This is a genomic window from Streptomyces sp. NPDC028722 (genome assembly GCF_040637655.1).
Lineage (GTDB): Bacteria > Actinomycetota > Actinomycetes > Streptomycetales > Streptomycetaceae > Streptomyces.
Map to the genome: position 1 here is coordinate 57672 of NZ_JBEZWU010000011.1, position 56263 is coordinate 113934.

Consider the following 56263-nt stretch of genomic DNA (forward strand, 5'->3'; position numbering starts at 1 on the left):
CCCGGCCGCCTGCCGGTCCCCGGTCTCCAGGGTCACGCGGTCACCGTCCACCGTCACCTGGACGGGCTCGTGGCCGGTCAGCAGCGCCCGCATCGCGTCCGCGAGGGGAAGAGGGACGACGACCTGTGTGCGGGGCCCGCACTGCCCCGTCGTACGGGCCCGCGCGACAGCCAGCCGGTACCGGTCGGTGGCCACGACCTGGAGTTCACCGCCCTCCACATCGAACAGGATCCCGCCGAGCATCGGCAGCTCGGCGTCGGTACCGGCCGCGAAACGGACCGCGTCCAGCGCGGCGGCCAGCTCCGGCGCGGGGACGGACAGCCGTACGGTGGTGGTGCGGGGCGAGGCCATGGGGTTCTCCCGGTGGTCGAGTAGGGCTCGGAGCGTGGAGAACTCGCCGCGGGCGTCGGTCAGTCCGCGTTCGAGACGGCGCAGGTGGGCTTCGAGGAGTCCCCGCACCAGGTCGGTGTCCGTGCCGGCCCAGCCCGCCAGGACGAGCCTGATGTCCGCAAGGGGCATGCCGGCCCGGCGCAGGCGGGCGAGCAGCCGGGCCTCCGCCAACTGCCCGGGCGCATACCAGCGGTAGCCGCTGACCGGGTCCACCCAGGCGGGGACCAGCACACCGGCACGGTCGTAGAACCGCAGCGCGCTCACGCTCAGTCCGCCGTCCCGGGCCATCTCCCCGATGCTGCGCATGTCGTTCTCCACACCCCGAACCCTGAGCCCTCGACAAGGTCGAGGGTCAACCTCCGCCACCGCCACCGTCCTTCGCGCAGGCCACAGGTCGGCCCACGTGATGGCCTAATATCCGGATCGGCGACAGAGCGTCCTGGCTCGTGCGCACATCCATGGGAAGGGAGAGGATCACTTGCCCCCCGAGGACCCGGCCCACGAGAGCGACGTCGTCGTCGGCGGACACACGCAGATCGAGCGTCTGTCCGCGGTCGTACAGGATCTGACCGGCGGCCGGGGAGCGGTCCTGGAGGTCACCGGTGAGCCGGGGATCGGCAAGACCACCCTGCTCGGCCTGCTCGCCGAGCGGGCGGCCGGAGCAGGGGCAGCGGTGGCGCGAGCCCACGCCGCGCACGGTACGACACAACCCGGCCAGGTCGTCCGAGAGGTGCTGGACGCCCTGGAGGCGCGGGACCCGCCGATCGCCAGGGAACTCGGCGCCGGGGCGGATGCCGAGGTGCGGAGCGTACTGGGGCGCTGGGCGGCGCGGCGCGGCGGCGTGCTCGTCCTCGACAACGTGCACCTGTGCGACGAGCGGTCCGCGGGACTGATCGCGCAGCTCGTGCGGACATCCCCGCCCGGCCCGTTCGTCCTGGCACTGGCGCACCGCCCGCGGCGGTCCAGCCCCGTACTGAGGGAAGCGCTCGAACGCGGAGTCGAGACCGGCTCGGTCATCCGCCTCGCCCCGTCCTCCCTGGACCTCCGGGCGACATCCGCCCTGCTCGGCCACGGGGGGTCTCACGCTGCCTCCACCTTCCCGCACGCCCGCTCCCACTCGGCGCGCGACCACGCGTACACCGAGTGGCGCGCTTCCCCGGCACCCGTGGTCGACGGCACCTACGCCGAGCAGTTGCACGCCGTTTCCGGCGGCAACCCGCGGGTGCTGCGGATCCTGGCCGCGGCGCGGTGGGACCCGGACGAGTGGCCGCTGAGTGCCGGTCCGGACCGGGACGGCATGCTCCGGGAGGCCGTCTCCGTCGTCACCGAGCTGGACTCCCTCTCCGCTGACGCCGCGCTCACGGTCCAGGTCGCCGCCGTTCTCGGCGATCCCCTCCTGCCGGACGACATCGCCGCGCTCTCCGGTCTCGGCCTGGAACGGACCCTCGCAGCGTTCACCGAACTCGTCGGAGCGGACTTGATACGGCCGCCGGCCCGGGGCGGCGGCTACGTCTTCCGGCACCCGGTGCTCGGCCACGTCGCCCTGGAACACGCCACGCCGTCCCTGCGCGTCACCGCCCACAGGCGGGCCCTGGATCTGCTCACCGCGCGAGGAGCGCCGGCGCTCCGACGTGCCCGGCAGGCGGAACACCTGGTGGGCGCGGGCGGTGCGGAGGCCCGGCAGGTCCTGGTCGAGGGCGCGGCGGAGGTGATGGCCGAGTCCCCGGCTGTCGCTGCCCGCTGGCTGCGCCTGGCGCTGGACCACCTGCCCGCCGGGGACAGGACCAGCGCCACCCGGGTCGTCCTGGTCCTCGACTGCTGCCGGGCCCTCAGTGCCGTGGGCCGCCTACAGGAAGCCCGTTCCCTGGTGCACGGTCTGCTCCGCCACCAGTCGGATCTCTCCGACGACCTGCGGCTGAGCGCCTACGCCGTGTGCGGGGAGCTGGAGCGGCTGCTGGGCCGGCACCAGGAGGCCGAGGCGGTGGTCCGGACGGCACTCGACCTCGTACCCCGCCCACTGCCGGTTCCGCTGCCGGCGCCGGCAGCGGAACTGATCACCACGTACGGGCGGGTGCAGTTGTTCCGGGGCGCCTACGGCGAGGCACGTGACACGGTCCGCGAGGCGGTGGAGGCTGCCGGAGCCGCCGGCCCGGCGGTGCCCTACCTGCGGGCCCTGGGCGCCCTCGGCGACACCCAGCTCGGGCTGCTGCACGAGGCCGTCGCCGAGGTCACCGAGTGCGCGCGGATCGTGGACGCCCTGCCGGACGCCGCTGCCGTCACCATGCCCGACGTCCTGGCGATGCTCGGCTGCGCGGAGTTGTTCCAGGAGCGGTTCCATGACGCCTACCGGCATCTGGAACGAGGACTACAGGCGACCACCGGTGCCACCCGGAGGTTCATCCGGATCAACCAGCTGGTGGCCCTGTGCCATCTCGACCAGCTGACGGGGCGGCTTGAGCCGCTCTGCCGCCGTGCCGGGGAGGCCGAACTGCTCGCCCGGACCAGCGGGGCCGACGAAGCCGCCGGGATCGCCATGATCCTGCGGGCGACGGGGCTGCTGTGGACCCGCCCGCGGCGGGACACCGACAGGCTGCTCGAACTCGCCGAGGAAGGATTCTCCCTCGCCCTGCGCAAGCAGGGCTGGCGGGCAGCTGTGGCGGCCGGCCTGCGCGCCCACACCCAGTTCCTCGGCGGGGACCCGGCAGGTTGTCTGCGCACCCTCGTCGAGGAGGGCGGCCCGCAGCTCCAGCGGCTGCTGCGGGCCTGGCAGCCCTCCCTCCTGGCCCTCGCCTCCCTGGCGGCACTGCGTTGCGGTGACATCGGCGCCGCCCGCGACTGGGCCAGGACGGGGGAGGCCGTGGCCGAGCGGCTGGGACTGCCGCTGCAACAGCAGCATGTGCGCAGAGCCCGGGCCGCGCTCCACGCCGCCGAGGGCGAACACCGCCTGGCGGCACAGATGTTCCACGAGGCCGCGGAGTCGTTCCGCCGCGCGGGCCTGCCGGTGGAACACGCCTGGACCCTGGTGACGGGGGCGCCTTCCGTCCACGCGGCCGAGGGCACCCAGCAGGCGCTGGAGTGGCTCGATACGGCGGGAAGGGCCGCTCGGGCCTGTGGCGCCCAGCGGATCCGCGAGGAGGCGGCCAGGGTCAGGACCCTGCTGCCGGCGTCCCGCGCCGCCACCGGTACGGCGGTCACGACGGCGCGGGACGCGAGCGCCCCGGGGACGGTGGCCCTGCTCACCGAGCGGGAACGGGAGATCGCTGAACTGGCGGCCGGGGGCAGACGGACCAAGGAGATCGCGGAGCAGCTCTTCGTCAGCACCAGGACGGTCGAAACCCACCTCGGCCGTATCTACCGCAAGCTCGACATCCCCTCCCGGGCGGCACTGCCGCGCGCCCTCGGCCGAGTGGCGCACGGACCGGCCGTCTGAGCGGCCGCTTCCCGGCCCCGGGAACCACAGAAGTTCGGCTGGAGCGTCACGCGGCGGACTCCTCGTGCAGGCCGTGGGCGACCACCAGGAACAGCTGGAGGTTCGTGATGTCCCTGGCCAGGTGGTTGGACCAGCGGACGGGGTTGCCCGACGAGTCGGTGGTCATGATGCCGACCAGGCCGCCCGCGGCACGGACCTCCCGGACCTTCGGCCAGGGCAGGCTGCCCTTCCCGGGAACGCACACGGCCGTGCGGGACAGCGAGAGCGTTCCGAACGGGACCGTGCCACCCTCGCGGAGCGTCTCCAGCACAGCCGCTCGCTGCGAGCGCTCCACCGCGTCCTGCATCCAGGGCCCCCAGACGTCGGGACCCTCGTAGAACTCCGTGATCCGCACCGACCCCTCGCCGGGGGCGCTCGCCGAGTAGACGTACTTGGTCGGCGCGGGGTGGCCGTTGATGACCAACTGGATGATGTCCTGCTGGAGGCGCAGGGAGTCCCAGCGCAGGGCGACCGGCTCACCGCCGGACGGCGGGTGCACGACCAGCCCCTCCTCGAACAGGTGCAGCCGCTGGGCGGCCCGCTTCCGGCTGAAGTCGGGGAAGCGGCGCATCCGGAACCAGTAGTACAGCAGCCCGGGGACCAGGAAGAACGGCAGGAGCATGAAGCAGTTGAAGACATGGGCGACGAACACCGTCCGACGCAGGCGCTTCGGCGCGAACACGCCCTGGAGCGCCCCCAGCCGATGGCGGGCGGCCAGGTCGGCGACCTCGGGTGACGCGGGGGTGAGTGGAGTCATGAGGACGAGCCTCCGAGCCGCGGCCACACGTGGCAACCGTGGATCTACGTAACTCGGTTACGTACCTTCCGCGCCGGTCGCCGGCCGCCGGCCGACCTGGTGGGCGTTGAGCGGGTGGTGTCGGTGGGGCCGGTTACCGTACCCGTCATGTCTGATGCTCTTCGGGATCGCGGCCCACGGGAACTGACCCCGGTGTGGGAAAGGCCGGCGGGCCGGGTACGGCCCTCGGCGACGCTGCGTGGGTTCCGCGACGGCCTGGGTGTGGCGGTCGGCGTGCCCGTCGGGGACGGCCGCGTCCTGCTGGCCGCGTCGGGCGGCGACGAGGAAGACGACGTCGTGCGGCTGTGGGACCCGGTCACCGGCGAGCAAGTGGGCGGCCCCCTGCGGGAGAACACGAAACAGGGTGGGCTTGTCCTGGCGATGGTGGCCCTGCCGTGCGCCGGCGGGCACACCCGGCTCGCCACGGCGCACTACGACGAGGAGGACGACGGTCATGCGGTGTACCTGTGGGACACGGTCACCGGCGAGCAGGTCGGTGGGCCGCTGCCAGGCCCGGAAATGGCGTCCGGCCTGGTCGCCGTACCCATGCCGGACGGCCGGAGCCTGCTGGCTGTCGCCCCCCACGGCGAGGAAGGGGTGTGGCTGTGGGACGCGGCCACAGCCGAGCGGACCGCCGGTCCGCTGAGCGCCCCGGCGGGTGCGGACGACCCGAGCGCGATGACGGCGGTGCCGCTCGCCGACGCCCGCACGCTGCTGGCCACCGCTCATGGTCACCAGGAACACGGTTACGGGGATCACGGCCACGGGGAACATGGCCACGAGGAGACCGCCGTGGTGTGCCTGTGGGACCCCGTGACGGGCGGGCTGGTGCGGACACTGCTGTGCCCGCACGAGGACGAGGGCCGGCCCAGCGCACTGGCGGCGGTGCCGCTGCCCGACGGAGACGTACTGCTGGCCCTGTCCCTCAGCTACGACGATCACGAGACGGTGCGTCTGTGGGACGTGGCGACCGGTGCTCCGGCCGGCGGGCCCGTCACCGGTCCCGGACTGTGTCCCGTCCCCATGGCCGACGGGACGACACTGCTGTCGATCGGGTCGGGACTGTGGGACCCGGCATCCGGGCGCCGGATCAGTGACCTCGGCACGAACCGCGTTCCCGGCGCGGCGGCGGCGGTTCCGTTGCCGGACGGCCCCACACTGCTCGTGGGAGAAGTGCCCAGTGGTGCGGTCTGGTTGTGGGATCCCGCCGCGGTGGAGCCGCCGGCCGAGCCGGAGGAAGCCGGGTGGGACGGCCTTGTGGCACCGGTGACGCTTCCCGGCGGGCGAACGCTGCTCGCCACCCGCGGCGGCACCACCGTCCGGCTGTGGGACCTGCGCACCGGTGAAGCCGCCGGGCAGCTGCACACCGGCGGGACGGATGTGCTCACGGCGATGGCGGCGGCTCCCCTGCCGGACGGGCGCACCGTTCTCGTCACCGGCCACCGGAGCGGCGCCCTCCGGTCATGGGATCTGGCGACGGGCGAACTGGCCGGTTCGGCGCCGCCCGGCCGCACCAGCGAGATCCTCACCATGGTGCCGGTCGCGTCGCCCGACGGGCGGATGCTCTTGGCCACCGGTAGTCGCTCGGGCGTCATCCGTCTCCGCGACCCCGGGACCTGCCAAACCGCGAGCGATATCTTCAACCGGCCCGACCGGCCACCGCTGGCACTGGCCTGTGTTCCGATGCCGGACGGACGCACCCTCCTGGCCAGCAGCGAAGCCGTCCCCGCCCGGGGCGGCGAGAAGGCGGTGCGGCTGTGGGACCCGGTCACGGGTCTACCGGTCGGCGCCCCCTTCGAGAACCACAGGCACGTCAAGGACTTCGCGGCACTGCCCCTGGCGGACGGCCGGACGCTCCTGGCGATCCGGGACTTCGCCGACTCGATCCGCGTCCGGGACGCCGACGGCCGTCACCTCGTGGGCGAACTCACCGGCGGGCCGATGGCCGCGGTCACCCCGTCCGACGGGCACCCCCTGCTGGCCGTCGCCAGGCGGGGTGGGATCGAGCTATGGGATCCGCTGACCTGCCGATGGGCGGGCTTCCGTCTCCTGGAACGGTCGATCAGGGCCCTGGCCGGTGTCGGGTCGCGTCTGGTCGTCGGCTGTACCGACGGCCTTGCCGTCCTCGACCTCCTCAGCTGACACACCGGCACGGGGGGCGCCAGTGGTGTCCCGGTACCACTGGCGCCCCGTGTTCCTCGTCCCCGGTACCAGCGCTTCCCGGTGCGGTCGGTGAGCCAGGGCGCCGTTGAGGACCGTCAGTTGGCGTTCGACGGGCCGAAGAACTCGATCTCGGCGATGGCCACCTGCTTGCTCGCGGAGGCTTGGCAGGCGGACTCGAGGGTGAACCGGACCGCGGTGACCTCGCCGGCCCGGAAGGTGCGGCGCTGGCCCCCCGTGCCCTGGTCGAGGGTGAGTTCGCGGGTCACCCTCTTGCCGTCGGCCAGGGTGACGCGGGCCTCGACCCGGTGCGGCAGGGCCGACTTGGACAGCTGGTCGGCGTGGGTCGGCATCCCGGGCGTGATGATGTCGATACCGGAACCGGCCAGCGCGCCACCACCGAGCAGGGTCTTGAGGACCTCGTCCACCTCGTGGATCACCGTCGTGCTCCCGCCCCGCCGTCCCCGGCCTCGCCCGTGCGCCTGCCGCCGTGACCGATCCTGCCCCCGGGGCACCCGCCTCCGCAGGCACGCCGGGGACGGCCGCGGGGCAGACCGGGCTGCCCAAGGGGGCGGTATCGGATGCCCGTTCGGTCAGATGTAGCCTTCCCGCAGGGCATACGCCACGGCGTGCGCCCGGTTGCGCAGGTGCAGGCGGGTGGTCAGCCCGTGCACGACGTTCTTGACGGTCCGTTCGGAGCAGGAAAGCTTGCTGGCGATCTCTCCGGTGTCGAACCCCTCGGCGATCAGCCGCAGTACATCCACCTCACGCGGTGTCAGTCCCGAGGCGAGGGTGCCGCCCGTTCGGGCCGCCGCGCTGCGGTGCAGCGTGCCCACCTGGTTGATGAGCCGGCCGAGCAGGTCGGCGGGCAGGTCGCCGTCGCCGCGGGCCGCCGCCAGGACGGCCTGCACCAGGCGGGTCGCGGTGGCCTCGTGGCGCCACACGATGGCGCCCACCCCGCACTCGATCACGTCGAGCAGTTCGGCCTCCCGCAGGGACCTCACGACGAGCACCGCCCGCGCTCCCTCGCTGCGCACCAGCCGGCGCAGCCGGGTCAGCGCGGACTCGTCGAGCAGGTCGTCGACGAGCAGCGCCACCGTGCCCGGGCCCGAGTCCTCCCTGACGTCGATCTCCGGATACCGGCGCAACTGGCCCAGCACCCCCTCGCGCAGGATCGGGTCCGGGGCGTGCACCGCCACCGGTATCCGCTCGGCGGAGCCGGCCGTACCGGGGTGTGTGGTCCGCGATGAGCTGAGCAAGCGTTTCCCCTATGTCCACGTGCGCGCCACCCGTACGGGATCGGTGGCAGGTGTGCGTTCCTCACACTCCAGCGGCGGGAGGGACCCGCGCAATCGTGGAGCACCACGAGGGACACCACGAGATCGGCCGTACGACATCCACGACGGTGACCCGTCCGACCAAGGAGGCAGGGATGTCCGGACCGCACGGTGACCGGCCGCGCGAACACCGCGCCGCCGCCGCGTCGCTGGCGGCCGCGGCCGCGCGGGCCCGGGCCGGCGCGGGCGGCCTGGTGCTGCTGCGCGGAGCCACCGGCACCGGCCGGACCACTGTCCTGGAGGCCGCCGCCGAGGACGCCGCCGACCACGGCATGCGGGTGCTGCGCGCCCGCTGCTCGCCCGGTGACACCACCGTCCCCTTCGCCGCCGTGCTCCAACTCCTCGGCCCGCTGGCGCAGTTCCCGCCGCCCGGGGAAGCCGGCGGCGAGCGGGAGCAGGCCGCCCTGCTGTGGGAAGTCCTGCGCACACACGCCGACGCGTCCCCGCTGCTGCTCGCCGTGGACGACGTCCACCTCGCCGACGCCCCCTCGTACCGCTGGCTGGTGGAGTCCGCCCGGCACGTGGACCGCTTACGGCTGCCGATCCTGCTGGCGGTCACCGAACGCAGCCAGTACGACGTGGACCCGCCCGCGCCGGGCTTCACCCACACCCTCTCGCCCGCCCTCGTCCGCACGCACACCCTCGCCCCGCTCACCCCGGACTCGGCGGCCGAACTGGTACGCACCCGGTTCCCGGCGGCCACCGAGGCATGGGCCGACGACTGTGTACGGGCCGGTGCCGGCAGCCCGATGCTGCTGACCGCCCTCCTCGACGACCTCGGCGACCCGGGCCGGCACCCGGCTGTGCCGGAGATGTCCGCCGCGCTGTACCCCGGCGCGTACCCGGCGGCCGTGTCCTGGTGGCTGGACAACGCGGGACCCGGTACGGCGGAGGTGGCACGGGCGCTCGCCGCCCTGCACGAGGGCTGGGACGGCCACAGGGGCGGCGGCCCCGGCTGTACCGCCGAGGGTCTGGGCCGGCTGCTCGCCGAACTGGCGGGCGCCGACCCGGCCCGGGTGACGGGCTGGCTCACCGCGATGACCGGCCTGGGCGTGCTCCGCTCGGGCCCGGACGGCCGCGCCCGGTACGCCCACCCCCTGCTGCGGGACGCGGTGCTCACCGGGGTGCCCGCGGCCCGGCGGCGCGCGGCGCACCGGCAGGCCGCCGAGGCGATGCTGCGCCACGGCGCCTCCACCGAGACGGTCGCCCGCCAACTGCTGCTGTCCGGCCCGGTGGGCGAGCCCTGGGCGTCGGGCGTGCTCCAGGACGCGGCCTCCCTCACCCTGCGCGACGGCCGGGCCGACGACGCCGTCGCCTTCCTGCGCCGGGCCCTCGACGAGCCGCTGCCCGACGAACGCCGGCAGCGGCTGCTGACCGAGCTGGGCTCCCTGGAGTGCGCCGGCCCGGGCACCGCGTCCGGGATCTCCCGGCTCACCGAGGCCCTGCGGCTGTCCGGCGCCCCGCAGGACCGGGTCCGCGCCGCCGTCGCCCTCGGCACCGCGCTGGCCGGACGCGGCGAGGCCCGTGCCGCCGTGGAGGTGCTGCGCACGGTGGACGGCCAGCTCACCGACCGCCCCGATCTGGCCGGGCTCCTGCACAGCGCCTCCGCCCTGCTCTCCGACCACGACCAGACCGTCCGCCGCGATGTGTACCGCCGGCTGTGGGACACCGTCGGACGCTCGCCCGAGCTGGTCGGACCGGCCACCCGGGCCCTGCTGGTACGGCACGCGGCCACCGCCGGGCTCACCTCGGCGCACGACGCGATGAAGCAGGTCCGCGCCCTGCTCGCCGAGCCCGCCGACCCGCTGACCGAGCCCTTCCTGCTGGGCACGGCCGCCGCGGTCGCCCAGTGGGCCGACGAACTCGACGAGGCGGACCGGCTCGTGGACCGCGGTCTGGCCGGCCAGCGCCCCGACCTGCTGCACCCGATGCACGAGGCGCTGCTCAACGTACGGGCCGACACCGCGGCGGCACGCGGCGCGTACGGGCGCCTGCCCGCCGAGCCGCCCCTGACCGCCGGCGCCGGACCCGCCAACGCGCACGCCCACACCTTGATCGCGCTCGTGGACCTGGGCCGTACGGAGGAGGCGCGGCGGCTCGCCGACGGCTTCGACCTGCACGCGGCGCCCGACTCCTGGGAGCTGAACCGGTTCCTCTACGCGCGGGGCGTGCAGCGGGCCGCCGCGGGCGACGCGGCGGGGGCTCTGCACGACTTCCTGGAGTGCGGCCGCCGCCAGTCGGCCCGCGAGGTGGTCAGCCCGGTCGTCACCCCGTGGCGCTCGTCCGCCGCCGAGTGCCGGCTCGTCCTCGGCAGCCCCCGGGAGGCACTCGCGCTCGCCGAGGAGGAGCTGCGGCTGGCCCGGGTGTGGGACACACCCCGCACGGTGGGCCGCGCCGTGCGGGTGCTCGGCACGGTCACGGGGGGCCGGCGCGGCCTGGAGCTGGCCGAGGAGGCCGTACGACTGCTGCGGGACGCCGGTACCGGCACGGAGCGGGAACTGATCGCCGCGCTCGTCGCGCAGGGCCGGCAGCTGACCGCTGCCGGGGACCGCGCCCGGGCGCGGGAAGGCCTGCGGGAGGCGGTCGAACGCGCCGAACACCTCGGCGCACCGCGGCTGCGGACACTCGCCGAGGACGCGCTGCGCGAGGGTGGCGCCCGCCGAGCGAGCGCCACCCGCACCGGCTCCGCCGCCCTCACCGACAGCGAACGCCGCATCGCCCGACTGGCCGCCGACGGCCGCACCAACACGGAGATCGCCGCCCTGCTGCACCTCGCCCGGCGCACCGTGGAGACCCATCTCACCAACGTCTACAAGAAGCTGGGCATACGCCGCCGCGGCGAACTGAGCGAGGCGCTGAGCGGGGACCAGGGCATCGGGCATCGCGTTCGGACCAGGCCGGGACGCTAGCTCGCGGGCCTGGGCGGTGCGGCCGCCCTGGTGAGGCCCAGCCGGTCGTCGGGGTCCTGGAGGCCGGCGCCCTGAGTCGTCAGCATGCGGCGGACCACCGGTTCCGGCATGCGGATCACCACCGGTGCGGGAAGGGTGATCTCCCGGACGGCGGTCGACGTGCGGCCGGACCGTACCCGGTTGGTCACCTCGGCCACCACCCTGACATCCAGCGTGAACTGCACCAGAACGGACACCAGTCTGGGCTTGTGCAGCGGCATCGAGCCGGCGGAGTTCACCGCCGCGTCGGCCGTGCCGCCCGCGCCGCCGGAGTTGCCCCGGCGGCGGTCAGCAACGGCAGCGCCGCGATCAGCCACTCGGTGGAGACCGCCTCGTGCAGGGCGTACGCGGCGGCCTGCCCCTTGTCCCGGAACCGGTCACCGCCGCCCGCCGCCCGGACCGCCGACGCCACCAGCTCCCGGACCCGGGGCGCGCCCTGGAAGCCGTTGACCTGGGCCTCCATCGGCAGCCGCACACCGGCGGCGCGCCACATGCCCGAGTCGGCCGGGGTACCGCCCCGCGGCCCCCGGGTGATGTCCGGTGCGTCCTGCCGGGGCGCGACCACCCGGCCGAGCGCCTCCAGATCCTTCTCCAGGACCCGGTGGGTCAGTGCCAGACCGCCCAGCCGGGCCACCTCCACACGGGTGCTGCCCCGGTGAAGTTCGAGGCTCGCACGGATCGGCACCTTCATCCTGGGGGCCGGAGGCGCGAGGTGCCAGGGGCGCCCGCCGGGACCTCTCCGCCCGGCCGTCCCCTGACTGCTGCTGTGTCCGCACGGCCCAAAAGTAGCCACCGACGGGACCGCGAGCGGGCGGTCGAGCGACACCGGACCCGTTCGCCGCTCCCGCCACACCCGTACGTCGGCTCCGGTTCACCCCCCGGTCCCGAGTGACCCCGGACGCACGGCTCCGGCCTGCACGTCACCGTCGGCGCCCGGCTGCGATCCGTCGCCTTCACGCTGCGTGTTAGCCTGCCCGCGGTCACGATCGACGGCGTACGGGGGAGGCACGGTGGGCTCGGACGGCTACCAGGTCAAAGCAGGTATGACCGGCCAGGCCCAGCAACTCGACGACGCCGGCACGGAGATGGACGGCGTCAGTTCGGCCGTCAGGCCCCGCACGAGTTACTCGTACGGCGATGCCGGCGGCGAAGACGCCGCGTCGGCGCTGAACGCGTTCGTCAACGCCTGGGAGGCGGAGGCCAGGACACTGGCGTCGGCGCTGCACGAGCTGGGCGGCAAGGTGCAGTTGGCCAAGAAGACCTACCACGGCACCGACGGCCTGGTGAAGAAGCACGTGGACAGCGTCCCCGCCGGCGGTACGAGCGGCCTCACCGGCACATCGGCGCAGGGCGGGCGCGTCTCGGCCCTGTCGGGCTACTGAGGAACGGGCCGGTGTCCTTCTCCTCTCCGCTCGACTCCCCTTCCTTCCGCCTCGCGTGGCTCGCCGGGCTGTCCGAGAAGATGCTCGGTGCCGGAAGCAAGAACGACCTCCTCGACCTGATCGACAACGCCCTCTCGGTGCCCGAACCGGGCGGCGACCAAGGCGTGCTGGAGGGCCTGGCGAGGCTCTACCGCGGCCAGGTCGACCAGGTCGGCAGCGTCTTCGACCAGGTCGACCGGGTGGGCCGCAAGGGTCTTCCGGAGGTGTGGGTCGGCGACACGAGCGTCCTCGCCTCCGACGTGGTGAACGCCGCCGGGCGGTCCGTGACCCGGATGAGCGAGGCGTTCCAGGGATGCGCGACGGTGCTGCTGACGCTGGCCGACGCGGTCGGAGCCGCGCAGCGCAAGGACGAGCAGGGCCGTGGACAACTGCTGGAACAGAAGAAGGCGCTCGGCGGCAGGGACGGCTTCTTCGACGACCTGCACGAGAACGACGAGGAGGAGTGGGACCGCAAGAACGCCGCCCACTTCGGCTCCTACGCGGTCGGCCTGATGCACGCCGCCGTCTCCGACGCCCAGGAGGCCACCCGGGTCGCGGCCCGGGACCTGAACAAGTGGGCCGCCGAGGCACGGGCCGGGAAGATGGAGACCAGTGAACTCACCGCCGTCGACAAGCTGATGCTCGCCGACACCGGCGTCGCGGGCGCCGACCCCGAGCTGAACGAGATCCTCACGGCCGGCGACCTGGCGCGCGCGTCGACACGCATGGACCTGCTGAGCCTCGACGACGAGACGGCCATGGAGCGGATGCTGGCGGCGTCGGACACCCCGCAGGAGCGGGCCTACCTGATGAAGGCCCTGGCCGCCGGCCACAGCGTCGCCGAGATCGGGACCTTCCAGAACAAGATCCACGGCAAGGACCCCGCCTGGCTGCGCCGGCACCTCACTCCGGTGGTCACCGGCGCGGACAGCATGAACGACGAGGGCCTGGCGCCGAACGGCTCGAACATCAACACGGACTACGTGACGTTCGACGGCCAGCGGTGGATCCAGGGCGGTGACGGCCACGAGGGCACCTGCGTGGCCTCGTCCACCGTCACCTCCCGCGCCATGGTCGACCCCCTCTACGCGCTCGGCCTCACCGGCGGCCCCGACGGGCAGCAGGACGACCCGGACGCCTTCGAGCAGCGCCTGGTGGCCGAACAGCACCGGCTGCACACCGAAGGCGACGGCGGCGAGAAGTGGGGTGGCATGGGACCCGAGGGGCAGGAACGGATCATCGACACCACCGTGGGCAGCGCCACCGGCAGTGACTACCAGCGCCAGGACCTCGACAGCGCCGCCGACCGCAGGGCCGTCCTCACCGAGGTCGAGAAGTCGGTGGCGCAGGGGCGGCCGGTGCCGGTCGACGTCTCGGGCAAGGAGGGCGCCCACGCGATGACCATCATCGCCCAGGAGGGTGACAAGCTTCAGGTGTACAACCCCTGGGGCTCGACCACCTGGGTCAGCGAGGACGACTTCATCAACGGCCACATGGGCAAGGCTTCCACCAGTGATCTCCCCAACGCGTACAGCGTCTATCTTCCGCGGTAGCAGGGGCGGTGCCGCGATCGCGGCGACCGCGCTCCTCGCTCTCGCCACGGGCTGCGGCTCGGGCACCGACGAACCCGCCGGCGGCTCCGACAGCACCGCGAGCCGCCCGACGAGCCACCCGGTGAAGGACACCGGCATCACCGCCGAGCCGGGCGAACGCTTCACGCTCACCGTCGACCAGAACGCCTCCACCCGCGAGTACTGGTACCTGGTCGGCCCCGAGCCCGACAGTTCCGTGCTGGTCAGCCGCGGCCGGCACTACGCGTCGGGCTCCGGCGACAAGCCGGTGGACGGTGCCGGCGGCCGGCTCACCTTCACCTTCGAAGCCAAGGGCAAGGGAACCACCCGGTTCACGCTGCTGCACTGCACGTTCACCACCTGCCAGGGCAACACCTCCACCCGGCCCCCCGAGACGACCGGCCCCTCCGCCACCCCGGCCACGGGATCGGCCACCCCCTCCCGGGCCCCCGAGCGCATCACCTACACCGTCACCGTCGGCTGAGCCGCGGCGGACCAGCCAGATGAGACGAGACACCCGAGGCCCCGCCATGGACGACGACACCCCGTACCCGCCGGACCGCACGGACGACGAGCTGGCCCGGCTCGACATCACCGTCCTGCTGCGGTACGGCCTCACCGCCGAGCCCGGCGCCCGGCGCACCGCCCTGTTCGGTGACGGCGCCGCGGCCGCGGCCGTCATCCTCGACCGCCTCGGCACCGAGCCCCGCTCGGTCGCCTTCCTCGCCGACACCGTGCGCGCCGGCGGACTGGCCCGCGCCGCGGAGCTGCCCGAGCCCCTGCCCCGCCGGGAGGCGGCCGCCCTCGTACGGGAGTGGCTGCGGACCGGCACCGGACTCGCGGGCGGGGTCACCGCCGACGACACCGCGGCCACCTGGCTGCGCGCCGTCGCGACCATCATCGAACTCAAGCAGCTGACCCGGGCGCGGGGCGGGAGCACCTGACCCGAGGCCGACCGGAGAACCGCCGGCTGTGAGTGACCGGCGAGGCCCTGGCCGGCCGGCCCCCGGTCGGCGGACTGCCGGCCGGGCCCACCCGTCCCTACTTCGACCCGCCCAAGATCACTCCCCGGGGTGGCAACAGCTGCTCGATCGCCAACCGCACCACCGGCCCGGTCCTCGACGGCGGCGGCAACGTCGCCTCCGGCGCGGAGCCGCCCACCGGTCCGCCTTCAACCGCGCGCCTGAGGACAGTGGCAGGTCATCTCCTCCTGACAGAGGGACACAAGGAGTGCCCCGGCAGCCGGCTCGACGGGTATCAGCTGGGTGCACCCAGCACGATCTTCCACACTCGGGTCGCCACCTGGAGGTTGAGCCGGTCCTCGACGTTCGCGAGGTCGTTGCCGCTGATGTCGCGGATGCGCTTGAGCCGATAGCGCAGCGTGCTGCGGTGGATCGCGAGGGATTCGGCGGTCTCGTCGTAGTTGCCGCCGCAGTCGAAGTACCGGGACAGGGTCTCGACCATCGTCGCGTGGTGCCGGGAGTCGTAGTCGATGAGCTGCCCGAGCCACTCGTTGACGAACGTCTCCAGTTCCCGGTAATCATTGCCAGGTCCCAGGATGCGGTACAGGCCGAGCTCGTCGAAGAACGTCGTGCCGTAGCGCTCGCGGGAGTGGCGGCGCACGTCCAGGGCGCGCTGCGCCTCCTGGTAGCGGTGGGGGATGTCGCCCAGGGAGTCGGTAGGGGCGCTCACCCCGATCGTCCCGGACCGTGTCCCGGTCTCCCGGGCCAGCGCCTCGTACAGCGCGCGGCCGTGCGGCTTGTCGTCGGCGACCAGGACCACGTGGTCGGAACGTCGGGTCAGCAGCGAGCGCATGCCCACGGAAGAGGCCGCCCGGCCCACGGTCTGCGCGAAGGAATCGTCCGCGGTCCGGTTCGACCACTGCACCACGACGACGTAGTGACTGCGGTGCAGGTCGTGTCCGACCGCCTCGGACCGGGCGTAGGCGCTCGCCTCGTCCGTCCCCACCAGGAGGTCGTCGACCAGCCCGCGGTGCAGCCTCAGTTCCACTTCTGCCAGATTGCGCAGGTGCGCCAGCTCCAGGGCGAGCGACGTGGCGGCGTACTCCAGCGCGAGCACGGTGTGCTCGTCGGCCTCGTCCCGGGCATCGACCAGGGCCAGCACACCCAGGATCTCGCCGTGCAGGCGGGCCAGGGTGATCAGCCGGTCCCTTATCCGCACCGGCCCGACCTCGCGGGCGACGGCGTGCAGCATCTCGTCCTGGCGCACGGGGTCCGGTTCCGGATAGGGGTCGGGGCGGCTGGGGCCGGTCCAGGACCTCAGCCGGCCGAAGCGGTCCTCGACCAGCGCGGGGAGTCCGGTGAGCCAGTGCAGTGCGCGGGTGACGGCTTCCTCGCCGCCCCCCGAGGCAGCGACGTCGGCCATGAGCGCGTGCACGGCCCGCTGGTACCCCAGCTCACCCACGACCGAGACCAGCTGCCGCTGGAGGGCTGAGCGTTCCCCCCGCAGCCGGTGCAGCGCCAGCACGTCCTCGCGTCTGCGGCGGTGTGCGAAGGCGACGGACAGCGCGGCAGCGGTGTGCCGGACGAGCGTGGCGAGCAGGGACCACTCGGCCTCGGTGGGCCGGGAGCGGGACGTCACCACGAGGTAGCCGTGGAGTCCCTCGAGCCCGCGCAGTCCCAGGGCCCGGCCCCAGGGTCTGCCGGGTACGGTCACAGAGCCGTCCTGCCCGGCCAGCTCCCGCACCCTCCGGTCCACGGCCGGGGCATGGATCCGCCCGCCCGGGCTGGGGACCAGGTCGCCGTCCACCTCGAGGTATCCGGCCTCGGCGCTGTACGGCCCTGCGGCGGCTATGTGGTCCATGGCCAGGCGCAGGATCTCGCCTTCCTCCAGGGTGTCGAACAGGGCGCGGGAGAGCGCCGTCAGTTCGTGGAGGGCATGGTCGGCCGGGGGCGGAGCGGGTGGGCGGGGATCTTTCCGCGCGGCCGTGGGGTGCCGCCCTCCGCTGCCCTGCGGAAGGCTGCCCTCCCGGTCGGAGCAGCGGTGGAACGTGCTGCCGGCCATGGCAATCACTCCGTTCTCCCCTGAGCCCTCAGGGAGGCGAGTGGTATGCCACGTACCCGCTCGCGGTCCGGTGTATCCGAGATGTTCGGATTCTCTAGTACTCGTGGGGCGACCTGACCCGTGCATTTCTGACTCGCCAGGCGCAGGCGTGGAGCCACTCGGCTCGCCACCCTGGGGAGTGTTCGAGACGCTCCGTGCGCACCGGCAGGAAGGGCTGGGCGATGGCCGAGCGGCATCGCGGACCGGTTGCCCCGTAAAAGACGTACCGGGAAGCCGAACGCGCCGTTGACCACCTCTCTGACCATGGGGTGTCCGTGGAGCGGGTGGCGATCATCGGGCGGGACGTCCGCTTGGTCGAGCAGGTGATCACCCGGATGCGCTTCGGTCTGTGGACCGGCTCGACCCCGTCGTCTCCGCCCGGCTCCTCGCCCTGTACGGGCTGACCTTCGGGCGATCGTCCGGGCGGGCCGTTCGGCATGATCCGGAGAGTCGGCACAGGCCGCCGCACCGGGAGGAGTTCCTCATGGCCAAGGCAGTGGGCATCGACCTGGGCACCACCAACTCGGTGATCGCCGTGTGGGAGGGCGGCGAGCCGTCCGTCGTGCCCAACAGCGAGGGCAACCGCACGACACCGTCCGTGGTGGCGTTCACCGACACGGGCGAACGCCTGGTGGGCCAGCTGGCCCGGCGCCAGGCGATCCTCAACCCCAAGGGCACGATCTACTCGGCCAAGCGGTTCATCGGCCGGCACTTCGACGAGGTCTCCGACGAGGCCAGGGCGGTGGCGTACGACGTCGTCGAGGGCGACGGCGGGGCGGCCCGCTTCAAGGTGCGCGACAAGCTGTACGCGCCTGAGGAGATCAGCGCCCAGGTGCTGCGCAAACTCGCCGACGACGCCTCCAAGCAGCTGGGGGAGCGGGTCACGGAGGCGGTCATCACCGTGCCCGCCTACTTCAACGACGCCCAGCGCACCGCCACCAAGGACGCCGGACGGATCGCGGGTCTGGAGGTGCTGCGGATCATCAACGAGCCGACCGCGGCCGCCCTCGCCTACGGCATGGACAAGAAGCAGCACGAGACCGTCCTCGTCTTCGACCTGGGCGGCGGCACCTTCGACGTGAGCATCCTCGACGTCGGCGACGGCGTGGTGGAGGTGCGCGCCACCGGCGGCGACAGCCACCTGGGCGGCGACGACTTCGACCGGCGTCTGGTGGACTACCTCGCGGACGACTTCCAGAAGGACAACGGCATCGACCTGCGCAAGGACCCACAGGCGCTGCAACGCCTCTTCGAGGCCGCGGAGAAGGCCAAGACCGAGCTGAGTTCGGTGACACAGACGCAGGTGAGCCTGCCGTTCGTCACCGCCGACGCCTCGGGCCCCAAGCACCTCACCGACTCGATCATGCGGTCCACGTTCGAGCAGATCACCAGCGACCTGGTGGAGCGGTGCCTGGGACCGGTACAGCAGGCCATGGCCGACGCCAAGGTCGGCGAGAGCGACATCGACGAGGTCATCCTCGTCGGCGGTTCCACCCGCATCCCCGCCGTACAGGCCCTCGTACGTCGGCTGACCGGCGGCAAGGAACCCAACATGAGCGTCAATCCCGATGAGGTCGTGGCCCTGGGCGCCGCGATCCAGGCCGGGGTGCTCAAGGGGGAGGTCAAGGACGTTCTGCTGCTCGATGTCACGCCCCTGTCGCTGGGTGTCGAGACACGCGGTGGCGTGATGACGAAGATCATCGAGCGGAACACCACCATCCCGGTGCGCCGCTCCGAGACCTTCTCCACCGCCGAGGACAACCAGCCCGCCGTCGACATCGTCGTCCTCCAGGGCGAGCGCGAGCGGGCCGCCGACAACCGGGTGCTCGGCCGGTTCCAGCTCACCGACATCCGGCCGGCGCCGCGGGGCGAACCACAGATCGAGGTCACCTTCGACATCGACGCCAACGGCATCCTCAACGTCAGGGCCCGCGACCGGGACACCGGCAAGGAACAGGGCATCACCATCAGCGAGAGCTCCAACCTGGACCGCAGTGAGGTCGAACGCATGGTCCAGGAGGCCGAGCGCAACCAGGGCCAGGACCAGGCACTCCGCGAGGCCGTGGACGCCCGCAACGAGCTCGACGCCGTCGCGTACCAGGTCGAGAAGCTCCTTGCCGAACTCGGCGACGCGGCGCCCGCGCACGAGAAGGCACGCGCCGAGATGCTCGTGTCCGACGCCCGGGCGGCGGTCAAGGACGAGGCAGGAGTGGAGCGCGTGCGGCCCCTGACCTCCGAACTCCAGCAGGTGCTCGCCGGGCTGGCCGCCCATCAGGGCGCCGCCGCCACCGGCGGTCCCGGCCAGGACACCACCGGGGGCGGCGCGACCGGTGGCGGCCCGAGCGGCCGTGGCGGTGACGACGACGTCATCGACGCCGAGTTCGACAAGGAATGAGGCGCGCCATGCCCAGCCAGCCCCAGGAACCCGACCGGGCCGCGCCCGATCCGGTCGAGCCGGTCGCGGAAGGCGCCGGACGCCCTCCGCGCGGGGATCTGCCCCAGCCGGGCCCGCCGTCCCGGCCGGAAGCGGCGCCCGACGAACCGGGACCCGACGCCGCCGGCCCCGCGTCCGCCGAGGACGAGTACACGACCGCGATCCAGGAACTGGAGGACCGCTGGCGGCGCGCGCTCGCCGACCTGGACAACCTTCGCAAGCGCCACGCCAGGGAACTGGAACGGGAGCGGACGGTGGAGCGCTCCCGTACGGCCGCCGCCTTCCTGCCCGTCCTGGACAACCTCGAACTCGCCCTGACCCATGCCGGCGCCGATCCGGGTGCGATCGTGGAGGGCGTCCGGGCGGTCCGCGACCAGGCGGTGAACGTCCTGGAACTGCTCGGCTACCCGCGGCACGCGGAGACCGGCGTCGCCTTCGACCCGGCCCGGCACGAGGTGATCGGTGTCGTCCAGGACCCCGACGCCCCGCCGGGCACCGTCGTCGAGGTGCTGCGCCCCGGCTACGGGGACGGCGGACGGCAGCTCAGGCCCGCCGCCGTGACGGTCGCGAAGCGGGAGTGACCGGTCATGGCACGGGACTTCTACCAGGTGCTGGGCGTGTCGCGGACCGCGAGCCAGGACGAGATCCAGCAGTCGTATCGCAAGCTCGCCCGCAAGTACCACCCCGACGTCAACAAGGACCCGGATGCGGAGGAACGCTTCAAGGACCTCAACGAGGCGTACAGCGTCCTGTCGGACCCGAAGACCCGGGCCCGTTACGACCGCTTCGGCGAGGACTTCCGCAAGATCCCCGAGGACTTCGACGAGCGGGTCGCGGCCGGAGCGGGCGGCGGCTTCCGCACGCGCAGGACCGCGGGCGCGGGCGGCCCCCGTGTCCGGTACACCACCGGCTTCGGCGACGACTTCGGAGCGGAAGGCATCGACATCGAGGACTTGTTCGGTTCCATGTTCGGAGCCGGCGCCGCCCCGGGCGGCGTCCCCGGAGCGGACCAGGAGGCCGAGCTGCCGCTCACCGTCGAGGAGGCGTACCGGGGCGGCCGTCGCACCGTCACGCTCGCCGGTCCCGCAGGGCAGCCGCGGCGGTACGAGGTCGACGTCCCGCCGGGCGTCACCGACGGGCAGCGCATCCGGCTGGCGGGTGAGGGCGGCCGGGGCAGTAATGACGCCCCCGCGGGCGACCTGTACCTGCGGGTGCGGATCCAGCCCCACCCCAGGTTCCGGCTGGACGGCCGCGACGTGCACGTCCAGCTCCCCGTCACCCCCTGGGAAGCGGCCCTGGGTGCGACCGTGCCGGTGCCCACCCCCGGCGGCGGCACGGCCAAGGTCTCGGTGCCCGCGGGCTCCTCCAGCGGCCGGCGGCTGCGGCTGCGCGGCGAGGGCATGCCGAACCCGCGCGGCGCGAACGGCGACCTGTACGCCGAACTCCGCGTCATGGTGCCGCCCACCCTGAGTGACCGGGAGCGCGACCTGTTCGAGGAGCTCGCCGCCACCTCCTCGTTCGATCCCAGGAGGACGCGATGAACGACCGACCCGCGGGCATCGGCCGGGCCGGCGTGGGCGACCGTCCGGTACGAACGGGCGCCGACGTCACCGCCTCGACAACAGTGCGGTACGCGCTCGTGCCCGTCCCCAGGCTCTCCCTGGCCACCGTGGCCCGTCGTTCGGGCCTCCATCCTGATCTGATCCGCCGGTTCGTCGCCCTCGGCCTGGTCGACGCCGAGCACGACGCCGCGGGGCACCTGGTGTTCGACCCCACGGCCCCCGCGGTCCTCGCCCGCGTCCAGCGGCTGCGCTTCGGACTCTGCCTCAACTACGCATCCATCGGCCTGGTGCTCGACCTGCTCGACCGCATCAGCCTGCTCGAAGCCGCCCTGCGCGGCCGCGGCACGAGGAGTGAAACACCCCCATGGACATGAACCGTCTCACCCAGAAGTCCCAGGAAGCCCTACAGGAGGCCCAGACCGCGGCCGTCCGCATGGGGCAGACCGAGGTCGACGGGGAACACCTGCTGCTCGCGCTTCTCGATCAGGAGGACGGTCTGATCCCGCGGTTGCTGCAACAGGCCGGCACCGAGCCGAAGGAACTGCGCGCGGCCGTGCGCGAGGAACTCTCCCGCCGCCCGAAGGTCACCGGCCCCGGCGCGTCACCCGGCCAGGTCTTCGTCACTCAGCGCCTCGCCCGCCTCCTCGATGCCGCCGAACGGGAGGCCAAACGCCTCAAGGACGAGTACGTGTCCGTGGAACACCTCCTGCTCGCCCTGGCCGAGGAGGGCTCTTCGACCGCCGCCGGGCGACTGCTCAACGAGGCCGGCATCACCAGGGACTCGTTCCTGAGCGCGCTCACCCAGGTCCGCGGCAACCAGCGCGTGACCTCCGCCAACCCGGAAGTGGCCTACGAGGCTCTGGAGAAGTACGGCCGCGATCTCGTCGCCGAGGCCAGGGCCGGCAGGCTCGACCCGGTCATCGGCCGGGACGCCGAGATCCGCCGGGTCACCCAGATCCTCAGCCGCAAGACCAAGAACAACCCCGTCCTCATCGGCGACCCCGGAGTCGGCAAGACCGCCATCGTCGAGGGTCTCGCCCAGCGCATCGTCCGCGGCGACGTGCCCGAAGGACTCCGCGACAAGATCGTGTTCGCCCTCGACATGGGCTCCCTGGTCGCCGGCGCCAAATACCGCGGTGAGTTCGAGGAACGCCTCAAGGCCGTGCTGGCCGAGGTGAAGGCCGCCCAGGGGGGCATCCTGCTCTTCGTCGACGAACTCCACACCGTCGTAGGAGCGGGCGCCGCCGAAGGGGCCATGGACGCGGGCAACATGCTCAAGCCGATGCTCGCGCGCGGCGAACTGCACATGATCGGCGCCACCACCCTCGACGAGTACCGCAAGCACATCGAGAAGGACGCCGCCCTCGAACGCCGCTTCCAGCAGGTCCTGGTCGACGAGCCGAACGTGGAGGACACCATCTCCATCCTGCGCGGACTGCGTGAACGCCTGGAGGTCTTCCACGGCGTGAAGATCCAGGACACCGCGCTGGTCTCCGCGGCCACCCTCAGCCACCGCTACATCACCGATCGATTCCTGCCCGACAAGGCCATCGACCTCGTCGACGAGGCGTGCGCCCGGCTGCGTACCGAGATCGACTCGATGCCCGCCGAACTCGACGAGATCACCCGCCGCGTCACCCGCCTGGAGATCGAGGAGGCGGCCCTCTCCAAGGAGACCGACCCCGCCAGCAAGGCCCGCCTGGAGGAACTGCGCAGGGAACTGGCCGACCTGCGCGCCGAGGCCGACGCCAAACACGCTCAGTGGGAGGCCGAACGGCAGGCCATCCGCCGCGTGCAGGAACTGCGCCAGGAACTGGAACAGGTCCGCCACGAAGCCGAGGAGGCCGAACGCGCCTACGACCTCAACCGCGCCGCCGAACTCCGCTACGGCCGCCTCCGGGACCTGGAGCGCCGACTCGCCGCGGAGGAGGAGCAACTGGCCGCCAAACAAGGGCAGAACCGGCTGCTGCGCGAGGTCGTCACCGAGGAGGAGATCGCGGAGATCGTCGCCGCCTGGACCGGTATCCCCGTCGCCCGCCTCCAGGAGGGCGAACGCGAGAAGCTGCTGCGCCTCGACGAGATCCTGCGCGAGCGCGTCATCGGCCAGGACGAGGCCGTCAAACTCGTCGCCGACGCCATCATCCGCGCCCGCTCGGGCATCCGCGACCCACGCCGCCCCATCGGCTCGTTCGTCTTCCTCGGCCCCACCGGCGTCGGGAAGACCGAACTGGCCAAGACCCTCGCCCGGGCCCTGTTCGACTCCGAGGAGAACATGGTCCGCCTCGACATGAGCGAGTACCAGGAGCGGCACACCGTCAGCCGGCTCATGGGTGCACCGCCCGGATACGTCGGCTACGAGGAAGGCGGCCAGCTCACCGAGGCCGTACGCCGCAAGCCGTACTCGGTCGTGCTGTTCGACGAGATCGAGAAGGCGCATTCCGATGTCTTCAACACCCTGTTGCAGGTGCTCGACGACGGCCGCATCACCGATGCCCAGGGCCGCACCGTCGACTTCCGCAACACCGTGATCATCATGACGTCCAACATCGGCTCCGAGCACCTCCTCGACGGCGTCACCGCCGAGGGTGAGATCAAGCCGGACGCCCGCGCCCTGGTGATGGGCGAGCTGCGCGGGCACTTCCGCCCGGAGTTCCTCAACCGCGTCGACGACATCGTGCTGTTCAAGCCGCTCGGTGAGCGGCAGATCGAGCGGATCGTGGAGCTACAGTTCGACGAACTGCGCCGGCGGCTCGCGGAACGCCGCATCACCGTCGAGCTCACCGACGCGGCCCGGGAGTTGATCGCCCACCAGGGCTACGACCCGGTGTACGGCGCACGGCCGCTGCGGCGGTACATCTCCCACGAGGTCGAGACCATGGTCGGGCGCGCCCTGCTGCGCGGTGACGTCCAGGACGGCGCGACGGTCCGCGTCGACGCCGAACACGGAGAGCTGGTGGTCACCTACGACCAGCAGGAGGGGGCCCGGGAAACGAGGGCGGCATGAACACCACCCGGACGACGACGGTGACCTGCCCGAACTGCGGGCGCGGCAACCGCATTCCCGTGGCCGCCGCGGGACGCCCGAAGTGCGGCCACTGCAAGCAGCCCCTGCCCTGGATCGTCGACGCGGGCGACGACGACTTCGCCGAGATCGCCGACAACGCCACCCAGCCTGTCGTCGTCGACCTCTGGGCCACTTGGTGCGGCCCCTGCCGCATGGTCAGCCCCGCCCTCGAACAGGTCGCCCGTGACCTCGCCGGACGGATCAAGCTCGTCAAGGTCGACGTCGACAAGAACCCGCGGCTCAGCCGGCGGTTCGAGGTGCAGGCGGTGCCGACCCTGCTCGTCCTGGACCAGGGTGAGACGGTTGCCCGGCAGGCCGGCGCCGCACCCGCGCACGTCCTGCGGTCGTGGGTCGAGCAGGCGATGGCGGGCCGGCACACCACCGCGGGAGGCTGAACACGATGGGCCGGCCACGGCGGGAGCCCCACGAAACCGCGGCTCCGGCATCGACCGGTCGCCGCCCTCGCGCAGCGCTTCCAGGTCACGGCGGTGTCGACCTGGTCCTTGTCCGCAAGGGAGCGGGCATGTCCCGCCGGGCTGGTGGCGCCCTCACCCCGGAGCCGCGCCGCTGGCCGGAGGAGACCGACGCGCGCCGCGACCGAGCAGTCCCCGCCACGGAAGGAGAATTCTCATGGCCACGATTCCCGACCCGCACCTGGCGATGGTGCGCCCGGTGACGCCCCGTACCCCGCAAGGCTGCGAGGAGTGCCTCAGGGAGGGATCGCCGTGGGTGCACCTGCGGCTCTGCCTCACCTGCGGGCACGTCGGCTGCTGCGACTCCTCGCCGAACAGGCACGCCAGGCGGCACGCGGGCAGCGACGGTCATCCCGTCGTGCGGTCCTTTCAGCCGGGGGAGGACTGGCGCTGGTGCTTCGTCCACGAGGCCCTGGTCTGATGAGCGCGGCCGAGCAGGGGCATGGTGCGGTCCGCGAGACACCGGACCGGTACGGGGCGTTCCCGCGCCTGACACCGGAGCAGCTCCAGGGCCTGGCCGCGCACGGTGAGCGCCGCCGGACCAGCGAGGGCGAGGTGCTGTATCGCGAGGGTGAGCCGTTCCGGGAGTTCCTCGTGATCCTCAGCGGGACCGTCGAGATGCTCCAGGACTACGGCGGCCCCGAGGAGCGCACGATAGCGGTGCACGGGCCCGGCAGGTTCCTGGGTGAACTCGCGCTGCTGGAGGGCGAGACGGCGTTCGACACCGCCGTGGTGCGCGAGGCGGGCGAGATCCTGGCCGTACCGGTGGAGCGGCAACGCGCGCTGGTCGGCCGGGATCCCGTCCTCGGCGACCTGATCCTCCGCGCTTACCTGGGGCGCAGGTATCTGCTCATCGGCCTCGGCGCCGGCTTCCGGATCCTGGGCTCGTGCTATTCACCGGACACGCTGAGGCTGCGTGAGTTCGCCGCTCGCAACCGGCTGCCCCACCGCTGGGTGGATCTGGAGAAGGACAAGGAGGCGGAGGCGCTCCTGCGCCGGTTCGCCATCCGTCCCGAGGAGACTCCGGTGGTGATCTGGAACGGCGAGCGGGTGCTGCGCAATCCGAGCAACGCCGAACTCGCCCGGCTCATCGGGCTGCCCGCCCCCGCCTCCGCACCGGAGACCGGGCGATGCGACGTGATGGTGGTGGGCGCGGGCCCCGCGGGACTCGCCGCCGCCGTGTACGGTGCCTCCGACGGCCTCACCACGATCACCGTCGACGCCGTGGCCACCGGAGGCCAGGCCGGTACCTCGTCCCGCATCGAGAACTACCTCGGCTTCCCCTCGGGCATCTCCGGGGGCGAGCTCATCGAACGCGCGGTGCTCCAGGCCGACAAGTTCGGTGCTCGCCTCGTGGTGCCGGCCCAGGTCAGCGGGCTCACCCCGCAGGACGACGAGTACGTCGTCACCTTCACGGACGGGTCCCGGACCCGGGCGGGCGCCGTGGTGCTCGCCTCGGGCGTGTGGTACCGCAGGCTCGAGGTGCCCGGCATCGACCGTCTGGAGGGCATCAGCGTCTACTACGCGGCGACCGTCCACGAGGCCAGTCTCTGCCAGGCGGATCCGGTCGCCGTGGTCGGCGGCGGAAACTCCGCCGGGCAGGCGGCGCTGTTCCTCGCCCACCACGCGTCCAGGGTCCACCTCCTCGTCCGGGGCGGTGACCTGCACGCGGACATGTCGCGCTACCTGGTGGACCAGGTGGAACGGCACCCGAAGATCGAGGTGCTGCTCCATACCGAAGTCCGGGGCGTCCGCGGGGAGCAGAAGCTGGAGTCGCTGATCGTGGAGGACGACGCGAGCGGTGAGCGCCGGGAGTTGCCGGCCACGGCGCTGTTCGTGTTCATCGGGGCCCGGCCGCACACGGATTGGCTCATGGGCGTGCTGGCCCTGGACGAGAAGGGCTTCGTCCTCACCGGCGCCGACGCCCACGCGGCGGCCGACGCGGCCCGGTGGGACTCGCACGGCCGTGGTCCGTTGCTGCTGGAGACCACCCTTCCCGGGGTCTTCGCCGCCGGCGACGTCAGGAGCGGCTCGGTCAAACGGGTGGCCTCGGCGGCCGGTGAGGGTGCCATGGCGATCCGCCTCGTGCACGAGCACCGGGAAAAGAACGGCAACCTGGTCCGCACCGCGGGCCCCGAGGGGCCTCGGCCGGTGGCGGGCCGGCCCGTGGCCTGGCGCTGACCCTGCCCGCTGACGGACCCCGTTGGTGGCCGGACCCGGTGCACGGTCGCCCTCCCCGGCGGGCGCCCAGCGCACCGCCGGGACCGGTGGCGCGGCGTGCGGTGGGGCGGGTCGGGGCCGGAGCGGGTCTTCGCGGTGCGCACGCGATCGTGGCCCGGGCCCGGTGGGGGAGCAGGCCTGTACCGGGAGGACGAGGAGATCTGGCCGTGCCGCCGGTACCTGCCGGCGGGGGCCAGCGTGTCACGCGGCGTCGACGTGGCCTCGGAGGCATCCTGTGGGCACTTGCGATCGCGGGGGCGACGAGAAGGGGCCAGTCATGCCGGTGTCGCCTCAGGGCGTTACGGTCGTAGTTCTCCTGGCGGATCCGGACGCGCCGACGGAGATCGCGCGGCGCATGGCCCCGGAACTTCCCGCTCGGCTGGCCGAGAAGTCGGGCCAGGGGCGGCGCTTCGACGTCAAGGTGGTCAGTGAGCCCTTCACCGCGGGGACGGAGGACCCGCACACCCTGATGCGCCGGATCATGGACCGTGCGAGAGCGGAGAACTGGGACATCGTCGTGGCCCTCACCGACCTCCCGCTGCACTCGCACGGGCGCAAGCTCGTTGTGGATCTGAGTCACGAACACGGCTTGGCACTGCTGTCCCTTCCTCCGCTGGGGGGCTTGCGGCTACAGACGAGGGCCCGGCGGGCCGTGGAGGAGGCCGTCCTCGGCCTGGCGGGCGCGCGAGCCACCGGGGATGGGGAACCTCCGCGAGATCCGCCGCCACTGGGGCCCTTCGTCGGCCGTCTCGCGCCTGTCCACCGGGGCCCGGTCAGTGAGGAGGAGACCGCTGATCTCCGGTACGTCACCACCGGGCCGCGCGGTTACCTGAGGGTGCTCGGCGGTATGGTCCGCGCCAACCGGCCGTGGCGGTTGGTGCCGGGTCTGTCGAAAGCCCTGGCGGCCGCACTCGCCACGGGAGCCGTCGCCACCGTGAACTCCACCATCTGGAGCCTGTCCCAGGCCCTGAGCGTGCCGCGCCTCGTGATCGCCATGGTCGGGTCTGTCGTGCTCATGATCGGCTGGCTGATCGTGGACGCGCAGCTGTGGCATCGAGCGGCAGAGGTCTCGCCGGAGGCGAGGAAGAGGGCGGCTCTCTACAACGCCTCGACGGTCGTGACCGTGGGTATCGGGGTGCTCGTCTGCTACGTGGGTCTGTTGGTCGTCAGCTTGGTGTGGGCGCTGTTCATCCTCAACGACCGGGTGTTCGCCTCCATGACGCGCACCCCGCTGCACGGCACGGAGTACTGGACGTTGTCCTGGTTCGTCGCTTCGATCGCCACGGTGGGCGGTGCGCTGGGATCGGGCTTGGAGAGCGACGAGGCGATCCGGGCAGCCGCCTACTCCAAGCGCGAACAGGAACGTCGCAACTCGCTCCAGGACGACGACGGTGACCAGCCGGTGACCTGAGCCGGAGGCGCGTCGTGAGCGGTGGCCGTCCGGGGCCGAAGATTGCGCTGATCGATCGGTGCGTGGTTGTTTCGCGCCGGAGGCCGACGGGGACCCGGACGGCACGCCGCCGAGGCGCCGAAGATCCGTCCGGCGGGCCGGCGGCGGCACCACCGTTCCACCTGATCCGGGGGAACGACCCGCGAAGGCGTGTGCCGGAGCCATGGACCCCGTCGTACCGACACTTCCAAGAGTCAGGGCTTCGCGCCGTCTCCATCACGGCCGTGCCGCGGTCATGCCGCGACACCAAGGGAAGTCATCATGAAAGCAGCGGTATATGAAGGACCGCGAACGGTCACGGTGAAGGACGTACCGGACGCGAAGATCGAACACCCCTGCGACATCATCGTCAAGATCACCACCACCAACATCTGCGGTTCGGACCTGCACATGTACGAGGGCCGCACCTCGTTCGAGTCCGGCCGCACCCTGGGACACGAGAACATGGGCCAGGTCGTGGAGGTCGGCTCGGCCGTCCGCAAGGTCCAGGTCGGCGAGTATGTTGTTCTGCCCTTCAACATCGCCTGCGGCTTCTGCAAGCAGTGCGAGCGGGGTCTGACCAACTACTGCCTGACCATGCAGCCGGAGCCGGCCCTCGCCGGAGCCGCCTACGGGTTCGCCGACATGGGCCCCTACCAGGGCGGCCAGGCGGAACTGCTGCGCGTGCCCTACGGCGACTTCAACGCGCTGCGTCTGGGCGAGGATGCCGCCGAGCGGCAGACCGACTACGTGATGCTCGCCGACATCTTCCCCACCGGCTATCACGCCACCGAGATGGCCCACGTCAAACCGGGCGACCAGACCATCGTCTTCGGGGCCGGTCCCGTCGGGCAGATGGCGGCCTACTCCGCCCTCCTCAAGGGCGCCGGCCGCGTCTGGGTGGCCGACCACCAGCCCGACCGGCTGCGCAAGGCGGAGGAGATCGGCGCCATCCCGATCAACACCGCCGAGCAGAAGCCGGCGGAGGTCGTCAAGGAAGCCACCCTCGGTCTGGGCGCCGACAACGGCTGTGAGTGCGTCGGTTACCAGGCACACGACCCCGAGGGACACGAGGACGCCAGCCTCACGCTCAACGGACTGATCGACTCGGTCAGGTTCACGGGCGACATCGGCGTGGTGGGCGTGTTCCTGCCCGAGGACCCCGGCGGTGCCGAGGCCCAGGGCGAGTTGGAGGCGCACGGCAAGGTCCCGATCGACTTCGGCATGATGTGGTTCAAGGGCCAGCACATGGGCACCGGGCAGGCGCCGGTGAAGAAGTACAACCGGGCGCTGCGGGATCTGATCGCCGGCGGGAAGGCGAAGCCGAGCTTCGTCGTCTCCCACGAACTCAGCCTGGACGAGGCCCCCACCGCCTACGAGCACTTCGACGCCCGTGACGAGGGCTGGACCAAGGTGGTCCTGCATCCGAACGGACACGGGAACGGCCACAAGCGCTGAGGGACCGAGGACCGCAGTCCCGCAGTCGGTAGGGGCGTCCGTGGCGTCCGTGACGTCCATGGCGTCCGGGACGTCCGCACGGCTCTCAGCCCCACCCGCACCAGGGTCGAGTGGTGCGCGACGAGGATTCGCGGACTCGCGCGGCCGCCGAGCACACCGCCGTCAGGAGGCGGCGGTGCGGCCGACGCGACCCGGCGGGGCGTTCCGGCTGGGCCCGCACCGTGACGTGGCTGCGGGCCTTCGGGGAGCAGCACTTACATGATCACCTCAGTGTGTCGGTGAGGGTCCGAAGGAGACGGATGCCGATCGCAGCCTCGGCACCGGCGAGCGCTTCGGCCCCGGCGTCGCACTGCCCGGAGCGCCCGCCGGCCTCGCGGACCGGGAGACGAAAGGCCACTCATGCCCCGATCCATGCGCGCGCTCGTAGCCGTAGAGGCCGGCGAGCCCACCGATGTCCTGCGGCTGGAGTCCCGGCCGGTTCCCACGCCGGATGCGGGTCAGGCACTGATCCGGGTGAAGGCGACCCCGGTTCACGCGAGTGACCTCCACGTGCTGCGAGGCCGCTACGGCTTCACCCCGGAATTTCCCGCTGTCGGGGGCCACATGGAGTGCGTGGGCCGTATCGCGGCCCTGGGGCCGGGAACCGAGGGGCTGAAGGTCGGTGAGCGCGTGGTGGCCGCTGTCGTCCCGGCTGTACCCGGCCCCCCTACGGCCGGCACCTGGCAGGAATACCTCGTGGCCGGCACACACAGGCTGCTGTCGGTCCCTGAGCATCTGAGCGACTCCAGCGCCTGCCAACTCGCCGTCAATCCGCTGACCGCGCTGCTCCTCGTGACGCGCGAACTCGAAGTACAGCCGGGCGAATGGCTGTTGCAGACGGCCGCGGGCTCCACCGTCGGCCGGCTCGTCATCCAGCTCTCCCGGCATCTGGGGATTCGCACGATCAACGTCGTGCGGCGACGTGCTGCCGTTGAGGAGATCAAGGCACTCGGTGGAAACGAGGTCATCTGCACGGAGGACGAGGACCTGGTGCAGCGTGTGACCGAGATAGCGGGACCGGCCGGCGTGCGCAAGGCCGTCGACTGTGTCGCGGGCCCCGTGGGTGCCCAGGTGTCCCGGGCACTGGCTCCCGGAGGGCAGGCCGTGGTCTACGGCGCGCTCTCCACCCACCGGCAGACCGACCCGGCGGCGCTGACGATCCCGCTTCAGGCGCGCTCGGTCATCTACGAGACCGAAACGGTACGTGGCTTCTGGCTGAACCGCTGGTTCGGCACCGCCTCGTCGGAGGACGCGCTGCGCGCACTGGCCCAGGTGCGCGGCCTGGTCGCCGATGAGGTGCTGAGCATTCCCCAGGGCCAGCCGTTCCCGCTCGAAGACTTCGCTGAAGCCGTCGCGCTCGCCGAAGCACCCGCACACGGCACCAAGCCACTGTTCGTCTTCGAAGACGGCCGGGAAGAAGGCGGTGGGTAGGGGAAGCGGCCCTGCTGGTGCGCCGGCGGTGCGGCCACGGCGTGCCGGGGGCCTCAGCTGAAGCACCCTCCGTGGGACCAGGTCAGCGCCTGCGCCGGTGTTCCTGGGTGCCTCGTACGTCATCTCGGCGGAGGTCGCTCTGTGGGGACCCAGCCGGGAGCCGTCTCACATGCGTCGCTGCGGCGTTCGAGGCACGCTGGTGGTGGCAGGTCAAGCATGCTCTGCCGCACCCGGTCGAACGGTGAGGGGATGGCGACTCGGCTTGACGGGGCTGCCGACAGTGGGTCACCGCCTGGTTCCTGCCGCAGCTCGACGAGGTGCTGGACCGGTCCTCAGGACAACCTCGGCAAGATCGCAGCGCAGGAGGATCCATGACCGTTGAGCCGCCCGCGGGGTACGGCTCCCGCGACCAGGCCCTGCACGGGCAGACCCTCGTCGTCATCGGCGGGAGCGCGGGTATCGGGCTCGCGACCGCACGGCTCGCCCGTAACCAGGGCGCCCGCGTGGTCCTCACGGGACGGGACCCGGAACGGCTGATCACCGCGGGCAAGGAGGCCGATGCGCTCAGCACCGCGGCCTTCGACGCGCACGACCCGGTGCAGCTGGAGCGGTTCTTCCAGCAGCTGCCAGGGCCGGTCGACCACGTGATGGTCACCGCGGGCGGCCCGTCCTACGGCCGTCTTCTGGACATGGACGCCGAGCAGGCGCGCCGGGCGCTCAGCGACCACATGGTGCTCGGACTCGAGGTCGCGCGCCACTGCGCCGGCACTCGTGCGGCCGGGCGGCACGCTGCTGCTCCTGGGCGGCACGGGAGCCCGCCGGATCCGGGGCGCTCTTGGTGCCGCCCCCGCGGTCACCGCCGCGATGCCCGCGTTCACGGCCAGCCTCGCACTCGAACTCGCGCCGGTCCGGGTGAACCTCGTCGCCGCCGGCTTCGTGGACACGCCGTTGTCGGCCCGGCTGCTCGGCGACGCACTCGACACCCGTCGCGAGGAACTGCGCGCCACGCTGCCGATCGGCCGCGTGGTCGTACCCGAGGACGTGGCGGCGCTCGCCGTGCACATCATGACCAACACCGCCCTCACAGGCGCGACGTACGACATCGACGGAGGCCAGCAGCTCGTCGGCTGAGCCGCACGTCGATGGCGGTCGTTCGCCGTACGAGTGATCACGACCCGTCGAGCAGGGCTGATCTCCGGGGAGCTACCGCGCCGCGACAGCTCCGGCTGCGGGGCCGTCATGACCTCGCGGAGTGTGGCGGGGGAGGGGTTGGTGCCCAGGAAGTCGCGGGTGACGGGCGAACCCCACTGGGCCAGGCCGCTCGCCGATCCGACAACCAGCACCTCGGATTCTCTCAGGGCATCCACTTCTGCTTCGGTGCTCCGCTCGCGCGGCTCGAAGTTCAGCTCGCGGTCGGCGAGTTCGTCCGCCGGGTGCAGAACCCTCGGCTCGTGGAGGACCCGCCGCCGTACCGGCACCACCAGATCTTGCGCGGCCCCCGGCACCTCCTGGTCGACATCGACGGCTCGCGTCGGTGAGCGGGCAAGGAGCTTGCTCGTGGAGGACCTGGTGGGCGATGAACCCCGAACTTCTTCACAGAGCGAGATGCGGCTGATCGGGTGAGGATGGAAACGTACGAGTGTGACGACGCTGCTCCCAGAAGGAGGCAGATGTCATGACATCGCCTTCCGATTCCCCCGACCGCGTTCCCCCACGCGCCGCCGAACCACAGGAGGGCCCCTCGGGCGAAGGCATGGCCGCCCTGGCGAACATGGGCTGGCAGATCCTGCTCACCATGGGCTTCGCCACGATCGCCCTGGGCGTCATCGCCCTCGTCTGGCCGGGCGCGACACTCCGCGTCGTCGGCATCCTCTTCGGCGTCTACCTGCTGGGCACCGGTGTCTTCCAGCTCGCCGCCGCCTTCGGTACGCACGTCCGCCGGCATCTTCGTGTACTGCACTTCCTCACCGGCGCCGCCTCCATCCTCCTGGGGCTGATCTGCTTCCGGGGCACCCTGGAGTCGATCCTGCTGCTCGCCCTGTGGATCGGCTTCGGCTGGCTGTTGCGCGGCACCACGGAGACGGCCGCGGCGGCCTCCGATCAGCACATGCCGGCCCGCGGCTGGCACGTGGCCTTCGGCATCATCGGTGCTCTGGCCGGCGTCGTGATGATCATCATGCCGTTCGCCTCGATCGCGGCACTCACCCTGGTAGCGGGCGTCATGGCCATAGTTCTGGGCCTGACCGAAGTGATCCGAGCCATCAGGACCCGCGTCGAGATCGGCCAGCTCGCTCAGGGCACGGCGACCCAACGGCGGCATCTGTTCCACGCGCGTCCGCACGCCCAGCACTGATCGGCGCAGCCGTATCGTCACAGCCGCCGCGGCAGGCCGTGACGCGTCACCGTAGAAGGGATGGTCATGGAGGCGATGGCTGCCGGCGTGCTCGCTGAACCGGGCCCGTGGGGGGCGGGGCGATCAGCAGCGGTGGTGGCGGCGGCTCTCCCGCCACCAGTGGCATGGGCCGGACTGACGATCGTCGCCTCCTGGACCCTGTCATGACGGAGAGGACAGGTGAGGCGTCCCGGCCGGTGGCCGCTGTACGGCGGCCGTATCTGATCGTCAATCCGCGTGCGGGCGGAGGGAAGGCGAGCCGGTTCCGCGTCGCGGACAAGGCCCGCGCACTGGGGGCTCAGGTGTTCCTGGTCGACCCGTCCCGACCCCAGGACCTCGCGGAGATCGCCCGCCGGGCGGTGGATGACGGGGCGGATCTGCTGGGCGTGGCCGGTGGAGACGGCACCCAGGCACTGGTTGCCGGGGTCGCCGCGGAAAGCGGCCTCCCCTTCGTGGTCATTCCGGTCGGTACCCGCAACCACTTCGCGATGGATCTGGGTCTGGACCGTGCGGACCCTTCGGCCGCGCTGGAGGCCCTGACGGACGGTATCGAGCTGCGCGTGGACCTGGGGTTCGCAGGCGAGCGGGTCTTCGTCAACAACGTGTCCTTCGGTGCCTATGCCGCTCTGGTCCAGGACCCGGCCTACCGGGACGACAAACTCGGTACCGCGGTGCGCGTCCTTCCGGAGTTCCTGGCCCGCCACGAGGGTCCGGAGATGGTGGTCCGCGCCGGGCTGCTCACCGTGGAACGGCCGGATGCCGTGCTGGTGAGCAACAACCCTTACCAAATGGATGACCTGGCCGGTCTCGGCAGACGGGCGCAGCTCGACTCCGGCCTCCTGGGAGTGCTGGCCGCCAGGGCGGAGACGCCCGCCGAGACGGCCGCGAGGCTCCGCAGCGGGCAACCCCGCGGCCTTGCCCGTCTCGCCACGCCCGACGACGTCGTCGTCCACGCGGATGTCGAGGCCCTCCCCGCCGGGCTGGACGGCGAAGCCGTCACCTTGCCGACCCCCGTGCGGTGCCGGATCAGTCCTCGGGCGCTCCGGGTATGGGTTCCGCGGCATCGTCCCGGCACCGGACCCGCCGGAAAACCGCCGGGCTGGGCTGCTGTCCGGCGGGTGGTCTCAGCCGTCGGGCGAGCCGCTCCTGGCCACCACACCGGATGAGCAGACCGGGGTCAGCAACCGTCCCGTCGACCGGAGTCACCGAAACGAGGGAACGCGGGCGCGCTCCCGGGGCAGTCCGCTCGCCCCTCCTGACCTCCCTGCGGCGCATGCGGCACCGGTTGTCTGGGAGGCGCGGACCTGGGAACTCGGCGCGGGAGCGCGTGACACGGATCCGCGGCGGACGGGAGGCACGGGATGTCTGCTGATTCGGCCAGAACGATCGCCCTCCCCTCCGGTGAGGAGATCGCGGCGCTCGGGCAGGGCACCTGGTACCTGGGCGAGGACCCGGCCCGGCGTGAACAGGAGATCGCCGCGCTGCGGCTGGGCGTGGACCTGGGCATGACCGTCGTCGACACGGCGGAGATGTACGGCGACGGCGCAGCCGAGGAGCTCGTCGGGGAGGCCCTCCGGGGACGCCGGGAGGAGGTCTTCCTCGTCAGCAAGGTGCTGCCCGGCCACGCCGACCGGAAAGGCATCGTCGCCGCCTGCGAGGGCAGCCTGCGGCGGCTCCGTGCGGAACGGCTGGACCTCTACCTGCTGCACTGGCGGGGACGGTGGCCACTCGAGGAGACCCTTGCGGGCTTCACCGACCTGATGGAGGCGGAGAAGATCCGTTACTGGGGTGTGAGCAATCTGGACGTCGCCGACATGGTCGAGCTGACCGCCCTCCCCGGCGGCGACGCCGTGGCCGCCGACCAGGTGCTGTACAACCTCTCCCGGCGCGGCATCGAGTGGGATCTGCTCCCCTGGTGCCGCGGGGCCGGGGTGACGGTCACGGCCTACTCCCCGATCGAGCAGGGGCGGTTGCTGAAGGTCGAAGCTCTGGGTGCCGTGGCCCGGGCCCTCGGAGCCACGCCAACCCAGGTGGCACTCGCCTGGGTGCTGGAACAGGGGGTGGCCGCGATCCCGCGTTCCGGATCACCTGACCACGTTCGGGAGAACCGCGGCGCGGCGGACCTCCATCTTCCTGCCGAGGCACTCGACACCCTCGATGAGGCGTTCCCGCCGCCCAGCGGGCCCACGCCTCTGGAGATGCTCTGAAGGAGTTGACAGGATGGCGCGCTTCCCGCTCGTCGTCGGCATGGGTGGTTCGCTGCGCACTCCGTCGACCAGCCTCACCGCACTGTGTGTGGCGGTCGAGGGGGCGGCCGAGGCGGGCGCCGACATCCAGGTGATCGACCTCAAGCGGCTGGATCTTCCGTTCTACACGTCGGAGCACGGCATCCCTCCGTCCGCCCGCCGGCTCGCGGATGCCGTTCAGGCCGCCGACGGCCTGCTGTGGAGCAGCCCGACGTACCACGGGTCGGTCAGCGGCGCGTTCAAGAACGCGGTGGACTGGCTCGCTCTCCTGGCCGACCACGACCCGCCCTACCTGAGCAACAAGCCCGTGGGGATGCTGACGACCGCCGGTGTCCCCGGGTGGAAGACGCCGCCGGCCTCCTCGCCGTCGACGCTGGGGCGGACCAGCACGGTGGTGTGCCATTCGCCGCGCGCCGGCAGCTCGGCCAGGAAATCCAGTCCGTCCGGCCGTGCGGTGGCATCGCTGCTCTCCACCCGCACGCCGCGCAGGGAATCGTCCGCGTGCAACACGAGTTCCAGAGCCTTGCCGGTGGGCGCGGCCGTGATCTCGCCCACCACGCGTACGCGGCTCTCCTTGACCGCGAACACATCGGCGAAGTCGGCGCCCACCCGCAGGGAGACCGGCACCGTCATCGGACGCCTACTGAGGTTGCGCAACCGGAGGTCCTCGCGCATCCCCTCACCGACGTAGCGCCGACGTTCCAGCAGGAGTTCGCTCTGCGAGCCGTGTGGCGGGACGCGGGAGACGAACGTGGTGCTGTAGGGGTCCTGGGAAAGCACGGTGAGGTGGTGCGGCCGGTGGCCGTCCACCCGGATCTGCCAGTCGGAGATGACCCGCATGTCGCGGAAGAAGAGCCCCTGCGGCACCTCGGCCTCCATGTCCCCGGAGGTGCTCGAGACGCAGAACGTCGGTCCCTCGACCAGTGTGACGGTGGCCGCCGTGAGTACGGCCGGTTCCGTCTCCTCGATGATGGCGCCGACCTCGTCGGTCATGGCTCTTCCTAGCCCGGGGCGCCGACGAGAGCCTCGAAGTCTCGGGGCAGCTGGGACATCACGTGGCGGAACTCTCCGTCACTGACCGCGTCCCTCAGGGTGCTCAGCTCGGCCCGTACACCCTCGCGGGCGTCGTCCGGGCTCACCTCTGCTCGCCTGCTCACCCGGTTGATGAACTCGTCGAGTCCGAAGGATTCGGCCTCCGGAGTGGGCGAGACCAGCGGTTCCTTCAGCGGCTTGGGCAGTTCGGACGCGAGGTCCTCCGCCTCACCCCTGGTGAGGCGCTCGGCGAGGGTTTCCAGGGTGGCGCGGGTGAGGGGCTCCGCCTTCTCCGGGGGGACGGGGGCGCGCCGGGTGATGGTGTCGAGGAAGGTGTTGTAGTCCATGAGCCGTCCTCTTTCGCAAGCTGTGCAGCTCCCTGGCGGGGACTCGGGACAGCCACCGAAGGGAGGGAACTCTGACGTCTCCATGCTCCGGTCGTGGGCCAGACCCTGCCTGCTCCCGGCGGGAGGAAAAGCGGTGGGCTCGATAGACCTCCGGGTACGAGTGCAGACGGCCTCCGCCACGAAATGGGGACGCCGGCGCCGGTCTGCCGGATGTGTGTCAGGGCGCCGTGCCTGTGCAATCTCGTGCGAGGCGTTGCAACGCCGCGCAGTCCCCTGCGGACGGATGGACGGACGGCCGTACGGCTGGCCGAGGGATGCCTGCGCACTTCGTGCTGCTCTGCCAGGGGAAGAGGGGGTGCCCTTTTTCGGCCTGGGGTGCGGAGGCGCTCAGCAGGGGGCTCTGCGAATCTCGACCGGGTAACAGCCGATGACGGCGCGGGCGGGAGCGTACGACGCCGTCCGGTTCCCGGTGAGGAGGCGAGAGGCATGACCGTGACGGGTGTGTCGAAGTTCGAGAGGTTCTTCCGCGCCGCCGCAGACCTCGACGTGGACAAGAACGACCTGAAGCGGTGCGGCGACTTCGTCGACGCCAAGCTCTACGACCTCTTGGTCGTCGCGCAGGCGTCGGCCAAGGCCAACGGCCGGGATACCGTCGAACCGTGGGACCTGCCGATCACCAAGGGCCTTCAGGAGAGCATCCACCGGTTCCGGCGGCTCGACGAGGAGGTCGAGCTGAAGCCGATCCTGGAACAGCTCGCCGCGCACCCTCCCCTCGACAGGACACCCACCCAGGAGACCGAAGAGCGCTACCCCGAGATCATCGGCGGTCTGAGCGTCGCCCTCGCCGAGACGTTCAAAATCGTGTATCCGGATATCAAGAACCCGCAGACCAACCACTGGGAGGGCGTGACCGCGGTGTTCGACCGCCTGCTGTAGTCCTGGTGAAGATCAGCACAACGAAATCGACGATGCCAGGACCGATCCCCCCGACCGGGTCGAACCAGCACACCAACGGACTCGGGGCCGACCACGACTGCGAGTGCGTGGGCCACCAGGCGCACGATCCGCATGGTAACGAGCACGCCGATATGCCCCTGAACGGCCTGGTGCAGTCGGTGAAGGTCACCGGGGCCATCGCTGTGGTCGGCGGGTGGGACGAAGGTCGCCTCCCCCGGACGGCAGCATTCGCTGACCGCGCGCAGACATGCGCTCGGGGCACCTTCGGCCGGGCCTTGCCGTCCCGGGTACGGAAACAGGATCCGGACGGGCCCTGCCGGGTGTCCCCGCCCCCCGCCCAGTACAACCAGCGACTCGTGAAGGGAGCCGTACCATGACACAGGAACTCCGGGGGATGCGGGTGGCAATTCTGGCCACCGACGGCGTCGAGCGCGTGGAACTCGACCGGCCGCGCGGTGCGCTGGAGGGCGCAGGGGCGAAGACCGAGATCGTCTCGCTCCACCCCGGCGAGATCCAGGCCCGACAGTTCGACCTCAACCCGGCCGGAACCTTCCCCGTGGACCGCCTGGTCGCCGACGCCTCCGTCGACGACTACCACGCCCTGCTCCTGCCCGGCGGCACCATGAATCCCGACCAACTGCGCATGAACCGCGACGCCGTGCAGTTCGTCAAGGACTTCATGGCCAGCGGGAAACCGGTCGCATCGATCTGCCACGGCCCGTGGACCCTGGCGGAAGCCGACGCCGTGCGCGGCCGCCGCCTGACCTCCTGGCCCAGCATCCGCACCGACCTGCGCAACGCCGGCGCGGAAGTCGTCGCCGACCAAGAGGTGGTCGTCGACGGGCAGTTGGTCACCAGCCGCGGCCCGGCCGACCTGCCCGCCTTCTGCGCCGCCGTCGTGGAGCAGTTCGCCCGGGCGCACCACCCCATGCCCAGCTGACCCGGCGGCCTGGTCGCCGGCGGGGAAGTGGTCCTGCTCCCGGGTGGGAACCGGGACGACACCACCAGGTGGCCGAGCACGCCCTCGGAGCTGCGCGGACCGGACGCCCCCCAGCACCAGGGGGCGCACGGGAAGGATCACGGGGCCGTCGGTCTCCGCGGCTTCCGGGGTTGCACCTCGGCCTCGGCCTCGGCCGCGTCCGCGGTTCCGGCGACGCCGGCCGGCGCGTCGTCGTTCGACAGGAGGCCGGCCTCGGCGCGGTACGGCCCGAGGGCAGCGACCTGCGCCAGGGCAAGAATCAATCCGTTTGCCCTGGGCTTCGAATGCGACGTACCAGGAAGCCGAACGTGCCGTCGACCACCTCGCTGACCAGGGCTTTCCCGTTCAGAAGGTGGCGATCACCGGTCGGGACGTACGCCTGGTGGAACAGGTGATCGGTCGAGTGGGGTACGGCGCGGCCGCCCTCCACGGCGCAGCCACCGGAGCGCTGCCCGGCGCGCTCGTCGGCTGGATCTTCGGGCTGCTGAACTGGCGTAGCCCGCTGCGAACTCGCAGACGAACGTGACGCTCTGGGGAGGGTACGGCCGCAGAATGCCGCTCAGCATCTCGTGCGTGGCCGCCGCCATCGCCACGACCAGGACGAGGAAGCGCAGGGTGGTCCCGGCGGGCAGCGCGCCCGGGTCGGGGGCCGACGGCACGGGGGCCGCACGGGGCGCAGCCGCCGCCGTACCCCCGCTCACCGGACCGCTCCGTCCTCCTGACGACCACCACCGTCGCCCGACGCATCCGGTTCAGCCGATCCATCGGGCTCACCGGACTCGCCGGGCTCACTGGACCCGGCGTCCCGCGCGTCCTCCGTGCCCGCCAAGGCCAGCCGTGCGACCACGCTGTCCGCGAGGGCGTCGGTGTCGCTGCCGGAGAGGCCGCGCCGGATCACCTCCTCACGCACCCGCCGCCGTAAGGACGCCAACTGCTCCCGCACGAAGTCGGGCACCTCGGGCGGGGCGGCCGTGCGGCGGGCGGACGGGCGCAGCCGTCCGAGGGCGCTCGTGGCCCGGTTCATCAGCCGTCCGGTCCCGTCCGCGACGGCGGCGCGGCACGCCTCGTCGACCACCAGCAGTACGAAGGGCGTGATCACGGTCGCGATGTCGTCCAGCCGAAGCCCAGCGGGTCGGACCGCCCGCCGGACGACGCCTGCCGCATCCGCCGTACCACCAGGCCGTAGTCCAGACCCGCCAGGTCCTCGACCAACTGCCGTTCGCTCGGCGCGTGTCGGTCCACGACGCCCCGCACCACAGGCAGCACGGTCGCACGCATGCGTCCGCCCCTCCCTGCCCATCCGTTCCCGCACGGCTCCGCCGACCAGGATGCGCCGGCATCAACGACCGTGGACAGACGGCACTTGACCATGCGCGCCCTACTTGCCACATTTCGTGCGCTCCCTCACCGGGCGCGCTGTTCCGGTATTTCCGCGGGGGGATGGCGTACGTCTGCCGGAACGCCCGGCTCAGTGGGCCGGGTCGGTGAAGCACCTGCGAGCGGCGACCGTACCGCACCGGTCACCCACAGGGCGATCTGCGTGCGTGACCGCATGCCCAGCTTGTCGCGCACCTTGTCCAGGTGCGTGGCGACCGTACGTGTCGAAAGACCGAGCCGCTCCGCGATCTGCCGGTTGGTCAGTCCCTCGGCGACGAGCTCGGCCACCATCAACTCCCTTCCGGTGAGCGTGGACCGGTCGTCGACGACGTCCACGGCGTCCGCCGTCGTTCGGTGGTCGTCGCTGCGTGTCCGCAACGCGTACGCGACAAGCCGATCCCCGCGCAGGCGACGGCCGCCGCTCACGGCCGCGTCCCGAGCGGCGGCCGGCAGCCCTGTTCTGGCACGAGCCACCGTTCGTTCCAGCTGGCGTCGCCACGGAGCCTCGGACACGGTGTCGAGTCGGCGGCGTGCCTGGGCGCTCGCCTCGTACAGCAGAAGCGCTCGCCGCATGTCGCCGCTCTCGGCGGCCACGAGGGCCAGGCCCTCGACCGGGTAGAGCGCGTGAAAACTTGCTTCGGGGACGATCCGCAGCACTCCGGCGAACAGCGCCTCGGCACTTTCCAGATGGCCAAGAGCCAGCCGCACAGCGCCCGCTGTGTGCAGAGCGGCCGCGACCCGGCTCCACGGGGCGTGGTCCCTGAGCACGGGCAGGCAGCGGGACATGAGAACGTCGGCCTCCAGTTCCCCGCCCGCTTGGAGCAGCGCCCAGGCCAGGTGATGGGTGCACCACGCGGTGTCCTGCGGTCTGCCCAGCATGGCGACGACATCCACGCACTCGCGCAGATCTGTGACGGCCGCGGCGAATTCCCCGCGGCACAGCCGCGCCGCGGCCCGCGCGTCCAAGGCGTTGGCAAGTCCGGCGGGGTGGTTGCGCGTCCGCTCCATGGCTACCGCCTGTTCGCCGAGGCGCAGTGCTTGTGCCGGTTCGGCTCGCTGGCAGGCCACGCGCGCGGCAAGCGCCGGTACCGCCCCGCCGAGCGCCCGGCCGCCGGGTTCCCGCAGCAGCCCCGTCAGCAGCGCGTGGGCGGCCGACGGCTGCTCCTGCTGGTAGTGCACGCGCGCCAGTTCCAGCTCCAGCCGTGGGTGCGAGGCCCCGTCGCGGACGGTGGTGTCGGCCAGAGCCGCCGCGAGATTGTCCCGTTCCACGGCCAGTGGGCTGCCGGCCTGGTCGGCGAACACCTCGTCGCCGGCCCGGTCTGCCAGCCCGTTCAGCCACTCGAGGGCCCGGTGCCTTGTGGTGCGCAGCTCGCCGGATGCGAGCAGGCACTCCAGGGCGTAGGCGCGGATGGCGCCCAGCTGTCTGAATCGTGCGGTCTCCGCATCTCGTGAGACAGGTGCGATCAGGGACTTGGCCTCGAGGGCACACAGGATGCCGAGTATCTGCGACGGCGCGATGCCGTCACCGGCGCAGACCGCCCGCGCCGCAGCCGTGTCGAACCCGCCGACGACGACCGCGAGGCGCCGGAAGACCGCCTGTTCGGCCGGATCGAGCAGCCGGTGGCTCCAGTCGATCGTGGCGGCCAGCTCACTGTGGCGCCTGGGCCCGGTCCTGTGTCCACCTGTCAAGAGGGACAGCTGGGACATCTGGTCGTCCAGTCCTGCCAGGATGTCGTTCAGCGCGAGGGTGCCGGCCCGGCGGGCCGCCAGTTCCACGGCGAGCGTCAGGCCGTCCAGTCTGCGGCAGATCTCGGCAACCGTCCGGCCGTTTCCGCGATGGAGCGTGAATCCCGGTGCGCAACTCGAGGCACGTTCGACGAACAGCCGCACAGCGTCCGCCCGCAGAAGGGCCACCGGGTCGTCTCCGGCGTCGGCCGGCGGCAGCGACAGCTCGCCGACCCGGAGCACGGTCTCCCCGGGTACCCGCAGGGCCTCCCGGCTGGTGGCGAGGACCCGTAACCGAGGGCAGCGACTCAGCAAGGTCGCGATCAGTCCGGCGCACGGTTCGGCCAGATGCTCGCAGTTGTCCAGGACCAACAGCCGACGGGCGTCGCTGATTGCGTGGACCAGGACGTCGACACCGGATCGTCCTGCCCGTTCACCCACGGCCAGCGCGGCGGCGACGGACTGTGTGAGCGCAGCGCCGTCATGCACCGCGTCGAGCTCGACCAGGTCGACCCGGCCGTAGTGGCCGGGCAGGCCCTTGGCGAACTCCAGCGCCAACCGCGTCTTGCCGACGCCGCCGGCACCGGTCAGGGTCAGGAGCCGCGACGTCCTCAGTAAGGTGCGCAGACGCGACAGCTCCGCCCGTCGGCCCACGAAGGAGTCGAGGGCCCGCGGCAGGCCGCGGCCCTGGGCGATCGGGGAGGCAGCGATCGGGGGGACAGCGCTCTGTGCGGGGGATGACGCGGCCGTCTGAGCCCGGCGGGAATCCTGGCGCGCGGCGCGCTGCCTGAACGCCCGTTGTCTGCAGGCGTCGGAGCAGTAGCGAGCCGGTCGACCGCTGCGCGGTCGCCCGGTCAGAGGTATGCCGCACAACTCACACGTCATGCTCCCGCTCATCCCCGATTCCCGGCCGCCCAGTCCCGCGATGAGATCCTCGCACCCATCGTCGTGTCCCCTCGCGAGTACTGCGGCAAGCGGCGGTAGCCGGCGTTGTTGCAGCGGACCGGCTACCGCCGGGACGGGAGCGTCAGGGGGTGGCGGCGGGATCGACGCCGAGCACAACGGTGCCGGTCACTCCCTTGCCGAGGTCGCTGCCGATCTGCGTGAGGGTCAGCAGGGTGGAGGACCCGCCGTTGCGGTAGATGCCGTCCCTGGCGTTGAGCGTGCGAGTGGCCGTGTTGCTCCGGTAGGGGGCCGTCGTGGCGATCCTGCTGTTGTACGACTCCGGGAAGTAGAGCTGACCGGTGTGGGAGACATGGCCTCCGTGGTACGTCCCGTCGGTGACAGTGCCGCCGGCATGTGTCTTGACGTGGATGTGGAGGGCACGGCCGACGTACCAGCCGGGGTAGATGGTGGTGAATTCCGCGACGCCGGTGGAGTCGGTCAGTTGCACGCCGCGCAGGAAGGTCGTGTCCGGGGTGGAGCCGCCGGCCACGTATCCGGAGTAGACGCCGAGAGCGTCGCAGTGCCAGATGTCGACCGCCGTGCCGGGCAGTGCGGAGCAGGTCTTGGTGTCGATCACCTTGACGCGGAGGGTGAGCGGCACGCCGGGCTTGCCCTCGGTGATGTTCTTGCGGACCGTCTCCAGGTCCAGGTAGTAGGGCCCCTCGGTCTGCTCGGGTGTGAGGACGCAGTCGGCGGCCGTCCGGGCCGGGGGCTGGGCAGCGTCGTTCCGGTCTGCGGCCGCGGTCGCCTGTGCGGCAGTGAGACCCAGAGCGGCCGCTCCGAGGGTTGCACCGCCCAGGGCGGCTATGACGGTTCTGCGGGTCGCGCCGGCGGGGCCGTCGGCCGGCTCGGGGCCGCGCTCGCGTTCTGCGGAACGGGGGTCGGGGGTGTCAGTCATGGTGTGAGAATGGCGCGTGCGGCAGTCCGTGGGATCGATCAGATGACCGACGAATCAGGCGCGTTACGAAACGCACTGCACGGGCGTCCGCCCGACTGCGGGACCTGATGCAGAGCGTGGCCCACGCAGCCCCGGGGTCCGGACGCCCCACGGTGCGGGCAGGCCCATGGTGGCCGCCGAGCACAGGTAGACACCAGGAATGCCGGTGCGGTAGGGGTCGAGTGCGACCCGGGGGCCGCAGTGCCACCTGACGTGCGGTGTCGGCACCGGCGACGATGTCGCCACCGATGAGGTCGGCGTTGTACCGGGCCGGTTCGGCGGTCGAGCGCACCGACAGCCCCACGATCCGCTCCCGTACGCCCGGCGCGAACCTCTCGATCCGGCGCAGCACCGCCTCCGTGGCGTTGCCGGGACAACCGTGCGGGACGTGCGCGTACGCCCAGACCGGGTGGGCGTCGCCGCGGGACCGGCCGGAGTCGGTGAGGTACTGCCGGCCGACCAGGACGAACGGGCGCTCGGGCATCCGACCGGCGGCGGTCTGCGCCTCCCTGCGGACGGCCTTCTCCAGGGTGCCGCCCAGATGCACGGTGCCCGCGCGACGGCACGCCTCATGAGTCCAGGGGATGAGGGCGGAGCCGCGCAGGTCCTTCGGAGCGAGGCGGCGACCGCGCAGTGCCGGGCAGTCCGAGACCGCGCCGATCCAGCACCTCGGCGCGGGCGCCGCGCCGGGCTCACGGACGGCTTCCACGGTCACCGGTGCCGGCGGATCGAGCACGCGGCGGAGCGGGATGAGAAGTGCGGTCAGCCGAGCTTGAGAAGGCCGGCGTCGACGACGGCGCGGCCGAAGGGGCTCGCGAGTTCGGCGAGACGCTCACAGTCGGCGTCACCGAGGGCGGCGTAGGCGGGAAGGGACAGGCGGTCGGTGCGGTCCTCGATGTGCCGGCGCAGGAGTACGCCTTCCGGGCTGAGGGAGTCGCCGTCGAGCAGGCCTCGTTCGCGCAGACGCTCCTGGGTGGCGGCCCACTCCTCCTCGGGCCATGCGCGGCTCGCCTTGAGGAAGTCGACGGGGACCTCGCCGGTGGCGGCGTGCAGAACCAGTGCTTCCAGGCCGCCGATGCCCTCGCTCAGCAGGCACGCGACATGGCCGTCTCCACGGAACTCCCGGAGCAGTGTCTGGGCGTGCCACAGCTGCAGTACCGGCTCCTTCGGCCAGGGCAGCGCGGCGTGCGCGGCGAACAGCGGGCGGCCCTGCGCGTGCTCGCAGGCCGCATCGGCGGCCCGGCGGGTCAGCGCCAGGACCTCGTCCAGGGTGGGCAGTTCGTGGATTCCCGCCCGCCGCAGGGCTTCGCCCGCCGCGGCGTACCGCGCGTCCAGCACCTGCTGCGGCGTCGTCGTGTCCCAGGCCCCGTCGACTGCCTGCCGTACGAGAGCGGGGTTGAAGTTGTAGAAGGTCGAGATGACCAGCTCGGCGGATGCCCGCCCGAACGCGGCGCTCCGGGAGGTGAAATACCCGGCGCGTCCGCTCAGTCCGAGGTCGGCGTAGCGTCGCCTTCCCTCGGGGATGAAGTAGATCATGGCGTGTACGGGCTCGAGGCGGCGCCAGGCCGCGCGCGCTGACTTCATCGGGTCACCTCTGCGGAGAGTCGACGGACGGGGTATGCGCTGCGGTTCAGTACTCGCTGTGCGCTCGCAGGTGTTCGAGCAGCAGACGGCTCAGCGTTTCGGGCTCCTCCTCGGGGACCCAGTGGCTGACGCCTTGGAGCGTCTCGAACCGGTACGGCCCCTTGACCCACCGCCCGGTCTCCTGCGCGGCCGCCGGGCCGAACGCGCTGTCCTCCGTGCTCCAGACGTACAGCGTGGGCACGTCGATGATGCCGATCGCGCCGTCGGGGCGGCCGGCCCGGTACCAGTTCAGCGCCGCGGTGAGCGCGCCCGGCCGGGTCAGGTGCCGTACGTAGGCCTCGGCACTGTCTTCCGGGACCTTTCCGGCGTACAGGTCGCGAAGCACTCGGGCATCGTCCGCGAGCATGTGCTCCTCGGTCGCGGGTGTTTCGCGCCAGTCGATCATGTAGTGCGAGCGTCTGCGCTGATCCGCGTCGGTACGCAGGGTGGTGGCGAGAGCGCCGGGGTGCGGGGTCGAGACAACCGTCAGCGTGCGTACGCGGCCGGGGTGGGCGTGAGCGGTCCACCAGGCCACCGCCCCTCCCCAGTCATGGCCGACCAGGTCGAACGCAGCCCAGCCCAGTTCCTCGGTGATCGCGACCACGTCGTCGACGAGAAGGCTGATGCGATAGGCCTCGGGGTGTGGGGGGCGGGCGCCGGGGGAGTACCCACGCTGGTCGGGTGCCACCACCCGGTGGCCGTGCGCGGCCAACGCCGCGATCTGCCGTTGCCACACCAGCCCCGTCTGCGGGAAGCCGTGCAGCAGCAGCACCGGGCGGCCCTCGGGCGGGCCCGCCACGATCGCGTCGAACACGCCCGCACCGGTGGAGATGCTCAACTCGGTCACGACCCACCTCTTCATACCGACTGGTCGGTAGCCTTCAGGTGGGGGCGCCGGCTGTCAAGCCCCCGAGCACGCGGACTGTGGTTGAACATGACGTCAAATTCAACTATAACGAACCGGAGGCCGACTTCCGTCCGTCCCGCAGCCGTGGCCATGCCATCGGTTAACGGTTGGGACGGTCAACGAGCCTGCCCCGCGCCGCAGTCGGCATTCGACACCGCCTACCGGCATCGAGCCCGGCTCACGGGGCTCGGAATTCTGACCCCGATGCTCCGGGACGAACCGGACAACAGGAAGCAGTGAGGCGACATGAGGGAAGCAGTCATTGTTTCGACGGCACGAACGCCGATCGGAAAGGCTTACCGCGGCGCGTTCAACGACACCCAGGCCCAAGAACTCGCCGCTCATGCCCTTTCGCACGCCGTGCAGCGCGCCGGGCTCGAGGGAGGCGAGGTCGAGGACGTGATCTTCGGCTGCGCCGTGCAGCAGGGGTCGTCCGGTTTCAACGTCGCGCGTCAGGCCGCTCTGCGTGCCGGACTTCCGGACACCGTGTCGGGGATGACGATCGACCGGCAGTGCTCCTCGGGCCTGATGGCCATCGCGACGGCCGCCAAGCAGATCGTCGCGGACGGCATGCAGGTCGCGGTCGGCGGCGGTGTCGAGTCGATCTCCCTGGTGCAGAACGACCACATGAACACCCACCGCATGGCGGATCCCTGGCTGGCCGAGCACAGGCCGGGTATCTACATGCCGATGCTACAGACGGCGGAGATCGTCGCCGAACGCTACGGCGTGAGCCGGGAACGCCAGGACGAGTTCGCGCTGCTGTCACAGCAGCGCACCGCGGCGGCGCAGGAGGCCGGCCGGTTCGACCAGGAGATCGTCGCGCTCAAGAGCGTCAAGAAGGTCCTCGGCAAGCAGTCCGGGGAGGTGCGGGACGAGGAGGTCACGCTGACCCGTGACGAGGGCAACCGCGCGTCGACGACGCTCGACGGTCTGGCCGGGCTGGCGCCGGTGCTGTCCGACGGTCAGCTGAGCGCGCATTCCAGCGTGACGGCGGGCAACTCCTCGCAGTTGTCGGACGGGGCTTCGGTATCGGTGCTGATGGAGTCGAAGGAGGCGGAGAGCCGCGGACTGGAACCGCTGGGCGTCTACCGGGGCATGACAGTCGCCGGTTGCGGTCCGGACGAGATGGGCATCGGCCCGGTGTTCGCCATTCCGAAACTGCTGAAGCAGCACGACCTCACCATCGACGACATCGGTTTGTGGGAACTCAACGAGGCGTTCGCTTCCCAGGCGCTGTACTGCCGCGACGAACTGCACATCGACCCGGAGCGGTTCAACGTCAACGGTGGCGCGATCTCGGTCGGTCATCCGTACGGAATGACCGGTGCCCGTCTGGTGGGGCATGCCCTCATCGAGGGGAAGCGCCGCCGTGTCCGCTACGTAGTGATCTCGATGTGTGTCGGCGGCGGAATGGGCGCAGCCGGACTGTTCGAGGTCGTCTGACCTCGGCCCTGCGAGCCGACCGGGAGAGAGGCATGGACACCGTGTCGAACGTGGCGGAAAGGCCCCGAACCGCGGTCCTGGTGGACTTCGGCGGGGTCATCACCTCCAGCGTGTTGCGGGCTTTCACGGACTTCGGCGCCTCGCTCGGCGGCGACCCGCGCCTGCCGCTGGATCTCCTCGGCCGGGACCAGCCGTCCCGAGCCCTCCTGGCCGACCACGAGTGCGGCCGTATCGGCGCCGAAGCCTTCGAGCGAGGGTTCGCCGAACGCCTCCGCGTCCACGGCGCCGACGTACCGGCCGAGGGGCTCACGGCCCGGATGCAAGCGGGCATGTCGATCGACCAGGACATGCTCGCGCTGCTCGGTGGTCTGCGTGCCGCCGGCCGTCCCGTTGCACTGGTGTCCAATTCGTTCGGCACCGGAACCTATGACGGCGTCGACCTCGCCGCCGTCGCCGATGTGGTCGTCATCTCCGGCGAGGTCGGCATCCGCAAGCCCTCCCGCCGGATTTACGCGATCGCGTGTGAACGCCTCGGCGTCGAGCCCGACGAGGCGGTCATGATCGACGATCTGCGGCAGAACCTCGACGGAGCGGCACGGATCGGCATCGGCGGTGTACTGCACACCAGCGCCGCCGACACCCGCCACCAACTCGCCGAGCGCTTCGGGATCGTCCCGGTGAGGTCGAGGGAGTCCTTTACGAGCACCCGGACATCGTCGCGGGAGCGGTGACCGGCCGCCCCGCGCGTCCTGCTCTTGATGAGGATGGCGTCGGATTCAAGTAGAATTCGGGAGATGGACACCATGGCTCTCGAGGACACGGACGGCGAAAGGCCACCACCCATGGCGCCCCTCTCGCACCTTCGCGAGCCGCCTACGACGAAGCGTGGAGCGCGGACACGGGCCGCCCTGGTGACGGCCGCCCGGAAGGTGTTCGAACGGGACGGCTACCTCGACACCCGCCTGACCGACATCACCAAAGAGGCCCAGTGTGCCGCGGGATCCTTCTACACCTACTTCGCCAACAAGGAAGAGGTGCTTGCCGCCGTCCTCCTGGAGGCGCAGGAGGACATGATGCACCCCGGCATGGGCCGGGCGCAGGGTACCGACGATGCCTACGCGGTACTGGAGGCGAGCAATCGCGCGTACCTCGAGGCGTACAGGCGGAATGCGAAGCTGATGGCCCTGCTGGAGCAGGTCGCTCAAGTGGAGCCGGAGTTCCGTAGGTTCCGGAGCCGGCGCGCTGACGCGTTCATCCGCCGCAATGCCCGCGGCATCGCCGACCTGCAGGCGCGGGGTGTCGCAGACCGTGAGGTCGATCCGATGATGGCCTCCCGCGCGCTGTCGGGCATGGTCAGCGTCATGGCCTACAACGCCTTCGTGCTCGGCGAACGGCAGGACGAAGGTACGCCGGTGGACTTCGAGGCACTCGTGTCCACGGTCACCCGGCTCTGGGCGAACGCCCTGCGGTTCCCCGACCACCACTGATCGGCAGCCTGGTCACGCGCCACCGCCTGCCTCATCGCACCCGGTTCCGCCGGGTGCTTCTCTCCTTTTCGGGCTCATACCCGTCTTCGTGCTCACACCCGCCGGGCCGGTAGGGCGGGCGTTTCAGCCGGGCGGTCGTGACAGGTGGATCAGGATGCCGCACACCTCGTCCACGATCTCGCGGGCCTCCGTCTCGTCCCCGCAGTCGCCCAACTCGCGCGCCGCCCCTCCGATGACGGTGGTCAGCACGCTCACCCGGACCCGGCCGGCGCGTCGCCGCTCGTCCACCTCCAGCAGCCGCGCGTTGCGCCGTACCCATGCGCGGTCCCACTGGCGGCGCAGCGCGTCGAAGCCCGCGGGGCCGTCGTCCTCCACCAGGAGTCTGCCGAGCCTCCGGTTGTTCCAGGCACCCTCCAGGTACGCCCTGGCTCCCGCCACGAAGAGGGCGATGGGGTCGTCCACCCCGCGGCTGCGCGCGGAGGCCAGCGTGGCCGCCGTCCGGCGCTCCTGCTCCTCCCGGAACTCCTCCCAGAGGGCGAGGTAAAGCCCTCGTTTCCCGCCGTAGTGCTGGAAGAGGCTGCCCACGGGGATGCCGGCGCGCGCCGCGATCTCGGTGAGACCGGCGTCGGGGTAACCGCGCTCGGTGAACACCTCCAGCGCGGCGTCCAGTAGCGCGCGCCGGATCGAACGGTCCTGACCGGCGTGGTCCTCCGAGGGTCCCGTGCCTCCCTGCGTGTCCGGCCGCTGACGTGCCGCCCCGGTCCCGGCGGACTCCACGATGCCGCTCACCGGCGATCCTCACCTTCCCCGGCCCCGTCGCGGATGGCGAGGGCGACCAGCAGTTCCAGGAGGTCGGCGATCCGGCGCGGATTGCGGCCGGTGCGTTCCTCGATCCGGCGCAACCGGTAGTGCGCCGTGTTGTGGTGCACCCGCAGCCGCTCGGCGGCCAGCCGCAGATTGAGGTCCGCCTCCGCGAACGCCTGTATGGTGGCGGCGAGCGTGTCGCCGCGTCTGCGGTCCTCCTCCAGCAGCGCACGCACTCGGGGGTCGACCAGCTGACGGGCGAGGTCGTCGGCGCGCAGCGCCAGGTAGTCGAACGGCGACAGCCTCGGCAGCGCGGCCACCCCGCCCCCGCCCGGCACCAGGTCGAGGGCGGCCCGCGACTCCTCGTAGGCGCGCGGCAGTTCGGACGCCCCCCGGGCGACCGTGCTGATCCCCATGGAGAGCAGGGTCCCCTCCCGCGCGAGTCGCCGCTGCACGGCCTCGAAGTGGGCGCAGATGTCCTCCGCGTTCATGCCGGCCCGGACCACGGGTACGGCCACCACCTCTTCGTGGCGCACGACGACCAGGGTCCGGCCGGCCCAGGGCCCGGCGACGCTGATCGACGCGCTGGTGGCATACCCGTTCTCGGCCCAGGTGAGGTCCCCGGTGCGCGTGTCGCCGACGCACACCGCCACGACCGCCATCATCGGCGAGCGTGGTCCGATGCCGTACGCCTGCGCCGCCGCGGAGAGCGGACCGCGTGTCGGTGCCACGCCGGCCAGGAGCTGGTCCAGGAGATCCCGCCGCTCCCGGTCCGCGTCCGCCACCATGTGCTGCTGGTACTCGACGTACGCCTGCGCGGCATGGGTGCTGGCGTAGTCGACGTACCGCATCAGCGGGGTGACGAGGGACAGCGCGGCCTGCTGGGCTTCGGCGGACGTGCCCGCGCAGTCGAGGAGCGCGTCCCACATCACCTGCCGGCCGACCCGGAAGGCACTGATCCAGTCCTCCAGGGCGAACCCCCCGCGCGCCCGGCGCATCGCCGCCGCCCGGCTGAAGACCAGGTCTTCGGGAGAGATGTCGCGGTCGCCTGCCAGCGCCGCCAGCTGCATCCGGTAGTGCTCGAGCACCTGCTCCCGTACCTCGTCGAAGAACCGCTCGTCCTGCAGCGCGTACGACGGGATCTCCGCGCGCATCACAGCGACGGCGGTCTCCGCCACGTCCTCGACCCGGTCGTGGACGGCGTGCAGGATCCGCCGCCGCTCCCGGCGGAGCGGTTCGGAGAGTCGAGGGGTGTCCTGGGCAGGACCGCGAGGCATGGCGCCGATCGTCGCCGTCCGCCTCGTGCGCCGTCAACAGGCTCGGCGTGAGACATGCCCCGCCACCTGTGCGCTGCGCACAGTTCGGCGACCGGGAAGTTGGGTGCTCACACCCAATGTGCGCCCCGAACGCCCCCACCTACTGTGACGCTCGCCCACCCCCCAGCACCTCGGAAGGGGCGTCACTCATGCTCGCGGTCGACGGTATCACCGTGCGCTTCGGCGGAATCGCGGCACTGGACGGTGTCGCGTTCACCGTCGAGCCGGGCACCGCCGTAGGGCTCATCGGGCCGAACGGAGCCGGCAAGACCACCTTGTTCAACTGCCTGACCAGGCGCTGCACTCCCGACGGGGGAGAGGTGCGGTTCGAGGACGAGGACCTGCTCGCCCTCCCTCCCCACGCCGTGGCCGGGCGCGGTATCGCCCGCACCTTCCAGAACCTCGGCCTGTTCCCGCGGCTCACGGTCCGGGAGAACGTCATGGTCGGCGCCCACAGCCGGGGGCGCACCGGACACCTCGCCGCGGCGCTCCGGCTGCCCCGCGTCCGGCGGGAGGAAAGAGAACTACGTGACCAGGCGGACGACCTGCTACGACGGCTCGGGCTGGCGGACGTCGCCGACCATCCCGCCTCCGGGCTGCCGTTCGGCACGCTCAAACGCGTCGAACTCGCCCGGGCGCTCGCGGTACGGCCCCGGCTGCTGCTGCTCGACGAACCCGTCAACGGGCTCAGCCACGGCGAGGTCGACCAATTCGCGGATCTGGTCCGCTCGGTGCGCCAGGAATTCGCCCTCACGCTCGTGGTGGTCGAACACCACATGGGGTTCGTGATGGGCCTGTGCGACAAGGTGATCTGCCTCGACTTCGGCCGCAAGATCGCCGAGGGCTCCCCGGAGGAGATCCAGCGGGACGCGGCGGTTGTCGAGGCGTATCTGGGGGTGGCTGCATGAGCGAGCCCACCATCGACCGCGCCGAGGTCGCGGCGAGTGCGGAGCCGGACTTCCTGAGGGTCTCCGGCCTGCACGCCGGATACGGCCAGGCCCGCGTGCTGCAGGGTCTCGACTTCTCGGTGGGCCGCGGTGAGGTGTGCGCGATCCTCGGGCCCAACGGCGCCGGCAAGACCACGACGCTGCGGGCGCTGTGCGGCATGGTCCGCGGCCGCGGCTCGGTCACCCTGAACGGCACGGAACTGCTGGGCCGCCCGCCCGAACAGGCCGCCAGGTTCGGCGTGGCGCATGTGCCCGAGGGCCGGGGCACCTTCAACGACCTGACCGTCGAGGAGAACCTGCGCATCGGCGCCCATCTGCGCACCGGCCCCCGGCGGCGCCGCGCCGAGCGTGCGGCCGTGGCGGCCGACCTGGAGCGGATCTACGACTACTTCCCCAAACTGCGCCAGCGGTCGCGACAGGCCGCCGGCAGCCTCAGCGGCGGGGAACAGCAGATGCTCGCCATCGGCAGGGCGCTGATGCTGCGGCCCTCGCTGCTGCTCCTGGACGAACCGTCCCTGGGACTCGCACCCCTGGTCACGCGCGAGCTGTTCGAGATCGTCCGTGCCGTCAACGAGGAGGAACGCACCACCGTGGTCGTCGTCGAGCAGAACGCCCGGCTGGCGCTGGACATCGCGCACCGGGGGCACGTACTGGAGGCGGGCCGCCTGGTCCTGTCCGGGCCGGCCGCGCAGATCCGCGAGGACGGGCAGGTCGCCGAGGTGTACCTCGGTGTCTCCGTCCACTCCCGGAAGGCCGGGTGAGCACCGTGACCGATCTTCTCCAGCAAGTGGTGGAAGGACTGGGCGCCGGGGCGGTGTACGCCAGCCTGGCGCTGTCCTTGGTGCTGATTCACCGGTTCACGGGGATCGTCAACTTCGCGCAGGGCGAGCTGGCCATGCTCTCGACGTACGTGGCCTGGCAGCTGGTGGCGTCCGGGATGCCGTTCTGGCTGGCGCTGCCGGTCACCCTCGCGGTGTCCTTCGTCGGCGGCATGCTGGTCGAACGGATCGTCATCCGCCCCGTGCAGGGCGCACCCGAGCTGACGGTCGTCATCGTCACGGTCGGCCTGTTCATCTTCGTCAACGCGATGGCCGGCCTGATCTGGTCGTTCACCGTGAAGGACTTCCCGCAGCCCTTCCCCGACGGCGGCCTCGACCTGGCCGGGGTGCGCATGGACTGGTCGACGCTCGGGATCATCGGCGTCGTGGCCGTCGTGATGGGCCTGCTGTACGTGCTGTTCCAGCACACCTCCATCGGCCTGGTGATGCGGGCGGTCGCCTGCAATCCGGCCTCCGCCCGGCTGTCGGGCATCCGGGTCGGCCGGGTGCTGATGCTCGGCTGGGGGCTGGCCGCGACGGTCGGCGCGGTGTCGGGCGTGCTCGTCGCCCCGGTGCTGTTCCTGGAGCCCAACATGATGGGCGGGGTGCTGATCTACGCGTTCGCCGCGGCCACCCTCGGAGGCTTCGACAGCCCCGTCGGCGCGGTCGTCGGAGGCCTGTGCGTGGGCGTCGCCGAGACGCTGACCGGGGCGTACGTGGACGTGATCGGTGAGGACCTGAAGGTGGGCGTACCGCTGGTGATCATCCTGGCCGTGCTGCTGGTGCGGCCCCAGGGCCTCTTCGGACGGGCGGCGGTGGAGCGCGCATGAACACCATCACAGCGGCACTCGGCACGGACCGGGCCCGCCGGCTGCGGGCCGCCCTCACCATGCTGCTCGCGGCAGCCGTCGCCGGCGGCGCTCCGTTCTACTTCGCCCCCTTCCAGGTCTTCCAGCTGACCATGGTGCTCCTGTATGCCGTGGCGCTGGCCGGCCTGAACCTGCTGGTCGGCTTCGGCGGACAGATCTCGCTCGGGCACGGCGCGTTCTTCGCGGCGGGCGCGTACACGGCGGCGGTCATGCTCGACCGGTACGACACCGGCCACCTGGCCACGCTGCCGGTAGCGGCCGCCGGATGCTTCCTGCTGGGCCTGGTGTTCGGAGTGCCCGCCCTGCGGCTGCGCGGGCTCTACCTGGCCCTGGTCACCCTCTCCTTCGCGGTGTTCCTGCCGCCCTTGCTCAAGCGGCTCGAACCGGTGACGGGCGGCTCCATGGGCCTGACCGTGGACAAGCTGCAGCCGCCGGCGTGGAGCGGGCTGGCCGAGGACCAGTGGATGTATTTCGTCGTCCTCGCCGTCACCGCGGTGGCCCTGCTGCTCGCCCGCAACCTGCTGCGGTCCCGGGTCGGCCGGGCACTGCTCGCCGTACGGGACAACGAGAGCGCCGCCGAGGTCATGGGCGTACGGCTGTCGCTGCACAAGACCCTCGCCTTCGCGTGGAGCGCGATGTTCGCGGGTGTCGGCGGGTGCCTGTACACCTGGGTGATCGGCTTCGTCTCGCCCGACTCCTTCAGCTTCGTCCTGTCCATCACCCTGTTGGCCGGCCTGGTGGTCGGGGGGCTGGCCTCGCTGTACGGGCCCCTGCTGGGGGCGGCGTTCGTGATGTACGTGCCGAGCGTGTCCCAGGACCTCAGCGAGGCGGCACCGGGAGTGGTGTTCGGCCTGCTGATCATCGCGGTGATGTTGGTTGCCCCGACGGGACTGGCCGGTCTGCCGAGCCGTGTCCTGGGCGCCGTCACCCGCCGCCTGCCCCGCACCACCGCCGCCCTCGACCGAACCCCGGAGACCGGATCCGCGCCTGACGCGGACCCGAAGCCGGAGGCCGAATCCGCGCCCGACGCGGACCCAAAGCCGGAAGCTGTATCTGCGGCCGACGTGGAGCCGAAGCCGGAGGCCGAATCCGGGCCCGAAGCAGAGCCGAGACCTCCCGCCGAATCCGGGCCCTCCGCGCCCCTCACCCCCGCGCACCCCGCACTTGTCGACGCCGAACCCGTGGGCGCTCCGCCCCGCACGGAAAAGGAATGAATCACATGCGCAAGACCACCGCTCTGCGGGCGGCCGCTGCCGCTGCCGCCGTCCTGCTCACCGCCACCGCCTGCAGCAGCCGGCGAGGGCAGGACAGTCAGGACACCACCGCCGACGGTGCCTGCAAGGGCCAGCAGACCACGGGCATCACCGACAAGCGCATCAAGCTCGGCGGGATCTACCCGCTGTCGGGACCTGCCTCCGCGTACGGCACGATCAGCAAGGGCGTGGCCGCCTACTTCAAGTACGTCAACGACAAGGGCGGCATAGACGGCCGCAAGGTGGAGTTCGTCGTCCGCGACGACGGCTACCAGCCGCCGAAGGCGGTCGAGGAAGCCCGCAGACTCGTCGAGCAGGAGAAGGTCTTCGCGGTGTTCCAAACTCTGGGCACCCCGTCCACGGCAGCCGTGTGGGACTACCTCGACAAGCAGAAGGTGCCGCAGCCCTTCGTCGCCACGGGCGCCTCCCTCTGGGGCACGGACGACAAGCACCCCTGGACCATCGGCTGGCAGCCCAACTACGTGGCCGAGGCACGGGTGTACGCCAAGTACCTCAAGGACGCGAAGCCCAAGGCCAAGGTCGCGGTTCTCTACCAGAACGACGACTTCGGCAAGGACCTGCTCGGCGGGT

Annotated in this window: 50 protein-coding genes and 6 pseudogenes (2 of these 56 only partly in view); 38 read left to right on the plus strand and 18 right to left on the minus strand. The window is 71.8% G+C overall.

Going from position 1 to position 56263, the window contains the following annotated elements; genetic code table 11:
* Positions 1–696, minus strand: partial view of a MerR family transcriptional regulator gene (locus AB0F03_RS18930; protein WP_361992929.1) — the 5' portion only. It extends 387 nt beyond the left edge of the window; the window shows 696 of its 1083 coding nt (coding positions 1–696); it begins with the start codon at positions 694–696; the stop codon falls past the left edge of the window.
* Positions 697–868: 172 nt separating this feature from the next.
* Between AB0F03_RS18930 and AB0F03_RS18935 the strand changes: the two genes are divergently transcribed.
* On the plus strand, positions 869–3820 hold the full coding sequence (locus tag AB0F03_RS18935) for a LuxR C-terminal-related transcriptional regulator (protein WP_361992932.1): 2952 nt from the start codon (positions 869–871) through the stop codon (positions 3818–3820).
* A 46-nt stretch (positions 3821–3866) separates the two neighbouring features.
* Here AB0F03_RS18935 and AB0F03_RS18940 read toward each other — a convergent pair whose 3' ends face one another.
* Entirely contained in the window at positions 3867–4616 is a 750-nt protein-coding gene (locus tag AB0F03_RS18940; protein ID WP_361992935.1) for a DUF6585 family protein, read from the minus strand.
* A gap of 147 nt (positions 4617–4763) precedes the next feature.
* On the opposite strand from AB0F03_RS18940, the gene AB0F03_RS18945 reads away from it, so the two are divergent.
* Positions 4764–6797 (plus strand): WD40 repeat domain-containing protein, encoded by a 2034-nt coding sequence (locus tag AB0F03_RS18945; RefSeq protein WP_361992938.1) that lies wholly within the window; start codon positions 4764–4766, stop codon positions 6795–6797.
* Positions 6798–6913: 116 nt separating this feature from the next.
* Here the strand turns inward: AB0F03_RS18945 and AB0F03_RS18950 are convergent.
* The 3 genes and pseudogenes from AB0F03_RS18950 to AB0F03_RS18960 form a co-directional block, all read right to left on the minus strand.
* A pseudogene (locus tag AB0F03_RS18950) lies at positions 6914–7189 on the minus strand (hypothetical protein); the annotation flags it as partial.
* Positions 7181–7255 (minus strand): annotated as a pseudogene (locus tag AB0F03_RS18955) (DUF4255 domain-containing protein); the annotation flags it as partial. The pseudogenes AB0F03_RS18950 and AB0F03_RS18955, both read right to left, overlap by 9 nt.
* A 153-nt stretch (positions 7256–7408) precedes the next feature.
* Positions 7409–8074 carry a response regulator transcription factor gene (locus tag AB0F03_RS18960; protein WP_361992941.1) on the minus strand — a complete coding sequence of 222 codons (666 nt, stop codon included), beginning with the start codon at positions 8072–8074 and terminating at the stop codon, positions 7409–7411.
* Positions 8075–8247: 173 nt separating this feature from the next.
* On the opposite strand from AB0F03_RS18960, the gene AB0F03_RS18965 reads away from it, so the two are divergent.
* Positions 8248–11061, plus strand: coding sequence for a LuxR C-terminal-related transcriptional regulator (locus tag AB0F03_RS18965; protein ID WP_361992944.1), 2814 nt, complete (start codon positions 8248–8250; stop codon positions 11059–11061).
* Here AB0F03_RS18965 and AB0F03_RS18970 read toward each other — a convergent pair.
* On the minus strand, positions 11058–11297 hold the full coding sequence (locus AB0F03_RS18970; protein WP_361992947.1) for a hypothetical protein: 240 nt from the start codon (positions 11295–11297) through the stop codon (positions 11058–11060). The genes AB0F03_RS18965 and AB0F03_RS18970 overlap by 4 nt on opposite strands.
* Positions 11298–11335: 38 nt before the next feature.
* Positions 11336–11785 carry a hypothetical protein gene (locus AB0F03_RS18975; protein WP_361992949.1) on the minus strand — a complete coding sequence of 150 codons (450 nt, stop codon included), beginning with the start codon at positions 11783–11785 and terminating at the stop codon, positions 11336–11338.
* Between the two features lie 325 nt (positions 11786–12110).
* Between AB0F03_RS18975 and AB0F03_RS18980 the strand changes: the two genes are divergently transcribed.
* Genes AB0F03_RS18980 through AB0F03_RS18995 form a run of 4 tightly spaced genes read left to right on the plus strand, consistent with a single transcriptional unit; the run spans position 12111 to position 15036 of the window.
* Positions 12111–12482 (plus strand): hypothetical protein, encoded by a 372-nt coding sequence (locus AB0F03_RS18980; RefSeq protein WP_361992951.1) that lies wholly within the window; start codon positions 12111–12113, stop codon positions 12480–12482.
* Positions 12483–12493: 11 nt separating this feature from the next.
* Positions 12494–14074, plus strand: a complete 1581-nt coding sequence (locus AB0F03_RS18985; protein WP_361992954.1) for a peptidoglycan-binding protein — start codon at positions 12494–12496, stop codon at positions 14072–14074.
* Positions 14034–14576 carry a protease inhibitor I42 family protein gene (locus tag AB0F03_RS18990; RefSeq protein ID WP_361992957.1) on the plus strand — a complete coding sequence of 181 codons (543 nt, stop codon included), beginning with the start codon at positions 14034–14036 and terminating at the stop codon, positions 14574–14576. Before AB0F03_RS18985 ends, AB0F03_RS18990 begins: the two co-directional genes overlap by 41 nt.
* A 19-nt stretch (positions 14577–14595) precedes the next feature.
* Positions 14596–15036 (plus strand): hypothetical protein, encoded by a 441-nt coding sequence (locus tag AB0F03_RS18995; RefSeq protein ID WP_361992960.1) that lies wholly within the window; start codon positions 14596–14598, stop codon positions 15034–15036.
* A 313-nt stretch (positions 15037–15349) separates the two neighbouring features.
* On the opposite strand, the gene AB0F03_RS19000 is transcribed toward AB0F03_RS18995, so the two are convergent.
* Positions 15350–17116: a helix-turn-helix domain-containing protein gene (locus AB0F03_RS19000; RefSeq protein WP_361992963.1), complete on the minus strand. Its 1767-nt coding sequence runs from the start codon at positions 17114–17116 to the stop codon at positions 15350–15352.
* A 314-nt stretch (positions 17117–17430) separates the two neighbouring features.
* On the opposite strand from AB0F03_RS19000, the gene AB0F03_RS19005 reads away from it, so the two are divergent.
* From AB0F03_RS19005 to AB0F03_RS19095, 19 genes and pseudogenes are all read left to right on the plus strand, one after another.
* A complete protein-coding gene (locus tag AB0F03_RS19005; RefSeq protein WP_361992966.1) occupies positions 17431–17559 on the plus strand; it encodes a hypothetical protein in 129 nt (42 codons plus the stop codon).
* Between the two features lie 80 nt (positions 17560–17639).
* Complete coding sequence (gene dnaK / locus AB0F03_RS19010; RefSeq protein WP_361992968.1) at positions 17640–19550, plus strand: molecular chaperone DnaK; 1911 nt, start codon at positions 17640–17642, stop codon at positions 19548–19550.
* An 8-nt stretch (positions 19551–19558) separates the two neighbouring features.
* A complete protein-coding gene (grpE, locus tag AB0F03_RS19015; protein ID WP_361992971.1) occupies positions 19559–20170 on the plus strand; it encodes a nucleotide exchange factor GrpE in 612 nt (203 codons plus the stop codon).
* A gap of 6 nt (positions 20171–20176) precedes the next feature.
* Positions 20177–21130: a J domain-containing protein gene (locus AB0F03_RS19020; RefSeq protein WP_361992974.1), complete on the plus strand. Its 954-nt coding sequence runs from the start codon at positions 20177–20179 to the stop codon at positions 21128–21130.
* Positions 21127–21525 carry a chaperone modulator CbpM gene (locus AB0F03_RS19025; RefSeq protein ID WP_361992977.1) on the plus strand — a complete coding sequence of 133 codons (399 nt, stop codon included), beginning with the start codon at positions 21127–21129 and terminating at the stop codon, positions 21523–21525. Before AB0F03_RS19020 ends, AB0F03_RS19025 begins: the two co-directional genes overlap by 4 nt.
* Positions 21516–24155 (plus strand): ATP-dependent chaperone ClpB, encoded by a 2640-nt coding sequence (gene clpB / locus AB0F03_RS19030; protein ID WP_361992979.1) that lies wholly within the window; start codon positions 21516–21518, stop codon positions 24153–24155. The genes AB0F03_RS19025 and clpB overlap by 10 nt, the downstream gene beginning before the upstream one ends.
* The gene (gene trxA, locus AB0F03_RS19035; RefSeq protein ID WP_361992981.1) at positions 24152–24610 is read left to right on the plus strand and encodes a thioredoxin; all 459 of its coding nucleotides are present in this window, start codon (positions 24152–24154) and stop codon (positions 24608–24610) included. Before clpB ends, trxA begins: the two co-directional genes overlap by 4 nt.
* Before the next feature lie 235 nt (positions 24611–24845).
* On the plus strand, positions 24846–25109 hold the full coding sequence (locus tag AB0F03_RS19040; protein WP_361992984.1) for a UBP-type zinc finger domain-containing protein: 264 nt from the start codon (positions 24846–24848) through the stop codon (positions 25107–25109).
* The gene (locus tag AB0F03_RS19045; RefSeq protein WP_361992987.1) at positions 25109–26869 is read left to right on the plus strand and encodes an FAD-dependent oxidoreductase; all 1761 of its coding nucleotides are present in this window, start codon (positions 25109–25111) and stop codon (positions 26867–26869) included. The genes AB0F03_RS19040 and AB0F03_RS19045 overlap by 1 nt, the downstream gene beginning before the upstream one ends.
* A gap of 316 nt (positions 26870–27185) precedes the next feature.
* Positions 27186–28319, plus strand: a complete 1134-nt coding sequence (locus AB0F03_RS19050; protein ID WP_361992989.1) for a hypothetical protein — start codon at positions 27186–27188, stop codon at positions 28317–28319.
* Between the two features lie 300 nt (positions 28320–28619).
* Entirely contained in the window at positions 28620–29795 is a 1176-nt protein-coding gene (locus tag AB0F03_RS19055; RefSeq protein ID WP_361992992.1) for a glutathione-independent formaldehyde dehydrogenase, read from the plus strand.
* Positions 29796–30206: 411 nt separating this feature from the next.
* Complete coding sequence (locus tag AB0F03_RS19060; RefSeq protein WP_361992994.1) at positions 30207–31265, plus strand: zinc-dependent alcohol dehydrogenase family protein; 1059 nt, start codon at positions 30207–30209, stop codon at positions 31263–31265.
* Between the two features lie 371 nt (positions 31266–31636).
* Positions 31637–31927: pseudogene (locus AB0F03_RS19065) on the plus strand (SDR family NAD(P)-dependent oxidoreductase); the annotation flags it as partial.
* 109 nt (positions 31928–32036) lie between these two features.
* On the plus strand, positions 32037–32396 hold the full coding sequence (locus AB0F03_RS19070; RefSeq protein WP_361992997.1) for an SDR family oxidoreductase: 360 nt from the start codon (positions 32037–32039) through the stop codon (positions 32394–32396).
* A gap of 194 nt (positions 32397–32590) precedes the next feature.
* Positions 32591–32803 (plus strand): annotated as a pseudogene (locus AB0F03_RS19075) (cytochrome P450); the annotation flags it as partial.
* A 137-nt stretch (positions 32804–32940) separates the two neighbouring features.
* Entirely contained in the window at positions 32941–33618 is a 678-nt protein-coding gene (locus AB0F03_RS19080) for an HdeD family acid-resistance protein (RefSeq protein WP_361992999.1), read from the plus strand.
* Between the two features lie 203 nt (positions 33619–33821).
* Positions 33822–34823 carry a diacylglycerol kinase family protein gene (locus tag AB0F03_RS19085; protein ID WP_361993001.1) on the plus strand — a complete coding sequence of 334 codons (1002 nt, stop codon included), beginning with the start codon at positions 33822–33824 and terminating at the stop codon, positions 34821–34823.
* 195 nt (positions 34824–35018) lie between these two features.
* The gene (locus AB0F03_RS19090; RefSeq protein ID WP_361993004.1) at positions 35019–35864 is read left to right on the plus strand and encodes an aldo/keto reductase; all 846 of its coding nucleotides are present in this window, start codon (positions 35019–35021) and stop codon (positions 35862–35864) included.
* A gap of 40 nt (positions 35865–35904) precedes the next feature.
* Positions 35905–36174, plus strand: a pseudogene (locus AB0F03_RS19095) (NAD(P)H-dependent oxidoreductase); the annotation flags it as partial.
* Positions 36175–36191: 17 nt separating this feature from the next.
* On the opposite strand, the gene AB0F03_RS19100 reads toward AB0F03_RS19095, so the two are convergent.
* Positions 36192–36896 carry a glycogen debranching N-terminal domain-containing protein gene (locus AB0F03_RS19100; RefSeq protein ID WP_361993007.1) on the minus strand — a complete coding sequence of 235 codons (705 nt, stop codon included), beginning with the start codon at positions 36894–36896 and terminating at the stop codon, positions 36192–36194.
* Between the two features lie 8 nt (positions 36897–36904).
* Complete coding sequence (locus tag AB0F03_RS19105) at positions 36905–37282, minus strand: DUF2267 domain-containing protein (protein WP_361993010.1); 378 nt, start codon at positions 37280–37282, stop codon at positions 36905–36907.
* 486 nt (positions 37283–37768) lie between these two features.
* Between AB0F03_RS19105 and AB0F03_RS19110 the strand changes: the two genes are divergently transcribed.
* From AB0F03_RS19110 to AB0F03_RS19125, 4 genes and pseudogenes are all read left to right on the plus strand, one after another.
* Positions 37769–38218: a DUF1931 family protein gene (locus AB0F03_RS19110; protein ID WP_361993013.1), complete on the plus strand. Its 450-nt coding sequence runs from the start codon at positions 37769–37771 to the stop codon at positions 38216–38218.
* Between the two features lie 65 nt (positions 38219–38283).
* Positions 38284–38430 (plus strand): annotated as a pseudogene (locus AB0F03_RS19115) (aldehyde dehydrogenase); the annotation flags it as partial.
* A 182-nt stretch (positions 38431–38612) separates the two neighbouring features.
* Entirely contained in the window at positions 38613–39179 is a 567-nt protein-coding gene (locus AB0F03_RS19120; RefSeq protein WP_361993015.1) for a type 1 glutamine amidotransferase domain-containing protein, read from the plus strand.
* 43 nt (positions 39180–39222) lie between these two features.
* A complete protein-coding gene (locus AB0F03_RS19125) occupies positions 39223–39744 on the plus strand; it encodes a general stress protein (protein WP_361993018.1) in 522 nt (173 codons plus the stop codon).
* Between the two features lie 171 nt (positions 39745–39915).
* On the opposite strand, the gene AB0F03_RS19130 is transcribed toward AB0F03_RS19125, so the two are convergent.
* The 6 genes from AB0F03_RS19130 to AB0F03_RS19155 all read right to left on the minus strand — a co-directional run bounded on the left by AB0F03_RS19130 (position 39916) and on the right by AB0F03_RS19155 (position 46672).
* Positions 39916–40317, minus strand: coding sequence for a hypothetical protein (locus AB0F03_RS19130; protein ID WP_361993020.1), 402 nt, complete (start codon positions 40315–40317; stop codon positions 39916–39918).
* The gene (locus tag AB0F03_RS19135; RefSeq protein WP_361993023.1) at positions 40314–40496 is read right to left on the minus strand and encodes a hypothetical protein; all 183 of its coding nucleotides are present in this window, start codon (positions 40494–40496) and stop codon (positions 40314–40316) included. Before AB0F03_RS19135 ends, AB0F03_RS19130 begins: the two co-directional genes overlap by 4 nt.
* A 126-nt stretch (positions 40497–40622) precedes the next feature.
* On the minus strand, positions 40623–42974 hold the full coding sequence (locus tag AB0F03_RS19140; RefSeq protein ID WP_361993026.1) for a LuxR C-terminal-related transcriptional regulator: 2352 nt from the start codon (positions 42972–42974) through the stop codon (positions 40623–40625).
* 373 nt (positions 42975–43347) lie between these two features.
* Entirely contained in the window at positions 43348–44163 is an 816-nt protein-coding gene (locus AB0F03_RS19145; protein WP_361993028.1) for an intradiol ring-cleavage dioxygenase, read from the minus strand.
* Between the two features lie 801 nt (positions 44164–44964).
* Positions 44965–45786, minus strand: coding sequence for a hypothetical protein (locus AB0F03_RS19150; RefSeq protein WP_361993031.1), 822 nt, complete (start codon positions 45784–45786; stop codon positions 44965–44967).
* A gap of 46 nt (positions 45787–45832) precedes the next feature.
* A complete protein-coding gene (locus tag AB0F03_RS19155) occupies positions 45833–46672 on the minus strand; it encodes an alpha/beta hydrolase (RefSeq protein WP_361993034.1) in 840 nt (279 codons plus the stop codon).
* Between the two features lie 306 nt (positions 46673–46978).
* Between AB0F03_RS19155 and AB0F03_RS19160 the strand changes: the two genes are divergently transcribed.
* The 3 genes from AB0F03_RS19160 to AB0F03_RS19170 all read left to right on the plus strand — a co-directional run bounded on the left by AB0F03_RS19160 (position 46979) and on the right by AB0F03_RS19170 (position 49665).
* Positions 46979–48178, plus strand: a complete 1200-nt coding sequence (locus tag AB0F03_RS19160) for an acetyl-CoA C-acyltransferase (RefSeq protein WP_361993036.1) — start codon at positions 46979–46981, stop codon at positions 48176–48178.
* A gap of 32 nt (positions 48179–48210) precedes the next feature.
* Entirely contained in the window at positions 48211–48909 is a 699-nt protein-coding gene (locus AB0F03_RS19165; RefSeq protein WP_361993037.1) for an HAD family phosphatase, read from the plus strand.
* Positions 48910–48972: 63 nt separating this feature from the next.
* Positions 48973–49665 (plus strand): TetR/AcrR family transcriptional regulator, encoded by a 693-nt coding sequence (locus AB0F03_RS19170; RefSeq protein WP_361993039.1) that lies wholly within the window; start codon positions 48973–48975, stop codon positions 49663–49665.
* A gap of 123 nt (positions 49666–49788) precedes the next feature.
* On the opposite strand, the gene AB0F03_RS19175 is transcribed toward AB0F03_RS19170, so the two are convergent.
* Positions 49789–50454: a TetR/AcrR family transcriptional regulator gene (locus tag AB0F03_RS19175; protein ID WP_361993042.1), complete on the minus strand. Its 666-nt coding sequence runs from the start codon at positions 50452–50454 to the stop codon at positions 49789–49791.
* The gene (locus tag AB0F03_RS19180) at positions 50451–51746 is read right to left on the minus strand and encodes a helix-turn-helix domain-containing protein (RefSeq protein WP_361993045.1); all 1296 of its coding nucleotides are present in this window, start codon (positions 51744–51746) and stop codon (positions 50451–50453) included. The genes AB0F03_RS19175 and AB0F03_RS19180 overlap by 4 nt, the downstream gene beginning before the upstream one ends.
* A 188-nt stretch (positions 51747–51934) precedes the next feature.
* Between AB0F03_RS19180 and AB0F03_RS19185 the strand changes: the two genes are divergently transcribed.
* The 5 genes in view from AB0F03_RS19185 to AB0F03_RS19205 are tightly spaced (at most 5 nt apart) and all read left to right on the plus strand, a layout consistent with a single transcriptional unit that may run on beyond the window.
* Positions 51935–52693 (plus strand): ABC transporter ATP-binding protein, encoded by a 759-nt coding sequence (locus AB0F03_RS19185; protein ID WP_361993047.1) that lies wholly within the window; start codon positions 51935–51937, stop codon positions 52691–52693.
* Positions 52690–53493 (plus strand): ABC transporter ATP-binding protein, encoded by an 804-nt coding sequence (locus AB0F03_RS19190; RefSeq protein WP_361993050.1) that lies wholly within the window; start codon positions 52690–52692, stop codon positions 53491–53493. Before AB0F03_RS19185 ends, AB0F03_RS19190 begins: the two co-directional genes overlap by 4 nt.
* Positions 53494–53498: 5 nt before the next feature.
* Positions 53499–54380 (plus strand): branched-chain amino acid ABC transporter permease, encoded by an 882-nt coding sequence (locus AB0F03_RS19195; RefSeq protein ID WP_361993052.1) that lies wholly within the window; start codon positions 53499–53501, stop codon positions 54378–54380.
* Positions 54377–55633, plus strand: coding sequence for a branched-chain amino acid ABC transporter permease (locus tag AB0F03_RS19200; protein ID WP_361993055.1), 1257 nt, complete (start codon positions 54377–54379; stop codon positions 55631–55633). The genes AB0F03_RS19195 and AB0F03_RS19200 overlap by 4 nt, the downstream gene beginning before the upstream one ends.
* A gap of 5 nt (positions 55634–55638) precedes the next feature.
* A protein-coding gene (locus AB0F03_RS19205; protein ID WP_361993058.1) for an ABC transporter substrate-binding protein crosses the window boundary here: on the plus strand, positions 55639–56263 show its beginning. The gene runs 653 nt beyond the window's last position; 625 of the gene's 1278 nt are visible here — the first part of the coding sequence; its start codon is at positions 55639–55641; the stop codon falls past the right edge of the window.

What these genes read in the sequence shown, in the direction of transcription:
- AB0F03_RS18940 (WP_361992935.1), bottom strand. Translation starts at nt 4,616, where the DNA reads ATGACTCCACTCACCCCCGCGTCACCCGAGGTCGCCGACCTGGCCGCC.
- AB0F03_RS18945 (WP_361992938.1), top strand. Translation starts at nt 4,764, where the DNA reads ATGTCTGATGCTCTTCGGGATCGCGGCCCACGGGAACTGACCCCGGTG.
- AB0F03_RS18965 (WP_361992944.1), top strand. Translation starts at nt 8,248, where the DNA reads ATGTCCGGACCGCACGGTGACCGGCCGCGCGAACACCGCGCCGCCGCC.
- AB0F03_RS18995 (WP_361992960.1), top strand. Translation starts at nt 14,596, where the DNA reads ATGAGACGAGACACCCGAGGCCCCGCCATGGACGACGACACCCCGTAC.
- AB0F03_RS19000 (WP_361992963.1), bottom strand. Translation starts at nt 17,116, where the DNA reads ATGGCCGGCAGCACGTTCCACCGCTGCTCCGACCGGGAGGGCAGCCTT.
- dnaK (WP_361992968.1), top strand. Translation starts at nt 17,640, where the DNA reads ATGGCCAAGGCAGTGGGCATCGACCTGGGCACCACCAACTCGGTGATC.
- grpE (WP_361992971.1), top strand. Translation starts at nt 19,559, where the DNA reads ATGCCCAGCCAGCCCCAGGAACCCGACCGGGCCGCGCCCGATCCGGTC.
- AB0F03_RS19020 (WP_361992974.1), top strand. Translation starts at nt 20,177, where the DNA reads ATGGCACGGGACTTCTACCAGGTGCTGGGCGTGTCGCGGACCGCGAGC.
- AB0F03_RS19025 (WP_361992977.1), top strand. Translation starts at nt 21,127, where the DNA reads ATGAACGACCGACCCGCGGGCATCGGCCGGGCCGGCGTGGGCGACCGT.
- clpB (WP_361992979.1), top strand. Translation starts at nt 21,516, where the DNA reads ATGGACATGAACCGTCTCACCCAGAAGTCCCAGGAAGCCCTACAGGAG.
- trxA (WP_361992981.1), top strand. Translation starts at nt 24,152, where the DNA reads ATGAACACCACCCGGACGACGACGGTGACCTGCCCGAACTGCGGGCGC.
- AB0F03_RS19040 (WP_361992984.1), top strand. Translation starts at nt 24,846, where the DNA reads ATGGCCACGATTCCCGACCCGCACCTGGCGATGGTGCGCCCGGTGACG.
- AB0F03_RS19045 (WP_361992987.1), top strand. Translation starts at nt 25,109, where the DNA reads ATGAGCGCGGCCGAGCAGGGGCATGGTGCGGTCCGCGAGACACCGGAC.
- AB0F03_RS19050 (WP_361992989.1), top strand. Translation starts at nt 27,186, where the DNA reads ATGCCGGTGTCGCCTCAGGGCGTTACGGTCGTAGTTCTCCTGGCGGAT.
- AB0F03_RS19055 (WP_361992992.1), top strand. Translation starts at nt 28,620, where the DNA reads ATGAAAGCAGCGGTATATGAAGGACCGCGAACGGTCACGGTGAAGGAC.
- AB0F03_RS19060 (WP_361992994.1), top strand. Translation starts at nt 30,207, where the DNA reads ATGCGCGCGCTCGTAGCCGTAGAGGCCGGCGAGCCCACCGATGTCCTG.
- AB0F03_RS19080 (WP_361992999.1), top strand. Translation starts at nt 32,941, where the DNA reads ATGACATCGCCTTCCGATTCCCCCGACCGCGTTCCCCCACGCGCCGCC.
- AB0F03_RS19085 (WP_361993001.1), top strand. Translation starts at nt 33,822, where the DNA reads ATGACGGAGAGGACAGGTGAGGCGTCCCGGCCGGTGGCCGCTGTACGG.
- AB0F03_RS19090 (WP_361993004.1), top strand. Translation starts at nt 35,019, where the DNA reads ATGTCTGCTGATTCGGCCAGAACGATCGCCCTCCCCTCCGGTGAGGAG.
- AB0F03_RS19100 (WP_361993007.1), bottom strand. Translation starts at nt 36,896, where the DNA reads ATGACCGACGAGGTCGGCGCCATCATCGAGGAGACGGAACCGGCCGTA.
- AB0F03_RS19105 (WP_361993010.1), bottom strand. Translation starts at nt 37,282, where the DNA reads ATGGACTACAACACCTTCCTCGACACCATCACCCGGCGCGCCCCCGTC.
- AB0F03_RS19110 (WP_361993013.1), top strand. Translation starts at nt 37,769, where the DNA reads ATGACCGTGACGGGTGTGTCGAAGTTCGAGAGGTTCTTCCGCGCCGCC.
- AB0F03_RS19120 (WP_361993015.1), top strand. Translation starts at nt 38,613, where the DNA reads ATGACACAGGAACTCCGGGGGATGCGGGTGGCAATTCTGGCCACCGAC.
- AB0F03_RS19135 (WP_361993023.1), bottom strand. Translation starts at nt 40,496, where the DNA reads ATGCGTGCGACCGTGCTGCCTGTGGTGCGGGGCGTCGTGGACCGACAC.
- AB0F03_RS19145 (WP_361993028.1), bottom strand. Translation starts at nt 44,163, where the DNA reads ATGACTGACACCCCCGACCCCCGTTCCGCAGAACGCGAGCGCGGCCCC.
- AB0F03_RS19150 (WP_361993031.1), bottom strand. Translation starts at nt 45,786, where the DNA reads ATGAAGTCAGCGCGCGCGGCCTGGCGCCGCCTCGAGCCCGTACACGCC.
- AB0F03_RS19160 (WP_361993036.1), top strand. Translation starts at nt 46,979, where the DNA reads ATGAGGGAAGCAGTCATTGTTTCGACGGCACGAACGCCGATCGGAAAG.
- AB0F03_RS19165 (WP_361993037.1), top strand. Translation starts at nt 48,211, where the DNA reads ATGGACACCGTGTCGAACGTGGCGGAAAGGCCCCGAACCGCGGTCCTG.
- AB0F03_RS19170 (WP_361993039.1), top strand. Translation starts at nt 48,973, where the DNA reads ATGGACACCATGGCTCTCGAGGACACGGACGGCGAAAGGCCACCACCC.
- AB0F03_RS19180 (WP_361993045.1), bottom strand. Translation starts at nt 51,746, where the DNA reads ATGCCTCGCGGTCCTGCCCAGGACACCCCTCGACTCTCCGAACCGCTC.
- AB0F03_RS19185 (WP_361993047.1), top strand. Translation starts at nt 51,935, where the DNA reads ATGCTCGCGGTCGACGGTATCACCGTGCGCTTCGGCGGAATCGCGGCA.
- AB0F03_RS19190 (WP_361993050.1), top strand. Translation starts at nt 52,690, where the DNA reads ATGAGCGAGCCCACCATCGACCGCGCCGAGGTCGCGGCGAGTGCGGAG.
- AB0F03_RS19200 (WP_361993055.1), top strand. Translation starts at nt 54,377, where the DNA reads ATGAACACCATCACAGCGGCACTCGGCACGGACCGGGCCCGCCGGCTG.